At 49.0% G+C, this 57,671-nt stretch carries 52 protein-coding genes (2 of these 52 cut by a window edge); 41 read left to right on the forward strand and 11 right to left on the reverse strand.

Annotation, left to right across the window (positions count from 1 at the left end; all coding sequences use genetic code 11):
* Positions 1-113, reverse strand: the 5' portion of a protein-coding gene (locus IPP66_10260; protein MBK9925663.1) for a transglutaminase domain-containing protein. It extends 2,197 nt beyond the left edge of the window; 113 of the gene's 2,310 nt are visible here — the first part of the coding sequence; it begins with the start codon at positions 111-113; the stop codon falls past the left edge of the window.
* A 290-nt stretch (positions 114-403) separates the two neighbouring features.
* Here IPP66_10260 and IPP66_10265 point away from each other — a divergent pair, with 290 nt between their 5' ends.
* The 5 genes from IPP66_10265 (at position 404) to dnaJ (ending at position 7,576) form a co-directional block, all read left to right on the forward strand.
* Positions 404-2,581, forward strand: a complete 2,178-nt coding sequence (locus IPP66_10265; GenBank protein ID MBK9925664.1) for a serine/threonine-protein kinase — start codon at positions 404-406, stop codon at positions 2,579-2,581.
* Between the two features lie 192 nt (positions 2,582-2,773).
* A complete protein-coding gene (gene hrcA / locus IPP66_10270; GenBank protein ID MBK9925665.1) occupies positions 2,774-3,811 on the forward strand; it encodes a heat-inducible transcription repressor HrcA in 1,038 nt (345 codons plus the stop codon).
* Between the two features lie 77 nt (positions 3,812-3,888).
* A complete protein-coding gene (gene grpE / locus IPP66_10275; GenBank protein MBK9925666.1) occupies positions 3,889-4,437 on the forward strand; it encodes a nucleotide exchange factor GrpE in 549 nt (182 codons plus the stop codon).
* A gap of 53 nt (positions 4,438-4,490) precedes the next feature.
* A complete protein-coding gene (dnaK, locus tag IPP66_10280) occupies positions 4,491-6,395 on the forward strand; it encodes a molecular chaperone DnaK (protein ID MBK9925667.1) in 1,905 nt (634 codons plus the stop codon).
* 59 nt (positions 6,396-6,454) lie between these two features.
* Entirely contained in the window at positions 6,455-7,576 is a 1,122-nt protein-coding gene (gene dnaJ, locus IPP66_10285; protein MBK9925668.1) for a molecular chaperone DnaJ, read from the forward strand.
* Between the two features lie 75 nt (positions 7,577-7,651).
* On the opposite strand, the gene IPP66_10290 is transcribed toward dnaJ, so the two are convergent.
* Entirely contained in the window at positions 7,652-8,290 is a 639-nt protein-coding gene (locus IPP66_10290) for a hypothetical protein (protein ID MBK9925669.1), read from the reverse strand.
* A gap of 112 nt (positions 8,291-8,402) precedes the next feature.
* On the opposite strand from IPP66_10290, the gene IPP66_10295 reads away from it, so the two are divergent.
* The 13 genes from IPP66_10295 to IPP66_10355 all read left to right on the forward strand — a co-directional run bounded on the left by IPP66_10295 (position 8,403) and on the right by IPP66_10355 (position 18,944).
* On the forward strand, positions 8,403-8,693 hold the full coding sequence (locus IPP66_10295) for a winged helix-turn-helix transcriptional regulator (GenBank protein ID MBK9925670.1): 291 nt from the start codon (positions 8,403-8,405) through the stop codon (positions 8,691-8,693).
* A gap of 126 nt (positions 8,694-8,819) precedes the next feature.
* On the forward strand, positions 8,820-9,785 hold the full coding sequence (locus tag IPP66_10300) for a cation transporter (GenBank protein MBK9925671.1): 966 nt from the start codon (positions 8,820-8,822) through the stop codon (positions 9,783-9,785).
* A 22-nt stretch (positions 9,786-9,807) separates the two neighbouring features.
* A complete protein-coding gene (gene crcB, locus IPP66_10305) occupies positions 9,808-10,200 on the forward strand; it encodes a fluoride efflux transporter CrcB (protein ID MBK9925672.1) in 393 nt (130 codons plus the stop codon).
* A gap of 107 nt (positions 10,201-10,307) precedes the next feature.
* Positions 10,308-10,763 (forward strand): NUDIX domain-containing protein, encoded by a 456-nt coding sequence (locus IPP66_10310; protein MBK9925673.1) that lies wholly within the window; start codon positions 10,308-10,310, stop codon positions 10,761-10,763.
* A 4-nt stretch (positions 10,764-10,767) separates the two neighbouring features.
* Complete coding sequence (locus IPP66_10315) at positions 10,768-11,484, forward strand: hypothetical protein (protein ID MBK9925674.1); 717 nt, start codon at positions 10,768-10,770, stop codon at positions 11,482-11,484.
* 16 nt (positions 11,485-11,500) lie between these two features.
* Positions 11,501-12,427, forward strand: a complete 927-nt coding sequence (prmA, locus tag IPP66_10320; protein MBK9925675.1) for a 50S ribosomal protein L11 methyltransferase — start codon at positions 11,501-11,503, stop codon at positions 12,425-12,427.
* 85 nt (positions 12,428-12,512) lie between these two features.
* Positions 12,513-13,256: a hypothetical protein gene (locus tag IPP66_10325; protein MBK9925676.1), complete on the forward strand. Its 744-nt coding sequence runs from the start codon at positions 12,513-12,515 to the stop codon at positions 13,254-13,256.
* 92 nt (positions 13,257-13,348) lie between these two features.
* A complete protein-coding gene (locus IPP66_10330) occupies positions 13,349-13,846 on the forward strand; it encodes a lamin tail domain-containing protein (GenBank protein ID MBK9925677.1) in 498 nt (165 codons plus the stop codon).
* 123 nt (positions 13,847-13,969) lie between these two features.
* On the forward strand, positions 13,970-15,268 hold the full coding sequence (gene dnaX, locus IPP66_10335) for a DNA polymerase III subunit gamma/tau (GenBank protein ID MBK9925678.1): 1,299 nt from the start codon (positions 13,970-13,972) through the stop codon (positions 15,266-15,268).
* Positions 15,223-15,528: a hypothetical protein gene (locus tag IPP66_10340; protein MBK9925679.1), complete on the forward strand. Its 306-nt coding sequence runs from the start codon at positions 15,223-15,225 to the stop codon at positions 15,526-15,528. Before dnaX ends, IPP66_10340 begins: the two co-directional genes overlap by 46 nt.
* Before the next feature lie 341 nt (positions 15,529-15,869).
* Positions 15,870-16,196: a YbaB/EbfC family nucleoid-associated protein gene (locus IPP66_10345; GenBank protein ID MBK9925680.1), complete on the forward strand. Its 327-nt coding sequence runs from the start codon at positions 15,870-15,872 to the stop codon at positions 16,194-16,196.
* Between the two features lie 28 nt (positions 16,197-16,224).
* A complete protein-coding gene (gene recR / locus IPP66_10350; GenBank protein ID MBK9925681.1) occupies positions 16,225-16,827 on the forward strand; it encodes a recombination protein RecR in 603 nt (200 codons plus the stop codon).
* A gap of 215 nt (positions 16,828-17,042) precedes the next feature.
* Positions 17,043-18,944, forward strand: a complete 1,902-nt coding sequence (locus tag IPP66_10355) for a hypothetical protein (protein MBK9925682.1) — start codon at positions 17,043-17,045, stop codon at positions 18,942-18,944.
* A gap of 67 nt (positions 18,945-19,011) precedes the next feature.
* Here the strand turns inward: IPP66_10355 and IPP66_10360 are convergent, their stop codons facing one another.
* From IPP66_10360 to tnpA, 3 genes are all read right to left on the reverse strand, one after another.
* Complete coding sequence (locus IPP66_10360; protein ID MBK9925683.1) at positions 19,012-21,321, reverse strand: tetratricopeptide repeat protein; 2,310 nt, start codon at positions 21,319-21,321, stop codon at positions 19,012-19,014.
* A 95-nt stretch (positions 21,322-21,416) separates the two neighbouring features.
* A complete protein-coding gene (polA, locus tag IPP66_10365; protein ID MBK9925684.1) occupies positions 21,417-24,224 on the reverse strand; it encodes a DNA polymerase I in 2,808 nt (935 codons plus the stop codon).
* 93 nt (positions 24,225-24,317) lie between these two features.
* Positions 24,318-25,943, reverse strand: coding sequence for an IS200/IS605 family transposase (gene tnpA, locus IPP66_10370; GenBank protein ID MBK9925685.1), 1,626 nt, complete (start codon positions 25,941-25,943; stop codon positions 24,318-24,320).
* Positions 25,944-26,100: 157 nt separating this feature from the next.
* Here tnpA and IPP66_10375 point away from each other — a divergent pair, with 157 nt between their 5' ends.
* Positions 26,101-26,928, forward strand: coding sequence for an MBL fold metallo-hydrolase (locus tag IPP66_10375; protein MBK9925686.1), 828 nt, complete (start codon positions 26,101-26,103; stop codon positions 26,926-26,928).
* 75 nt (positions 26,929-27,003) lie between these two features.
* Here the strand turns inward: IPP66_10375 and IPP66_10380 are convergent, their stop codons facing one another.
* The 3 genes from IPP66_10380 to IPP66_10390 form a co-directional block, all read right to left on the reverse strand.
* Positions 27,004-27,687 (reverse strand): glycerol-3-phosphate acyltransferase, encoded by a 684-nt coding sequence (locus IPP66_10380; protein MBK9925687.1) that lies wholly within the window; start codon positions 27,685-27,687, stop codon positions 27,004-27,006.
* 62 nt (positions 27,688-27,749) lie between these two features.
* Entirely contained in the window at positions 27,750-28,109 is a 360-nt protein-coding gene (locus tag IPP66_10385) for a M67 family metallopeptidase (GenBank protein MBK9925688.1), read from the reverse strand.
* A 46-nt stretch (positions 28,110-28,155) separates the two neighbouring features.
* A complete protein-coding gene (locus tag IPP66_10390; protein MBK9925689.1) occupies positions 28,156-28,971 on the reverse strand; it encodes a hypothetical protein in 816 nt (271 codons plus the stop codon).
* A gap of 67 nt (positions 28,972-29,038) precedes the next feature.
* Between IPP66_10390 and IPP66_10395 the strand changes: the two genes are divergently transcribed.
* The 5 genes from IPP66_10395 to IPP66_10415 all read left to right on the forward strand — a co-directional run bounded on the left by IPP66_10395 (position 29,039) and on the right by IPP66_10415 (position 38,107).
* On the forward strand, positions 29,039-30,052 hold the full coding sequence (locus tag IPP66_10395; protein MBK9925690.1) for a hypothetical protein: 1,014 nt from the start codon (positions 29,039-29,041) through the stop codon (positions 30,050-30,052).
* A gap of 57 nt (positions 30,053-30,109) precedes the next feature.
* Positions 30,110-32,041 carry a DNA topoisomerase (ATP-hydrolyzing) subunit B gene (gene gyrB / locus IPP66_10400; GenBank protein ID MBK9925691.1) on the forward strand — a complete coding sequence of 644 codons (1,932 nt, stop codon included), beginning with the start codon at positions 30,110-30,112 and terminating at the stop codon, positions 32,039-32,041.
* A gap of 130 nt (positions 32,042-32,171) precedes the next feature.
* Positions 32,172-36,155 (forward strand): GAF domain-containing protein, encoded by a 3,984-nt coding sequence (locus IPP66_10405; protein MBK9925692.1) that lies wholly within the window; start codon positions 32,172-32,174, stop codon positions 36,153-36,155.
* Between the two features lie 4 nt (positions 36,156-36,159).
* Entirely contained in the window at positions 36,160-37,314 is a 1,155-nt protein-coding gene (locus IPP66_10410; protein ID MBK9925693.1) for an FIST C-terminal domain-containing protein, read from the forward strand.
* Positions 37,315-37,417: 103 nt separating this feature from the next.
* A complete protein-coding gene (locus tag IPP66_10415; GenBank protein ID MBK9925694.1) occupies positions 37,418-38,107 on the forward strand; it encodes a hypothetical protein in 690 nt (229 codons plus the stop codon).
* Between the two features lie 83 nt (positions 38,108-38,190).
* On the opposite strand, the gene IPP66_10420 is transcribed toward IPP66_10415, so the two are convergent.
* Positions 38,191-39,558 carry a TrpB-like pyridoxal phosphate-dependent enzyme gene (locus IPP66_10420; protein ID MBK9925695.1) on the reverse strand — a complete coding sequence of 456 codons (1,368 nt, stop codon included), beginning with the start codon at positions 39,556-39,558 and terminating at the stop codon, positions 38,191-38,193.
* Positions 39,559-40,059: 501 nt separating this feature from the next.
* On the opposite strand from IPP66_10420, the gene IPP66_10425 reads away from it, so the two are divergent.
* The 17 genes from IPP66_10425 (at position 40,060) to IPP66_10505 (ending at position 55,659) form a co-directional block, all read left to right on the forward strand.
* Entirely contained in the window at positions 40,060-40,539 is a 480-nt protein-coding gene (locus IPP66_10425) for a hypothetical protein (GenBank protein ID MBK9925696.1), read from the forward strand.
* A gap of 172 nt (positions 40,540-40,711) precedes the next feature.
* Positions 40,712-41,431: a hypothetical protein gene (locus IPP66_10430; protein ID MBK9925697.1), complete on the forward strand. Its 720-nt coding sequence runs from the start codon at positions 40,712-40,714 to the stop codon at positions 41,429-41,431.
* A 297-nt stretch (positions 41,432-41,728) separates the two neighbouring features.
* Entirely contained in the window at positions 41,729-42,277 is a 549-nt protein-coding gene (locus IPP66_10435) for a hypothetical protein (protein MBK9925698.1), read from the forward strand.
* A 160-nt stretch (positions 42,278-42,437) separates the two neighbouring features.
* The gene (locus tag IPP66_10440; protein MBK9925699.1) at positions 42,438-42,848 is read left to right on the forward strand and encodes a RidA family protein; all 411 of its coding nucleotides are present in this window, start codon (positions 42,438-42,440) and stop codon (positions 42,846-42,848) included.
* Between the two features lie 37 nt (positions 42,849-42,885).
* Complete coding sequence (locus IPP66_10445; GenBank protein ID MBK9925700.1) at positions 42,886-43,569, forward strand: response regulator transcription factor; 684 nt, start codon at positions 42,886-42,888, stop codon at positions 43,567-43,569.
* Positions 43,569-44,495: a hypothetical protein gene (locus IPP66_10450; GenBank protein MBK9925701.1), complete on the forward strand. Its 927-nt coding sequence runs from the start codon at positions 43,569-43,571 to the stop codon at positions 44,493-44,495. Before IPP66_10445 ends, IPP66_10450 begins: the two co-directional genes overlap by 1 nt.
* 22 nt (positions 44,496-44,517) lie before the next feature.
* Positions 44,518-45,900: a HAMP domain-containing protein gene (locus IPP66_10455; GenBank protein MBK9925702.1), complete on the forward strand. Its 1,383-nt coding sequence runs from the start codon at positions 44,518-44,520 to the stop codon at positions 45,898-45,900.
* A 52-nt stretch (positions 45,901-45,952) separates the two neighbouring features.
* Complete coding sequence (locus IPP66_10460) at positions 45,953-46,954, forward strand: glycosyltransferase family 2 protein (protein MBK9925703.1); 1,002 nt, start codon at positions 45,953-45,955, stop codon at positions 46,952-46,954.
* The gene (locus IPP66_10465; protein ID MBK9925704.1) at positions 46,947-47,723 is read left to right on the forward strand and encodes a hypothetical protein; all 777 of its coding nucleotides are present in this window, start codon (positions 46,947-46,949) and stop codon (positions 47,721-47,723) included. Before IPP66_10460 ends, IPP66_10465 begins: the two co-directional genes overlap by 8 nt.
* A gap of 5 nt (positions 47,724-47,728) precedes the next feature.
* Entirely contained in the window at positions 47,729-48,415 is a 687-nt protein-coding gene (locus tag IPP66_10470) for a sugar transferase (protein MBK9925705.1), read from the forward strand.
* On the forward strand, positions 48,412-49,359 hold the full coding sequence (locus IPP66_10475; protein ID MBK9925706.1) for an SDR family NAD(P)-dependent oxidoreductase: 948 nt from the start codon (positions 48,412-48,414) through the stop codon (positions 49,357-49,359). Before IPP66_10470 ends, IPP66_10475 begins: the two co-directional genes overlap by 4 nt.
* A 21-nt stretch (positions 49,360-49,380) precedes the next feature.
* Positions 49,381-51,267: a polysaccharide biosynthesis protein gene (locus IPP66_10480; GenBank protein MBK9925707.1), complete on the forward strand. Its 1,887-nt coding sequence runs from the start codon at positions 49,381-49,383 to the stop codon at positions 51,265-51,267.
* Positions 51,268-51,321: 54 nt separating this feature from the next.
* Complete coding sequence (locus IPP66_10485; GenBank protein ID MBK9925708.1) at positions 51,322-52,290, forward strand: peptidoglycan bridge formation glycyltransferase FemA/FemB family protein; 969 nt, start codon at positions 51,322-51,324, stop codon at positions 52,288-52,290.
* Positions 52,287-52,808 carry an NUDIX hydrolase gene (locus IPP66_10490; GenBank protein MBK9925709.1) on the forward strand — a complete coding sequence of 174 codons (522 nt, stop codon included), beginning with the start codon at positions 52,287-52,289 and terminating at the stop codon, positions 52,806-52,808. The genes IPP66_10485 and IPP66_10490 overlap by 4 nt, the downstream gene beginning before the upstream one ends.
* A 62-nt stretch (positions 52,809-52,870) precedes the next feature.
* Positions 52,871-53,332: a DUF4279 domain-containing protein gene (locus tag IPP66_10495; protein MBK9925710.1), complete on the forward strand. Its 462-nt coding sequence runs from the start codon at positions 52,871-52,873 to the stop codon at positions 53,330-53,332.
* Positions 53,333-53,338: 6 nt separating this feature from the next.
* Positions 53,339-54,505 (forward strand): peptidoglycan bridge formation glycyltransferase FemA/FemB family protein, encoded by a 1,167-nt coding sequence (locus tag IPP66_10500; GenBank protein MBK9925711.1) that lies wholly within the window; start codon positions 53,339-53,341, stop codon positions 54,503-54,505.
* Positions 54,506-54,663: 158 nt separating this feature from the next.
* The gene (locus tag IPP66_10505; protein MBK9925712.1) at positions 54,664-55,659 is read left to right on the forward strand and encodes a D-cysteine desulfhydrase family protein; all 996 of its coding nucleotides are present in this window, start codon (positions 54,664-54,666) and stop codon (positions 55,657-55,659) included.
* 33 nt (positions 55,660-55,692) lie between these two features.
* Here the strand turns inward: IPP66_10505 and IPP66_10510 are convergent, their stop codons facing one another.
* Positions 55,693-56,817 carry a VIT1/CCC1 transporter family protein gene (locus IPP66_10510; GenBank protein ID MBK9925713.1) on the reverse strand — a complete coding sequence of 375 codons (1,125 nt, stop codon included), beginning with the start codon at positions 56,815-56,817 and terminating at the stop codon, positions 55,693-55,695.
* A gap of 77 nt (positions 56,818-56,894) precedes the next feature.
* Positions 56,895-57,671, reverse strand: the 3' portion of a protein-coding gene (eno, locus tag IPP66_10515) for a phosphopyruvate hydratase (GenBank protein ID MBK9925714.1). It continues 516 nt past the right edge of the window; only the last 777 of its 1,293 coding nucleotides appear in the window; its start codon lies beyond the right edge, outside the window; its stop codon occupies positions 56,895-56,897.

Consider the following 57,671-nt stretch of genomic DNA (forward strand, 5'->3'; position numbering starts at 1 on the left):
ATTAAATACAAAAAGGGTGTCCAGTTTGTGGCGATCAATCTTGAGGAAACGATCTGCACAAGGATGAACAGCATCAGAACTGCGGGCCAATCCCACCAGCGTGGTTTTTGCATGCAGAAAGTGTACATCAAACGATAAGCCTATATCAAATACTTTGGAGGGGTTTTGTTGTCGGATGAAAATCCGCATCAGGCCGGACCTGAACCTGCTTCGCCCAAATGGGCCAAATCCAGCCTGGAGTTTGGTCGATTTTTATCGGGCAGAAGCAGATTGCCGTTTAAAAAAAGATACGAACCTTTCAGGGTTGTTATTCCGTATCAAAAAAAGAACGAAATCCAACATATAGGCACGCGCTCTGTTATAATCCCAAATCTAGCGCTATTTTTTGGAGCCTGTTTTTTTAATGACACTTGAACGCGGCACACTATTACATAAGCGATACCGTATTGTTGAGATCCTAGGTCAGGGTGGTATGGGGTCTGTTTATCGTGCGGTGGATGAAAACCTGGGCGTGGATGTGGCGGTGAAGGAGAACCTCTTCACAACCGACGAGTATGCACGCCAGTTCCGCCTCGAAGCCGTTATCCTCGCCAACCTTCGTCATCCCAATCTACCTCGTGTGACCGATCATTTTGTGATCGGCGATCAGGGACAGTATCTTGTGATGGACTATATAGAAGGTGAGGACTTGCGTCAGCGTATGGAGCGCATGGGCAACATCACAGAAGATGAAGCGGTCCTATTGGGTGCGGCCATTTGTGATGCACTCAGTTACCTCCACACGCGCAAGCCCCCGATCCTGCATCGTGATATCAAGCCGGGCAACGTCAAGATCACTTCTGAGGGACATATCTTCCTCGTGGACTTTGGTCTTGCCAAAGTGTTGCATGGAAGTCAGGCGACCACCACCGGTGCACGCGCCATGACTCCCGGATATTCACCTCCCGAACAATATGGCACAGCCCGCACAGATCCACGTACTGATATTTATTCATTAGGTGCTACCTTGTACGCATCGCTGACCGGTATCATCCCTGAGGATGGTCTGGCACGCGCGATGGACAATACACAACTAACACCATTACGCAAACGTAACGGAAAAATTTCACGTCGTCTGTCCGCGTCTATTGAAAAAGCAATGGGCATTGACCCTGCCGACCGTTTCCAAAATGCGGATGAATTCAAGCGCGCGTTGCTTGGTTCCAAATCCAAGACCCAACGGTTGCCGGGTGAATACGTCATCGAGCCGCCTCCCGCTGAAGAAGGTGCGGCAGAACGAGAAAGTTCCATTGAACGGGAAGTACGCTCTGCTTCAGAAAAAAGCGGAACATCTTCGCCTGAACTGAAGGAATTCAAACCCCCCAAGAGACGCAAGAAGAAGCGCTTGCTTCCCAGTATTTTGATTGGTCTTCTTTTGATCGCGGCCGCACTGGTTGGTGTTGTTCGCTTTATACCCGGTGTCGCCAGCATGGTCCCTGTGCCGTTGCTTTCCATGTTGGGTGTTTCCAATCCCACCAAAGCGGTTCCCACGCAAACAGAATCATTGATCGCGCCGCTGAACCCAACACAAACAACCGAAGCAATGGCGGACGTCACTGCAACGCCTACAGTGGCTCCCACAGCGACTGTAATTCCTACAAAGACATTACCTCCTGTCTTGGAAGTAACCGCCACACCCGATAATGCGCCGGTTGCCGCACCCACTTCACAAGGTGGTGGTAGTCAGATCGCATTTGCCTCTGCGCGTAACGGTGCCCCTCAAATCTATTTGAGTAATTTGGATGGCACTGGCCTGACACTTCTCACAAACATTGTAGACGGTGCCTGCCAGCCATCGTGGTCTCCCGATGGTGCACAACTTGTCTTCATCTCGCCATGTTTGACTCGTGGCGATGTCGCTGAAAATGCTTATAAAGACTCGAGCCTCTATTTGATCAACGCAGACGGTTCCGGTCAAAAACCATTGACCGTTGTCCCCGGATCCGATTTTGATCCGGATTGGTCACCTGATGGCCGCCGTATTGCGTTCACATCCCTGCGTGATGGCAAGAAAGATATTTATATTCTCACCCTTGAAAGTGGAGCGATCAATCGCATCACATCTGTCAGCGGTGATGTGCAAGAGAACAGTCAACCCTCATGGTCTCCTTTTGGGAACCAGATCGTTTATACAGTGAAGAGGGTGGGCGCTTATCAGATCTGGGCTATGAGCGACACGGGTCAGGGCAATGTGCAAATCGCCCGTAGCGGTCAACAGTTCTTGGATTACCTTCCCGTGTGGACTCCTGATGGCTCTACGGTATTGTTCAGCCAAAGGGATTCTGGCGGAGTTTCACGCCCGTGGTTGATGACCATCAAATATGAGGATCGTGCCACGAAAGATCCCATACGCGTTGACCTTCCGCGCCCGATCGAAGATGTCCAATTTTCACCGGATGGTTTATGGATCGCCTTCGAAGGCATGGACAATGACGGTAACCGCGACATCTACTTTATGACAGCCAGTGGTGGAAGCCGAACCCGCCTTACCAACGACCCCGCAGTAGACTTTGACCCGGCTTGGCGTCCCACCAATCCATAGATTTGGAATGCAGTAGCTCGTGTGCCCATCAGGGTATGCTACTGCAATAAATACGGAACATAATGCCCGTCACTTACAAGAGTGACGGGCATTTTCTTACACTCCTCTTATTGACTTCCCTTTTTGACTCGTTTATCATTATTCCAAGATGGATAGCACTCTCGAATTGAGAGTGCTAATTGTGTGAATACAATGCCAGAATTAACAGACCGTCAACGAACTCTCTTGTTACTCATCATACGAGATTACATTGACACCGCTCAGCCCATCGGTTCAAAGCGGCTTCTGGAACATTATCAACTTAATCTTTCATCGGCCACCATCCGCAATGAGATGGCGGCATTGACAGAAATGGGTTACTTGCGCCAGCCTCACACTTCGGCGGGACGTGTTCCCACAGAAGATGGTTATCGTTACTTTGTCAGTCAGATGATGTATCAAGCCGAATTGCCACAGGCGATTCAGCGCACGATCTCACATCAATTCCATCAATCGGGCTCCGATGTTGAACAGTGGATGACCCTCGCGGCATCCATTCTTGCGCATCAATCGCAGGGTGTATCTGTCATCACGGCGCCGCATGCAGAACAAGTACGTTTCAAACACATTGAGTTGATCTCCACACAAGGACGCCAGATTCTTATGATCCTTGTGTTGGTTGGAGGGGAGGTCAACCAGCAGATACTGACGTTGGCCGAACCTGTTCTACAGGAGCGACTCAGCCAGACTGCCTCGCGTCTTAACGCCCTTTTGGCTGGCTCCACCGTGGACGCCATTTCCGCCCTCCCGGCCCGTTCTGACGCACTCGATCAGGATATTTTGACGTTGATCGTTCAAGATATGCGCCGCAATGTGGATCGTATCTCTGGTGATATTTTCACCGATGGTTTGACCAATGTTCTGTCTGAGCCTGAATTTGCAGAATCGGATGAAGGCCGTCGCGCGTTGAAGATCTTTGGTGAACGTTCCACGTTGAAAGACTTGCTTGATCGAACAGCTACAAACAGCAATGTCGGTGGGCTTCAAGTATTGATCGGCGGCGAAGGTGGATGGGAAGAACTCCGTCAGTGTTCGATGGTGATTGCACGGTATGGTGTGCCCGGCATGGCAACAGGGACTCTCGGTGTTTTGGGCCCCATGCGTATGTCGTATGCAAAGACAATTCCCACGGTACGATACGTGGCTGGTTTATTAAGTGATCTAGTGAATGACTCCATTTCTGGTGAATGATCTTTAGCGCACTCTTATAAGACGATCAGCAAGTTGGCTGAATCATAAAATATCAAATACAGTGAGAGACAGGAAGTATGACTGAGAAGAAGCATAAGCACAAAGAAGAAATTGACGAGACTCAGGCTGAGGCGGTGACAATGCCCGAAGTCAGTGAGCAGGCTTCGGCTGAGGTGGAAGCGTTGAAAAAACAGCTCGAAGAGTCAGATGCAAAGTTGTCTGAATTTAAAGATAGCTGGCTGAGGTCTCAGGCTGAATTCCAAAACTATAAGAAGCGTATTGAGCGCGATAACGAGTTGAATAAGTTTTCGATGAAAGGCGACATCATCAAAAAGTTGTTACCTGTTCTCGATGACTTGGAGCGTGCTTTGCAAAACCGCCCTGCGGATGATTTGTGGGCGAGCGGTGTTGAATTGATCGCGCGCAAGTTCCAAAACGTGTTGGACGGCGAAGGCATAAAACGGATCGAGGCGGTAGGCGCAGAATTCGATCCGAACTTCCACGAGGCGATCTCGAATGAACCCAGCGAAGAGGTGGAAAGCGGACATGTGATCGCTGTGGTACAAAATGGATATATGCTCGGTGAACGAGTGATACGACCAGCCCTGGTGAGGGTGGCGCAATAACGTTCAAACGTTTCAACGTTCGAACATGTAAACGTTAAAAGGAGAAATTATTCATGGCAAAAATCATTGGCATTGACCTTGGTACGACAAACTCTGTCGCGGCAGTAATGCAGGGTGGCGAACCGATTGTGATCCCCTCTGCAGAAGGCGAACGCCTTGTTCCTTCTGTGGTGGCGATGAATAAGAATGGCGAGCGTTTGGTTGGGCGTGTGGCGCGCAATCAGGCGATCACCAATCCGCAGAATACGATCTTTTCAGTGAAGCGTTTTATGGGACGCAAGTCCGATGACGCCGAAGTGGAGCGCACAAGGAAACGCGTGCCGTATGCTGTGAAAAGCGCGGACAATGGTGATGTGCGTGTGGAATTGGGCGGCAAGGATTATTCCGCGCCCGAGGTTTCAGCGATGATCCTCGCGAAGATCAAGGCAGATGCTGAAGCCTATCTTGGTGAGACCATCACGCAGGCGGTTATCACTGTCCCTGCGTATTTCAACGATGCACAACGCAACGCCACAAAAGACGCGGGTAAGATCGCAGGTTTAGAAGTTCTGCGCATCATCAACGAACCGACCGCTTCCTCGCTTGCCTACGGCCTCGATAAGAAAAAAAACGAAACGATCATTGTCTATGATCTCGGTGGCGGTACGTTCGATGTCTCTGTTTTGGAAGTGGGCGATGGTGTGTTCCAGGTCAAATCCACGAGTGGCGATACCTTCCTCGGTGGCGATGACTTCGACCTGCGCGTCATGGATCATTTGATCGAGCAGTTCAAGAAAGATAACGGCATTGACCTTCATAACGACCGTCAGGCATTACAACGTTTGAAGGAAGCCTCCGAAAAGGCAAAGATCGAACTTTCGACCACAATGCAGACGGAGATCAACCTTCCGTATTTGACTGCAGATGCCAGCGGACCGAAACACTTGGTGATGACTCTCAGCCGCGCCAAGTTTGAACAGTTGACAGCGGATCTTGTCGACCGAACGATTGCTCCCGTTAAACAAGCTTTAGCCGACGCTGAATTAAATGCAGGCGACATTCACGAGGTAGTTTTGGTGGGCGGTATGACCCGTATGCCAGCCATCCAAGACCGCGTCCGTGCTTTCTTTGGTAAGGAGCCTCACAAAGGCGTGAACCCCGATGAAGTGGTTGCCATTGGTGCAGCAATCCAGGCAGGTGTGCTTGGCGGCGAAGTGAAGGACATTCTGCTTCTCGACGTGACGCCTCTTTCACTGTCCATTGAAACATTGGGCGGTGTAGCAACTCCACAGATCGAACGCAATACCACCATCCCGACTCGCAAGAGTCAGGTATTTTCCACCGCAAGTGACAGTCAGACTCAGGTTGAGATCCACATCCTGCAAGGGGAACGCCCGATGGCGGCAGATAACAAGTCGTTGGGACGATTTATCCTTGATGGAATTCCACCTGCGCCACGTGGTGTACCGCAGATCGAAGTCACATTCGATGTGGATGCGAACGGTATTTTGAAAGTCAGCGCGCAGGATAAGGCGACAGGACGTTCACAGCACATTACGATTACAGCTTCCTCTGGTCTCTCAGACTCAGAAGTGGAAAAGATGCGTAAGGATGCTGAAGCCCATGCCGAAGATGACAGGAAGCGCAAGGAATTGATCGAAGCACGCAACAATGCCGATAACACAGTGTATGCTGGCGAAAAGGCGTTGCGTGAGTTCGGTGACAAGGTCCCTGCGGAAGTGAAGACAGAGATCGAAGCGAAATCGAATGAAGTGAAGAAAGCCGCAGAGGGTGAGGATGTAGCCGCGATCAGAGCCGCCACAGATGTATTGGGGCAGGCCATTCAAAAGATTGGTGCCAGCGTCTATGAGCAGAATCCCCCTACGGGGACTGGGCCAACTGCGGGGGCGGGCGAAGCGAGTTCTTCATCCACTACTAATGATGGGCCTGAAGTTGTAGACGGAGAAGTGAAGGAGTAATTTAGAGAATAGAGAATGGAGAGTATTACTAGTCTCTGTTCTCTATTGATCTATTCTTTATGAGCGGCGATTACTACGAGACCCTTGGTGTTGGGCGGAATGCGAACGATGATGAGATCAAAGCCGCATTCCGTAAACTTGCGCGTCAGTATCACCCTGACGTGAGCAAGGAGGAAGGCGCCGAGGAGAAATTCAAAGAGATCAACGAAGCCTACGGCGTGCTTTCGGATAAAGACAAACGCGCTCGCTATGACCGCTTTGGTAAAGAGGGTCTTGGCAACATGGGTGGCGGTGGGTTCCACGACTACACCGCGGACTTTGGCGATATCTTCGAAGAACTATTTGGCCAGTTCGGTTTTTCAACGGGACGAGGTTCTTCTCGCCGTTCTCCACGTCGCGGACGTGACTTGCAGATGCAGGTCAATTTGACGTTTGAAGAGGCAGTCTTCGGTGTTGAGAAAGAGATCGAGTTCCAACGCGAAGAGACTTGTTCACGCTGTAATGGAAATGGTGCTGAACCTGGCACGACGCCGGTACGTTGCTCCACTTGTAATGGACAGGGTGAAGTGCGTCAGGTCCGTCAAACATTTTTGGGTCAGATGGTGCAATCGTCCCCGTGCCCGACTTGTAACGGACGTGGCGAGACAATTTCATCTCCGTGCAAGACCTGTCGCGGTGGCGGTTTGGAACGCAAGACGATCAATAAGAAAGTACAGATCCCTGCTGGCGTGGACCGTGGTACGCAGATCCGTTTGGCAGGGGAGGGCGGACCCGGTACGTTGGGCGGCCCGAACGGAAGCCTGTTCCTTGTGTTGGATGTCAAGCCGCATCAGTTCTTCAAACGCCGTGAGAATGACATTATTTTGAATCTCGATATCAACATCGCACAGGCGGCTCTTGGCGCTGAAGTGGATGTGCCGACGATCGATGGGGATGATAAATTGAAGATTCCCTCTGGCACGCAATCTGGAAAAGTCTTTCATTTGAAGGGCAAGGGTGTGCCACATGTACGAAGCAAACATCGCGGTGACCAACTGGTGATCGTCAATGTGGCCATCCCGACAAAACTCACCAAGGAACAACGCGAGTTGTTTGAGAAACTGGCTGAGTCGTTGGGGACATCAGTCAAGCCACAGGAAAAAGGATTCATCGATTGGTTGAATGACGCGTTTGGTGGATGATCTTTGCTAGATAATCTCTAGAAGTTAATGGGCAGACAAAGGTCTGCCTATTTTGATTAAAAGATGCAAGCTAAGTTACTTTTTAGGTCTTATTTCAGTTTTTTCAAAAAAATGATTTTTTGGCCAAACCAGTAATGCCAATTCTGCCGCGTGTTGCAATTCATCAGGTGTAACACCAGGTTGTTTGAGAGCCCATTCCCGCCAACGTGGAACTGCGAATGACCACCATAACCATCCCGACATGAATCCAGTAAAAAAGGTTATTATCATTAATATTGGATTGTCGAAGGTGAAACTAATAACTCCTCCAAGAATCCATACCCCTGCCATGATAAATGGAATGGGCATATTTACTCTTTTTTGCCCTTCTGCAATCGCCAATTGGATCTCATTGGAAAACCTTGCTAGTGGAATATGTTGATTTTGTTTAAGTTGAATATCTACTTGAGTTTGAAATGAATGACCACAATGTTCGCAGATAATATTTTTGTGGGAATTGATTTTTCTTCTAGGTAATAACAGATAAATAATTAACAATATTGGCCAGCCTAAAATACCCACCGTAAAGACAATAGTCAATAAACTGTTTTTTTTCATTTGCCCCCAGAAGGTATGTTCAAAAACAAATTTATCTGAGCTTTGAGTAAGTAATTTTACACTTGCAAACCCACAACCGATCCATATCCAAACTGCTAGTTCGCTAAATTTTTCCATTCGTTTTCCTAAACTAAATTTTATTATAGCATTTGGTAAATAAATTTCATTTGACGATGTAAACTTCTTATGATATAAGGTGAATATATGAGCAATTATTCATATATTAATCATGATACTCAAAGACTCAACCTCCACACACCTTGCTGACCTATTCTCTGCTCTCAGTGACCCAACGCGCTTGCGCATCATTTCTGTTTTGCTGGATGGAGAAATGAATGTGGGTGATATTGCAGCGCAACTCGAAATGACCGAGTCCGCTGTTTCGCATCAATTGCGTGGATTGCGCCAGATGAAACTTGTGCGTGGTCGCAAGAATGGACGTCAGGTTTTCTATGCATTGGACGATGACCATGTAGCAAAGCTCTACCGTATGGGTCTCGATCATGTGGAGCACGGATAATATTTTGGGACACGGATCTAACGGATTCTACGGAGTATTCCGTAAAAATACGGAAAGCAACCGTGGTTTCTGTGCAATCCGTGTCCAAAGAATGAAAGGTCTTTTGAAATAAAGCCACTGGAATTTATGACACACCCACACACCCATTCTCATCTGCGCGAAGCCGCGCACCAATCCACAAAACGATTATCTGTTTCGCTGTTTCTCACGCTTGCCTTTGTATTCATCGAAGCCGCGGCGGGGATATTCTCGAACAGCCTCGCCCTGCTCACCGACGCCGCTCACAACCTGACCGATGTCATCGCGCTTGGGTTAAGTTGGTTCGCCATTCGTATCACCACCCGTCCCGCTAACGAACGCAAGACCTACGGCTATCATCGCGTGGGTATCCTTGTGGCACTTGTGAACTCCACCACGTTGGTTCTCATCTCGCTTGGGATTTTTTACGAGGCCTATCATCGTTTTATCAACCCGCCAGAAGTGCAATCGGGCATCCTCATTGGGGTTGGCCTCATTGCTGTCATTGTCAACATTGTCACAGCCAAACTTGTCCATCAGGGTAGTGACTCCGACCTCAACCTTCGTTCTGCGTTTGTTCACCTCATGGGCGATGTTCTCTCCACTATTGGTGCGGTCATTGCGGGCATAATCATCTATTTCACGAAAGCCAATTGGCTTGATCCATTTATCAGTGTGCTGATCGGTTTTATGATCCTCTACAATGCCTGGGGTATTTTGCGCGACGCGATCGATATCTTGCTCGAGGCCAAGCCGCGCGATATTGATGCAACAAAACTCGTCGACGACCTATTGCAGGTCAAAGGTGTGCTTGGGGTTCACGATCTGCATGTCTGGAGTCTCACACAGAGTCTCCGCACCATGTCCGCGCATATTCTCACGCATGATTCATCCATCAGCGAAGGTGCGAACATTCAACGTGAGGTCAATCACATTCTTCAGCATCATTACAACATTGCGCATGCCACCCTTCAACTCGAATGTGTAGATTGTCTTCCCGACTCGTTGTATTGTGACTTATGTGGTCCATCGCATTTGGATGAAGAGCACGCTTCCATCCAAGCCGCCGCCTGATTCCACCTAAAAGACCTCATCGATGCCTTCACTTTTGTCTGTTCTATTCGTTGCACTCGGTGGAGCATTTGGCTCTGTCTCCCGGTATCTGCTCGGCACATGGATCCAATCCCTCAGCAAAAGCATAGATTTCCCTTACGGCACATTGACCGTCAACCTCACCGGATGTTTCGTCATTGGGCTTCTATCCCAACTCGCTGAATCGCGCGGGGCGTTTACACCTGAATCAAGGGCACTTGTCTTTATCGGAGTCCTTGGCGGATTCACAACCTTTTCCTCCTTTGGCAACGACACGATCAACCTCCTGCGTGACGGTAAAGCTGTCAACGCTTTGGCAAATGTCGGTGCGAATGTTATAGTGGGTTTGCTTCTCGTCTGGCTCGGGCGTTCCGTCGCTTTTTGGATTTGGAAATAGAGTTCGGAATCAGGGGGCTCGCTCCTATATCCCCAGCAATAAACCAAATTGTGCCTTACGAAGCCTGTAATCTATGGGGGCATCACTTATGAGATAATTGCCCCCTCATGCTAAAAATCATACTATTGAAAATCTGGCGGGTCTTTCCCTTGTGGATGCAGGCTTTAGCGTCTCGAATCATACGCCCCTTGTTTCAAGTATTTGCCGTTGCTGTGATCTTTGACCAAAATAAAAAGGTATTGCTGGTCAAAACCACCTATAATCGATTCCATCCTTGGGGTTTGCCGGGTGGTAGCTTGGAATATGGTGAAACAGCAGAAGAAGCTCTCATTCGTGAAATGCATGAGGAAACGAACTTGCAAGTTGCAATCGAACGCTTTCTCTTCGTCAAAACATGGAGGCCCGACCGCGTAGGCTTGTATTATCTTTGCAGGGTCACTGAAGGCGAATTCCACCCAAGCGATGAAGTCTCTGAGCTTGATTATTTTTCCCTCGATAGCCTGCCCGATGTCCGTTCGCAGGATGTTGATTTGATAAAGCAAATATACAAATTGATGGTGTGAGAATATGCTTGACGATAAATTTCTTCTTGAATTTGCAAATGGTTTTTATGGGTATGGAAATTATCAAGCGTCTTGCTGGTTTTTGGGCATGGAAGAAGGTGGCGGTAATTCGGTTGATGAAATCAATCGCCGCCTTTTCACTTGGAAAGCGCGTGGTGGCATGGAATTGGAAGACATGGCTGAGTACCATGTCGCGATAGGTATTCCTGCATATTTTGGAAAGAAGCCAAAGATACAGAACACATGGGGTAAGCAAATTCGATTTTTATTTGGTACACGTAATCAGCCCGTAAGCACAGATACCGTCCGTGAGTATCAGCGGACCTCATGGGGCAGAAAGAATGACGATAGTTGTATATTTGAGCTTTTTCCCTTGCCTTCGCCGGGTACAAGTGTTTGGATCTATGGTCAAGAGTCTGCTCTTGAGATATTGAAAGATCGTGAAACCTACCGCAATACTTTTTTTCCCAACAGGGCCAGTCATATTCGGCGTAATATTGAGAAATTTCAGCCAAAGATCATTTGTGCTTTTGGCATCACATATCTGAATTATTGGGAAGCGCTCATTGATGGCAAGTTTCATGAAAATGAGAAAGAGAAATATTTTTACAGTAACATTGGCGAAACTAAATTTGTGGTTTTACAACATCCTGCGGCTATTGGTGTAACGAGCGAATATTTTTATAATCTCGGACGAATGATTGCAGGTAATCCATTTTGAAAATATAAGGTGAATTATGAATTGGCTTGAAGTTTCAATGACTGTAGACGGCGAACTCGCCGAATCTGTAGCGGATGTGTTCGCTCGTTTTGCGCCCAACGGTGTGATGACCGAGCAGGGTGTGAAATATAACGATGCGGAAGATGCAGGCACGCCAACAGGGCCGATCACCGTCCGTGGATATTTGGAGGTGAACGATCAACTTGAAGAGACAAGGCAACAGCTCGAAGAGTCTCTTTTCTATTTGGGGATGATCCGTCCGTTGCCTGCCGCGACTTACAAACAGATCGCGGATCAAAACTGGATGGAAGCCTGGAAACAATACTACAAGCCGATCCTCATCGGACAGCGTCTCCTCATCCTGCCCGCGTGGATGGATTCTCCAGCACCGGAACGTGTTGCCATCAAGATCGACCCCGGCATGGCGTTTGGCACAGGGACTCATCCCACGACGCAGCTATGTCTCGAACTTATGGAATTGTCTTTTGATCAATCTTCGATTGGAAATCGTAAATCGGAAATCGTGATTGATGTAGGCTGCGGTTCTGGCATTCTCTCCATCGCCGCGCTTAAACTTGGAGCAACGAAAGCCTTGGGCGTGGATATCGATGCTGAATCCATTACCAACTCGCGTGAGAACGCGGATACGAACGAGGTGGGCGATGAGTTGACCTTGGGATTGGGTTCGGTGCAGGAGATTCTCGATGGGAAGTTCGAGTTCAAGAAGGCGCCACTGGTTGTGGCGAATATCCTTGCGCCGGTCATCGTGCGCCTGTTTGATGCGGGTCTCGCAGACTTGATCGAGGAAAATGGTTCGATCATTTTAAGTGGGATACTGTTCGAGCAGGAACAAAATGTCATTGAGGCAGGGCAGGCTAAAGGTCTAAAAATGAACGAGCGACGTCAAATGGGAGATTGGGTCGCGTTGACGATGAGTCGCTGAGCCTCGATTAAATCCCCCGTATGTCCGATTGTCTCATTGAAGGAGGCGGTTAAAATGTTGCCTTATTTCAAAAAAGGAGATGAGGATGAAAAGTAATTTTAAGATCGTTATGGCAATTGCAGGTCTCGCATTGGCGGCGTTGGCATGTCAGGCTGTGACAGGTGCACCGGGAGATACCAATACAAATGATGTTGTGCCTGTGGGTACAGATGCCCCGGATGTGGAGCCTGCTCAAACAGAAGAGCCTGTTAGCAATGCTGATGCTTTGCTGGAAGATGATTTTTCCATGGGCAGTGACAATTGGGGCACAGGTACAGACGCAAGCAGCGCGGTTGAATATGTGGATGATGCTTTGAACTTCCAGGTATTTGAAAAGAATTACATTGTTTGGTCTTACCCCAACGAAGAAGAATACAAAGATATTCACATGGAAGTTACCGTAATCAATAACGGCACGGACTCCACCACGGCGTTTGGGTTCTTTTGCGATAAGCAATATCCCATTGATGATTCGAGATATTACTTTGCTGTGACGCCTTTGGGACAGTATGCCATTGCCAAAGCCGCATTGGCGCAGACCGATCTTTTCTTGACCAATGATGATCAATGGGGACATTCGGATTTGATTGCTCAAGATGCGGATTCTTATCGCTTGGGTGCTGATTGCGGAAACGGTAAATTGACTCTGTATGTGGATGGACAGGAAGTTGACTCGGTGGAAGATTCAACCTATACCTCTGGCAGTATCTCACTCTTTGTGTGGAGTGGAGAAGAAGCCACCACCACGAATGTATCTTTTGATGATTTTGTGCTGACGCAATTGCCGTAACATATTGAGTTGTTGAGAAAAATCCTGTGGTCGCAAAGATCACAGGATTTTTAATTTCAATCAGAGACAATCTGTGCTATGATTCGGCGCACATGGACCGCCGCAAACTCATCCTTTACCTGCTTTTGAATGTAGCCGTTTCTGCCTGTGTGATCGGGGGCATTCTGTTTTGGTATGACCGTAATTATCGTTCGACAAGTGTTTCGGCTATTCAGCCTGTGGTGCCTGCGAACGGTCAAAGCAGTGGACCTTCAGCGCCAGCGTTCGACCCGAATGTGGATATTCCCGTGGAGATCGTGAGCATCGTAGGCGCAGGGACTCTGGACGCGGAGTGGGTGATCGTGCGTAATGCAGGGAAGGAATCGTTGAGCCTTGCAAGCTGGCAGTTGAAAGATGCCAATCGACACGTGTTCACCTTCCCGAACCTGACGCTCAATGGTAATGGCGCAGTACAGATCCATACCGTTGCAGGGACGAATACCGTGATTGACTTATACTGGGGTCAGACCGAACCCGTCTGGCAATCGGGCGAGGAAGCGCAGTTGCTCGACCCAAGTGGAAATGTCCGTGCAGTGTATACGGTGCCGTAAATATGATTGGTAGGGGCGGGGTTATCCCGCCCCTATAACCTATAAATATAAAATGATAAGCATTCTTGAAATTTGTGGATTCAATGATACAGGGCGGGGAGACCCCGCCCTACATAAAATAAAATGACTCAAGCTTTATATAGAAAATACCGACCAAAAGAATGGGACGAGGTGATGGGGCAAAGCCACATCGTGACCACGTTGATGAACGCGATCAAGGCAGATCGTGTCGGTCATGCGTACTTGTTTGCGGGTCCGCGCGGGACGGGCAAGACTACACTTGCACGCCTTTTGGCGAAAGCGGTCAACTGCACGAATCCTGATCCCACTAAGCGACCTTGTAACGAATGTGGCCATTGTAAGGCTGTCAACGAAAATCGCTTCATGGATCTCTTCGAGATTGATGCGGCATCCAATACATCCGTTGACGATGTCCGTGATTTGCGCGACAAGATCAACTTCTCGCCTTCGCAGGGCAAATACAAGATCTACATCATTGACGAAGTCCACATGCTTTCGACAGCGGCGTTCAATGCGTTGCTCAAGACGCTCGAAGAACCGCCTCCACATGCCATCTTTGTTTTAGCAACAACTGAAATTCATAAAATCCCCGCAACCGTTCTCTCGCGTTGTCAGCGTCATGAGTTTCGACGTGTGCCAGTGGGGGAGATCGTCACTAATCTCAAAATGATCGTCAAAGCCGAGAACCTTCAGGCGGATGATGATGCGCTGATTCAAATCGCGCGTCAATCTGCAGGTGGCATGCGCGATGCGATCTCGTTGCTCGATCAACTCTCGTCCACGGGCGATAAGATCACGCTCACTCTCGCGCAAACCGTGCTCGGCACTGCCACCAGTCAAACCGTGCTCGATACCCTCACGTCCATTATGGATCACGATCCCGCGCATGGGCTTGAGACCATCCACAAGGCGCTCGATGCGGGCGCCGATCCGCGTTCGCTGGCGCGTCAGATCGTTGAGTATTTGCGCGGTCTCATGCTCATTCAAATGGGCAATGCGAATCAGGTCGAAGCCACGGCGGATGTCAAGAAACAGATGCAGGCGCACGCCAAGTCCTTTTCGACGAGCGATGTCTTGCGCATGATGAAAGCCTTCAACAATGCAGCTGTGGATTTGCGTGGCGGCTGGCAGCCATCTTTGAGTCTGGAACTTGCTTTAGCGGAAGTGCTCGACGCTCCAGCCGAGTCTGCTCAAATCGCCACGCCGAGTCAACCAAGCCGAAGCCTATGTCAGCTCCCAGAACGGAGACTCAGCCTCAACCTTCCGCGCAGAGCGGAGCCGAAGGCGCAGTCGAAGCGCATGCACCTGAAAAAAATATTGTTAGTGCAGGTGACATCATCAAGGCGTGGAAGCATATGTCATCCGCTTTGCCAAAAGCGCAGGCAAATCTTTCGGCGTTGATGAACTCGGTCAAGATGATCGACGTGCAGGGCAAGACGTTGATTTTGGGTTTGGCGAGCGACGTGCTGGTTTCAAAGATCGATAAGCCCGATCAGATCGAAGCGATCCAAAAGTTGATCAAGGACGAGTTTGGCGCGGACGTGAGCGTGCGTTGTGTGGTGACGAATGCGAAAGGCAAGATTCCCGCGAACGTGGCGCAGGACGGCATGGTCGCAACCGCCATCCAACACGGTGGCGAGATCGTGGATATGCAGGATTGATTAGTACACCAGTAGATGTTCACTATAGGTTAGAAAGTGAGAAGTAAATGGCAAATGGTGAATGCCCCAAATGTAAAAGTGTTTCTGTATATGCAATTGAATCTTTGTTCCAACAACGGAGTCTCTTTTTTGGACTTTTTGGATCTCCAGCAATAATTACATATCTTGTTTGTACAAAATGTGGCTATTTTGAGTCTTATATTTTTGATAAGAAATCCCTTGCTGAGATTGAACACAAGGGCATGTATGTTAAACCTATATAGGTAAAATAATCTTGATCAGAGTTGAAGTCAAGGTGGATACTTTTTGAAGTTACTATCATATAGAAATTGAGGTGTTTTATGGCTAAAGGATTCAACAAAGGTCCGCAAATGGGGCAGGGTGGCATGATGCAGCAACTGCAACGCATGCAGAAACAAATGGAAGAAGCACAGGCAAAACTTGCTGTGGAAACTGTCACTGCTACGGCGGGTGGCGGCGCGATCAAAGTCGTGATGACAGGCGACCAGAAATGTCAGTCCGTTGAAATCTCTCCTGATTTCATCAAAGACGCGGACGCCGAAATGTTGCAAGACTTGGTCTTGTCCGCAGTGAATATGGCACTCGACCAGTCGCGTGAACTTCAAGAGAAGTTGATGGGTCCGCTGGCGGGCGGGCTTCCTTTCTAACGTTCACACGTTTCAACGTTATAACGATATGTTATTACCCGAATCCATTCAATCCCTTATCAATGCCCTTGAACGACTTCCAGGCATCGGTCCCAAGTCCGCTTCGCGGCTGGCGTTCTATCTTTTGCGCGCTACAGACGACGTCTCGGAAGATCTGGCCCTTGCTTTGGCGCATCTCAAGAAGAACACGGCCTTTTGTCAGGAATGTTTCAACATCACCGAAGCGGGGCGCGAGCGCTGTGAAGTATGCGAGTCCACGCGGCGGGATGGAAGTGTTATTTGCGTTGTCGAAGAAGCATTGGATGTCCTTGCCTTGGAGCGCACTGGCGGTTATCAGGGAAAGTATCATGTCTTGCAGGGAGTCTTATCTCCTATTGAAGGCATTGGCCCCGATGATTTGAAGATCAAGCAGTTGATCGTGCGTGTTGCGAATGGGGGAGTGAAAGAAGTCATCCTTGCAACCAATCCCAGCATGGAAGGGGATGCGACCGCGTTATATCTCCAAAACCAATTAAAGCAATTCGGCGTACATGTTACACGTCTTGCAAGAGGTTTGCCAATGGGTGGCGATCTGGAATATGCCGATCAAAACACATTGCTGAGAGCGTTATCTGGTAGACAGGATATGTAGGCAACGGTGGATATTTGGTTCACTTGTTTGTCGAAAGTGAACCAAATTCATTTTTGACGAAACTTCCTACTATAGAATGCCAATCGGTCAGCTCATTTGATATAGAGAAATTGTCTTGTTGTTAATCTTAATGGGGTTAACTTGTCACAAGTAAATTTCATTACATTTCCCTGAATTTATAGAAACAGCAAACTTTATTGAAACAAGGTTCAAGTATGCAGAATCTCAAGCCCATTGTAAAAAATGTTAGTCATCAAGTCACAATATTTGTTTCTAGGTTCAGTCTTTATTTCGATGTTCCGATCATACGGCTAGGAGTCTTTCTTCTTCTCTTGGGATATATAGTTAATAAGTCTTTTCTCAATATTCATAGCCATATACGTACATTTGAAGGATTTTTGATCGTAATGATTGGTTTGGCCCTGATCCTTCGAGCGCGAGATCTATGGGGAAATCTGGCTGGTTTCGTAATTATCCTGGTCTTGGTTTTAGCCCCCATGTATTGGCGCATGCAGGGTTTTGATAGAGATGGTTTCTCTCTTCTCGGTGTTTTCCCAAGTTCCGATGCCAATGGATATTTTACGGGTGCCATAAAAGTGTTGTATGGAGAAGACATTCCGCCCTTTGCCGCCCGTCGTCCACTTTTTATTACCTACTTATCCACTATCTTGTTTTTGACCAGACAAGACTTGGTTCTGTCCTTGGTTGTACTTGCGGTCATTGTTGCAATTTCTCTTTTCTTGCTGGTTTCGGAAGTAAAAAATAATTTTGGTGTTTTGCCTGCGGCTTTGGTAGCAGCGATCATGATTTATTGTTATTCTGGAAGGTACACAGGGAAGTTTCTCACAGAGCAGTTGGGCATCCCACTTGGCATGCTTTCCCTGTCCATTTTTCTTCGGGCACTTCGACAAAACAGCTTTAGGCATGCGATTTGGGGCGTATTTGTTCTGGCCATTGCATTAAATGCTCGTGCTGGAGCAATGTTTGTATTGCCCATGTTGATTCTCTGGGGGAGTACTTGGGCATGGAAAGGCAAACTCTCCTTTAGTAAATTCTTCATGCTTAGCGGTGCTGTTGTACTGGGCTTTCTGATCAATTATTGGATATTCAAGTCAATAGCAGGCCCGGGTAGCATCCCGTTTGCGAATTTTGGTGAAACACTATATGGCATCGCTACTGGTTACCGAGGCTGGAGAGTATGGTATCAGGATTACCCCGGGGTCCCATTGGCGAAGGCGTTTGGGATTTCGCTTGAGATAATAAAGAATTCCCCCGGGCTTTTTCTGATGGGTATGTTCCGAGCGTATCAAGAGTTTCTCAAGCCACAATACTTTTTCTCGTTTCTATATTTGCCATCAGATCAATCAGTACTACCATCCTATTTTCTGTTAATTGTCACCATAATTGGAATCTGGCGTCTGATAAAAAACATCCACTTAAGATACTCTCGATTGGCGCTGTTTGTACTTGCAGGGATTCTGTTGTCCGTTCCGTTTGCGCCTCCATCCGATGATGCGGTTCGTGCCATGACCGCGACGACTTCATTCCTCGCATTGATTGCGGGCAGTGCATTTATAAGGTTTAAAAACGAGCAAGAAATAGAACATCAGGAACAAGCCTTGCAATCTGGCTTGGGCGCGACAGTTTATTTTTCAGGGCTACTTGTATTTCTAACAATTGCAACATGGATTGTTTTCAAGGGCATATTGCCAGTCCCTGAATCGACGAAATTAACCTGTAACCCGAATGAACAACTGGCAACAATGGTCGTTAAACCGCGATCTTATATTAATGTCGTCGCAAATGAGCGCCAAAGCAAATCTTTCCTGCCAAATATTCGTAAAGCTGACTTGAAAAAGAACCTTTCAAATTTTGATGACAGCGGTATTTGGGCTTTGCTAAGAAAAATAGAACCGGGACAGACCTTGTTACTTGACCTTAACCATGCCGATGAAGATTCCGATTCCGGTCTTGTCTGGCTAGTTGTTCCGACGGATTCTGTTCAAACCTTTAATGGGCCTAACTCTTTTTGTGCTAGACAGGTAAATAAGGAACCTATGGCGAATGGGGATTTTCTTGTCGCTACGGGCGTAGAAAATGTTTTCAACCTTCCTTGACCATGCATCTATAAACTGAGATTTGTAATCAAAAAATCCCGTCACACACTGTGACGGGATTTTGTTTTTATTGTCCCTGCAATTGCATCAGCAGTTGACGATATTGTTCTGCGTTGGGTGGTCCCATTAGAAGGATCTGATTGACAATGACCATCGCTTCTTCTTTTTTCCCAACATCCAACAGGGCTTCGGCTAGTGCATCGAGTTCCTTGACAGCATCTTCCATTCGACCGACTTGATAGTAGGCCTGGGCAAGATTGCGTCGGAGAGTAGTATCTTCTGGGTGGTCTTCGATCAGACCTTCAATGAAAGGTACCAGGCGTGCGCCGTGATTGCTCGTCTGCATATAGGAGATGAAACTTTCGAGTTCGGCATATGCCTGAGCGGGTTGACCAAGGCGTAGGCTGAGGTCGATCAGGCTCTTACGCGCGCTTTCATCATCGGGACGCAACGTGCGGATCTGTTCATAAACACGGACGGCTTGTTTCCAGTCCAGTCGTTGCATGTCAATATCGGCCATGCGTTGCAGAATGTGAACGTTCCACTGACGGTCCACGTTGGCTTGCTGGATCACACGTAGGGCGGTAGTGTAGGTCTTGCGTGCCATATCGAGCTCAGCAAGGCGGTAATAAATATCCGCCAGCTCGGTGTATTCGCGCATCGCATCTTCCATCTGTCCGCGCGCAATGAGTTGGTCGATCAGTTTTGTGCGGGCCTTCATGTCCATCGGCGCGAGTTGGATCATGCGCTTAAGGATTTTAGTTGCCTGTGTGGCTTCACCACGTACACTGTAAGCCTGCGCCACAGCGCTGAATTTTGCAATAGCTTCGGGAATGTGATTCTCTCGCACCAACAAATCGCCCATGATCGTGTGCAAAGGCAGATAGGTGGGGGCGTAGGTGATCGCTTGGAAGGCTTCATCCATGGCCGAGCGGAGAAGTCCATTGCGGGCCATTTGGTGAATATGATTGATCGCATCAAGCACCTGGCTGGATTGCGCCTGTAGGATGACATCTGCGATCGGCATGAGCATATCGCTTTTGGGCATTTGCTCACGGGACCTGTGCAAATTGTCGCGCCAATTCTTGCGCATGAGCAAGCCATTGACGTTATCACACAGACGTTTGAACGCTTCGTCATCATTTGAGGCTGATTGCGCTTCGATGAGCGGTTCATACATCTGAAGGATCTCATCCGCATTTTCGGCAGGGACAATTGCGGCATCAGCTAGTTTCAACGCTTCTAGATAATCAATTGCCGCGGCTTGCAGGCGTCCCAGTTTTTGGTTGATCTGTCCCATCAGCAAACGTGCCGCGAGGTTGAAGTCGTTGTGTTTGACGGCATGCGCAAGATGACGCAGGGATGATTCGAGTCTGTCTTCGGCGGAACGAAGCATGCCAAGGTTGAAATATAAAGCGGGATGATTAAATCCCGATTCGAGAGCATGCTCAAGTTCGTCTGCGGCTTGTGAGTCTTTGCCTTTGCTTTGCAAGTCAATGGCCTGGCCCAGATGTAAAACAACTTTGGCTTGTTCGTTTTGTTGCAGGTTAAGTTGGCCTGTTCCGCGCATGAGGGCTTGCATGCCTCTGCGGGCTTGGGCTGAGGAACCATCGTCGGTGGAGTAATCGAAGAGAATCTCTGCCAGACGCGTTAAGGCTTTTTGGCGCGCCTCAGCTACCGGGTCCAGCCCTGAATCGGTCTGCTTTTGGGGTTGGTCCAACTGCTTGACTTGAGCCATCGCAATGGGGCCCGTCCCGCCTTTGGGACGTAATGGCTTGGGAAGAAGTTGTCCGGAACGAAGGAGGGTCTGAGCTTGTTTGGCTTCTCCGCTTTCGGGCATGATCGTCAATGCCTTGTTGACGAGTTCAGCGGTCTTTTCCATGTTGCCCGTGCGTTGGATGAGACTGGCAACAGCCAAATACTCTGCGACAGCTTGTGCCTTGTGCCCGAGACGTTCATGGGCGAGGGCAAGGCGTGAGTGGGCGAGTACATGCTCGGGGTCGAGCGATGCGACGCGCACCCAGTTTTCGATGGCTTTATCCACATCGCGCTGATTGAGGAAGAGGTCTGCGGCTTTGAGGGCGGCATCGACAGCTTCTTTGAGGTGACCGGTGCGCTCGAGCAATTGCGCAAGTTTTTCCATGGGAACCGGGTCTTGCGGCGAAACCTGCGAAACACGTTTGTAGATCTGCAGGGCTTCGTCGAATTCGGCCTGTTGGAAAAGCGCCAACCCCAAGCTGTTGAGAGCTTTGGGGTGATCGGGCATTTCTTGCAAGGCCCTACGATAGGCGGCGATGGCTTTGCTCCATTCCTGATCCCACGCAAAGGAATGGCCTTCGTTCATTGCTTTTTGGAAAATGTCTTCTCGTCCGGGCATGAGGGCTATTATACCGTAGTGGTTTGAATTGCCACCCTTACAATTGTCTTGTTTTTATATAGTAGGTCACGCTTAAAGTGTGACCTACTATAGTTTCATATCACTTTCATCTCACCCCAATTTTTTCCATAACGAGCCTCAGTGGAAAGCGGGATGCTCAATGGGTAGGCGTTTGCCATTGTGTCTTGCACAACCTGTGCTGTCTTTTCCAACTCTTCTTTTGGACATTCCAACACGAGTTCATCGTGTACTTGTAAAAGCATTTTACCGGTCAGCCCAGCCTTTTCGAGCGCAGATGGGATTTTCAGCATGGCGATCTTCATGATGTCTGCCGCAGTGCCTTGAATGGGAGCATTGATCGCTTCCCGTTCTTCGCGATTCTTTGATTGGCTGTTAATTGTACTTTGTAGTGCAGGGAAATATCTTCTGCGTCCCAATAGAGTTTCAACATATCCTTGTTCAGCGGCTTGCTTGCGAATGCCATCAAGATACTTTTTGACACCGGGGAATTTTTGGAAATATGTTTTGACGAACGTCTCTGCTTCTGCAAGCGTAAGTTCTGTGGAGCGTGTGAGACCAAATGCAGACATGCCATAGATGAGACCAAAGTTGATGGCTTTGGCGTGTCGACGCATTTCCTTTGTCACTTCTTTGGGGTTGATGCCGTAGATCGCTCCCGCTGTTGTAGCATGGATATCTTCATCCGCGCGGAAGGCCTCCAGCATGGCTTCGTCTTGTGCCATGTGCGCTACGATGCGTAACTCGATCTGTGAGTAATCGACAGAGAGCAATACATTACCTTTGCTTGCAATGAAACCATTGCGGACCTTGCGCCCAGTCTCGGTGCGGATGGGGATGTTCTGTAGATTGGGGTTGTTCGAAGAGAGACGTCCTGTCACAGCACCGATCTGGCTGTAGGAAGTGTGAACACGTCCCGTGTTTGCATCCACTGCGAGAGGGAGTGCATCAAGATAGGTCGATTTTAACTTCGAGAGTTCGCGATGTTCCAAGACCCAATCCACGACAGGATGTTTGCCGCTCAACAGATCAAGCACACCCGCCGCTGTCGAGTAATGTCCGCTAGCGGTTTTGTTGCTTTTATCAGGCGGTTCCAAGCCGAGTGTCTTGAAGAGTACATCCGAAAGTTGTTGCGTGGAATTGACATTGAATGTTTTGCCGACCGAGTCAAAAATGTTCTTTTCGATCTCTGCCAAACGCTTTGTCAATTCAGCGGACATCTCTTTGAGGAAAGGTAAGTCGAGCAGAACACCTTCCATCTCCATCCCTGCAAGGACGGGTGTGAGAGGTAAGTCAATTTCATCTAAAAGCTTTTCGCCTCCCACGCGTTTGAGATCCTTTAGTTGAAGTTCCATCAACCGCAATGGGATCTCTGCATCGGCCACTGCATACGGCGCAACGGACTCAACCGCTACATCTGCCATGCTGAGTTGCTTCTTGCCTTTGCCGATCAAGTCTTCGATGTGGGTCATCTCTTCGCCGAGTTTGACGAAGGCCAGATTTTTTAACCCGAGGTTTCTGGATGATGGGTCAAGGATGAACTCGGCCAACATCGTATCAAAGGTGAGCGGAGTGACGGTTAATCCGAACTTTGCGAGGACGATGTAATCGTACTTGGCGTTGTGTGCGATCTTACCGATCTTTGGATTCGTCATCGGCGCTTCCAACGCGGACAATACTTTCTTGAGCGGGAGGTTGGTCCCGCCGTTGTGACCGACGGGAATGTAATACCCTTCACCTTCTTTGAAAGCCAGCGAAATGCCGACGATGTCCGCTTTCATTTCTTCGGTGGAGGTTGTCTCGGTGTCGAAGGAAATGACCTTAGCCTTATTCAACGCTTTGACGAGGTCCGCCAGTTTCTCTTCGGTATCCACGATGTTGACTGTGATGTTCAAGTCTGCTTTGGGGGTGTAAACAACCTGCGGTTCGTTCACAAACATGGACATTTGCTGTCCGGGCTTTGATGGGGCAGTGGTTGTTGTCAGCGTAGCAGACGCGTACGCGGATTGACCAGTAACCTTCTCAAGGGTTTTGAGAAGCGTGCGGAATTCCATCTCTTTGAAAAAGGCTTCGATAGCAGGGACATCCAGATCCTGTGCTTTCGCATGTTCCAGATCCAATTTGATATTGAGGTCGGTCTTAATTTGCGCAAGATCGCGGCTGAGATAGGCATTCTCTTTGTTATCTTCGAGTTTTGTCTTCCAACGCTTTTCGATTTCATCTATGTTTTTGTAGATGTTATCTAGCGTCTTGTATTTTTCAAGCAAGGCAATGGCGGTTTTTTCTCCAACGCCCGCCACGCCGGGGATGTTATCGGACTTGTCACCGACGATGGCCTTGTAGTCCACGACTTGCTTGGGGAGCACGCCAAGTTTTTTGACAACATCTTCATCTTTGATGTAGTTCTGGTCATCACCTGCGAGGTAGACGGTGGTGCGTTTGTTTACGAGTTGCAGAAGGTCACGGTCGCCGGTGATGATCTTGACACCAAGTCCTTGTTCATTGGCAATACGCGCCACGGAACCAAGCACATCATCCGCTTCGAAGCCTTCCATTTCAAGACGCGGAATATTGAACGCATCCACCATTTTGCGGATACGCTCGATCTGTGGGCGCAGATCATCTGGCATTTTTTCGCGCGTACCTTTGTATGCGGGGAACATTTCATCGCGAAAGGTTTTGCCGACATCGAACGCAACCGCAATGTATTCAGGTTGTTCCTGTTCAAGGATGCGGAGCAGTTCACGCGCGAAACCGTAGACTCCCGCAGTGGGTTCGCCTTTCGATGTTTGCCAGCGTTGACTTCCGCCTCCGCCTGCGGTGAGGGCGAAGTACATACGATAGGCGAGTGCGTGTCCGTCAATGAGATAGAGGGTAGGGGGCATGGTTTATTTCCAGTAATTAGTTTTCAGGTTAAAACAAAAGGAGCGCAGAGTTATTATAATCTGCGCTCCTTCATGATCTGTCAATGGGATTTATTAGTGTTTTCCCTGTTCGATTCCCTGTCGCACGCGGGTTTGTTTGATGTAATCCTTCACCAGTTGTGGCGGGTGCGGTTGTGTGCCGCCCATGATGAGGTATCCCGGTGCCCAGAAATCACCTGATGGGTTCTCTTTCTTTAAGCGGGAAAATTCTGAAAAGATCTTTTCTGACGTTTGCTGGCGCATGATGCGCATGAGGTAACCGGGCGAAGCCGCAGGTGGAACGTTCACGACCCACTGCACATATTCAGGGCGAACGGCGAGATATTCCAAGCGCCAACCGAAGGCAATGCAAATCTGCGGAAGCCATTCAGAAAGACGGTCTGAAATATCGCCAGTCAGGTAATGATTGGTGAGACGAGGAACGAGCAAGCAGGCATAGGTCAGGTTGTAGAGCCCTGGGGTGATCGGCTCCAGCATGACGCGCCCTGCAACTTCCGTAATCGAGTGGGGACGCGTCTCATCTAATTCGCCGGTGGCAGGGCGGCGCATTGGGGTTTCAGGACGCTTGCGCGACTTCGATGGCATGGTGGCATCAATATCTTCCACCACATGTTCAACGGTCTGATCGTTATCCACCGGAGACTCTTCCATTTGATGGACAACAGGTGAACTCTCTCGATTGTCTTTCTTCGGGCGCGCTATGGATGTCCGTGTGCCTGCGGATTCCATCGGCGTATGTGTTCTTGGAGATGGAATGGGAGGGGGTACGTCGTTTAGGATGTTTGCGATGTTAGGAATATCGACATCATCCGACGTGTCTTCGTCTTCTTCAACAGATGGAGCCTGCGCTTCATACGCCACCGGAGCCTGATTCTGTTGTTCAATATGCGGTTCCATCGCTTCGGTCAACCCCGGTGATGAAAGTCGATTCACCAATTGACCGGCTTGCATGCGAATGGTGCTGAAGGGAGTCTCTGCATCGAAGACCAAAGCCAATACCACATCGTCTGCAAGGCGTGTGGCGTATAGCATGTGTTCAGCCTTTGTTGCTTCGAGGCGGACAAAACGCAGAAGATCGCTTCCTTTTTGTCCATCCCAATGACGGGTGACCGTGACGGCCAATTCCCGCGCCGCATCCTGTGAAAGCTGACCGGCGTATGCCCAAAGATTATTCTTGCGTGTGATCAACGCCGCCTGTGCAGATGATTCAAGCGTAAGCCGCGTAAGATGTTGCGCGGCTTTGGTCACATCGCCGAGCCAGGAAAGCTCATCTTTGTTGTTCAATTGAACAGCATGCGATGCTTCGCTGGCTTGGGGTTTCTTGGGCTGTTGGAATGCTTTATCGTTTAACATGTTCAACATTTCCGGTAAGTGCTTTGGTTTCCGTAACAAAATCCACGGGCGAATCTCATCCAATGCGGGTGGCGTATCTTCGTCAGAAAACAGGATCAAATTGATGGTCGGGTTGATCGTGCGGATCGCGCTTCCGATCTCAGCGACGAAACGTTCTCCGATGTCTAAATCAAGAAAAGCCAGAGAACATTTTTCTTCATCAGTCAAAATAATGGCTTCACTTTTGCGCTTTGCTATATAGAGTGAGTAGCCTGCCTGTTCGATACCATGGCGCATCCCGTTGATGAACCTAGCATCATTTGTTACAAATAGCAGGTTTTTAGCCATTTTCAATGAAGTGTAACACGGCAAAAGGACAGATGCAAGCTGGGTAGATGGGTGACATTTACGAAAATGCGAGCTTTTACCCTGAAAATTTGTATATTCAACTTGCTTTTCGCCGGTGTTTGTGCTATCAATATAAAAAAAGTTAACGAGGGTTTCGATGCACCGTGAACGAGTTTCTGAAAATGTCTTTTGGTTTCAAAGTGAAGTGTATGCGCAGGTTACGGCTGGCGTAGTGGCAGGCCCACAATGGGCCGTTGTGATCGATACATTAGCCTTGCCGGATGAAACGCTGACGATCCGTGAATTTATTGAGCACGAATTGAATGTGCCTGTGCGGTACGTGATCAATACACATTACCATGCAGATCATGCCTGGGGTAATTGTTTCTTCCCTGGGGCAACTGTGATCTCTCATTCACGTTGTCGTGAACTTCTGGAAGAGCGTGGTGCTCCGTCTTTGGAAGCGGCCAAGAAGCAAAACCTGGCACTACGCCAGGTGAAGATCGTCCCTCCCCAAATGACGTTCGTAAATGGGGATATGACACTGCGCGTGGGGAAGAAGAACCTGATCATTTCTCCCTCCTTTGGGCATAGCAATGACGGGATCTCTGTTCTTGTAGAAGAAGATCGCATCCTGTTTGCGGGTGACTCATTCATGCCAGTGCCGCATATTGTTGATGGCGATGTGGATGACAATATTGCGTCCATTAAACAGATCGCAAAGATGGGCCTCGAGAACATTGTGCAAGGGCACGGCGATATTATTCTGCGTGGCGAGATCGATGCGGCGGTCAAAGAGAATCTGAATTATTTGAATGCGATCAAGAAATCTGTGAAGTCCATTGCGAAGCGAAAGAACGCCGATGAATTTTTGGAAGATATGAAGATCGAAACCTGCGGTAAAAGCAGGGTGCTCCTTGGCGGTTTGGCAGAGGACTTGCACCAGAGTAATTTGCGAGCCTTGTTGTATCAAATGGCTGAATAGGAAAATTGCAAAATAAAAACGTCCCCATCACTGGGGACGTTTGCTTTAAACAACTTGATATTCGCGCAACATGACTCACTGATTGGTGTTTTGCTTCGCTTCTTTTCTTGCGCGCAACCAACCATTCAAACTCAAACTGATGACTCTTTCTTTGCCCTCGATCAACTTCTTGATGTTCGTCCGTAATGCCCAAACGAGAAGCAATAAAGCCAATACTCCATACAAAGTATCGATGGGGTTTTGATATCCCAGATAGCCTCGTATTGCAAAGATGATCGTTACGAACACAGCGATCCCAATGGTGGTGACAGATGCCATACCAATTGTGAACCAAATGAATGCGCCGATCCCGAACACGATAGGGAACATGGGGAGCCATAGTCCTACTGCGCCTCCGAGAGCTGGGGCACCACCTGCGCCACCATGGAAGCGCAGTTTGCCATCCGCATCACGGTTGAGTAGAAAGATGGAATAGTTATGTCCAAGGATCGCACATACGGGAGCCAGCACATGGAGAACATGGTTGTCCGGGCTAACGGCTTGTGCAAGCCATACCGAAGTTGCCCCTTTAAGAATATCTAGAATGGTTGTTAGCAATCCTGCCCAAAAACCAGCCGCGCGCACGGTATTTGTCCCGCCTGTGCGTCCGCTTTCGATCTCGCGCAGGTCTTTGCCGGTTTTGAACTTTACGATCATCATTCCAAAGGGTATGGAGCCCAGAATATACCCGAACACCACGATCCCAACTTCAGCCAACATATGCATCACAATCCTCCGAATAAGTATAAAACTTGAAACACGAGAAAACCCGTAAGGTTTCTCTACTCCTCAACTTGTAAGGTCACTTCTGTGACCTCTTTGTTCTCGATCCAGAAGCCTCGCAATTTCCACTGACTGTCTGTTCGTGAACAAATTACATGGACAACTTCATAAGCGGCCTCGGCGATATCAGTAGGCGAAACAGCTTCAGGTCCAGTAGGATGCGAATGGAAGATACCAAGTAATTCGAGGTCGTTGGATTCTATCCAATCAAATGCCTGAAGTTGTTCGTAGGGATCCATCACGAATCGTTTTCGACTTTGAGCCTGATTCTGCACAAAAATAATTTTTTCCACCCTGCCATTTTTTCCTGCCAATATCCCGCACGCCTCCAGAGGTGCATGGATGTTTACATAATCCATGATCTCCTGTACGTGCTTTTTATCAAGCGTTAATTGCGAGATCATTTTATCGAATGAAGATTGCTAATCCCCAGCATAGCGCAGTGATAATGGATGGCTCCAGTGTGGCACGCCGTGTGGGGACATTCTCCGCGAGATTGATCGCGAGGTTGACCAATCCATACAGTGGGCCGATGAGCAATAACCCAAATTGGACAGGAGTTAGAGGCCAATAATGCAACCCTGCCGCAAACTGGACGCATACCAACCCAATGCCAATAGACCACGCAAACTCCCATTTACTGCTTCCTCGCAAGTGCAGAATGCGCAAACTCGCCAGCGAAGATGCGATGAAGAGTGCTGGCAAAAGAATGAACAAGCGAATCTCACTGGAACGCAATGCAACGGACAGAACAAAAAATAATGTATAGGATATGGAGGTCAGTCCAGCCACAGCCAGCGAGTAATAAGGGGCATCTGCATCCACCACGATATATTCAGCGAGAAAAACAAAGAAAACAAAAATGCCACTCAACAGAAAAGCACCCCACCAGGCTTGTCCGCTAGGTAGAATGGACAGGGGAACGGTAATGACGAAAGTAGTCAGTGTGGGGAGGAGCCACCATTGAAAGGTTGGCCGTTCGCGAAGGGATGGGTGGCCGCGCAAAAGCCAATCCATGCCCGAGGCGGTCAACCCGGCCGTCAGGAAACCCATGACTGTATTAATGTTGAGGGGCAGATCAAGCAAAAAGCCTGGAAATTGGACAACTACGTTGAATTCGGGCGATGGGATGAGCCTTGTCAACGCAAGCACTAATAAGACCGTGGATGTGAGTAACCCGATGCGGTTCGAATCTGGCATAAAACGGTTTTGTTCGTTCATTATAAGGATTGTACCTGCCCCGCAGACGAATGCCAAGACATATTCGGTATGGTAGAATCAAAGGGTTATGGAAGTTCAGAAACTTGAAACATTGCCTCCTCCGCCCGGTGTATTTGGTTCACTGAAAACGGGCTTTGACTTGGTTTCCAACCGTGTAGTGCTGATCCTTTTGCCTTTGGGTCTTGACTTGCTTTTGTGGTTAGGGCCGCGTTTCAGCGTGGATGCCTTGTTGTCTCCTTTCTTTCGACTTGTGTTCACGCAAGCTCGTTTGGGCGTACCAGAATCTGACTTGGATCTGTTTGTGCAGAACCAGACCTTCTTCATGGATCGGTTGCAGAATTTCAACTTGCTCAGTTTGCTCTCCAAGTTGCAGTTCTTTCCGATCGGTATTTCAAGTCTCTCGGCCCAGATCCTACCTGTAGCAAATCCGTTTGGCGCTCAAAACGTATCTGTTGTTTCTTCGTTTTGGACCATGTTGGGCTTCTTATTTATCTTGATCCCGCTTGGATGGATAGGCGGAGGCGTATACTTCCGTCAAGTGGCCAAATCAACTTTGGACGTGGGCGATGTGAGCATTAGTTTATTTCGCGCGATCGCTCAAACCATCCTTTTGTCAGTACTTTGGATGATCGGCTTGATGGCTATCTTTATACCGTTAGGTTTTCTTTTTACCTTGCTTGCAATCATCAGCCCGGTGCTTTCCAATGTGGCAGGCTTTATCATTCTCTTCCTATCGTTTTGGTTGGTGGTGCCATTGTTCTTCGCTCCTCACGGAATCTTTGTACGGAAGCAGAATGCGTTCTCTTCCATTTCGTCAAGCATGAGGATGATCCGTTTCTCCTTGCCGACAAGTGGCATGTTTGTATTGAGTACTTTCCTCTTGTCGCGCGGCTTGGATCTTTTATGGAGCGTGCCGGAGAATAAATCATGGCTGGCTCTTGTGGGTTTTGCCGGGCACGCATTCATCACGACCGCATTGTTAGCGGGTAGTTTTGTATATTATCGTGATATGACCAATTGGTTGCAGAACGTTTACGAACGTTTTCGACAGCTTGGTAAACGACCGGGTTCCACGGTCTAGCGAACGTATCTTTTTCACCCGCTTCCACGTGAAGATGGGTATTCTTTGGAGGTTTTTGTGGCAGATAAAACGCAAACAGTAAACTATGATGTCAATGCCATTCAGGCGCTTGAAGGTATCGAGCATGTGCGTAAACGCCCCGGTATGTATGTGGGCGGCACGGATATCAAGGCTTTGCATCATCTTGTCTATGAGGTTGTAGATAATGCTATTGACGAGGCGCTGGCAGGCGTCTGCACAGCGATCAATATCACCATTCATGAAGATAGCAGTGTGACCATCGAAGATAATGGACGTGGTATCCCTGTTGGACCACACCCGACCAAGAAAGACGCGAATGGAAAACCGATGGAAACCCTCGATGTAGTCATGACCGTGATCGGCGCGGGTGGTAAATTCGGTGGTGGTGGGTATAAAGTCTCCGGTGGTTTGCACGGCGTGGGCGTCAGTGCTGTGAACGCTCTTTCTGAGTGGATGACAACCGAAGTCAAACGTGACGGTAAGCTGTGGCAACAAAAATATAAGCGTGGTGTGCCTCAGGGCGCCATTAAGCAAATAGGAAAAGTGGCGAAAGAAGAAACCGGCACGAAACAAACCTTCCGGTTCGATAAGCAAATTTTTACTGAAGATATTGATTATCGCTTCGACACGCTTGTTCAGCGTTTCCGTGAGATGTCGTTCGTAACACGTGGTGTAACGATTCGATTTGTTGATGAACGTGCTGAACGCCAGATGACCTTCTATTTTGAAGGCGGTCTGACTTCTTTTGTTCGCTATTTGAATCGTAACCGTGAGAATCTGCACCCGGTGGTTCATGTTGAAAAAGATATGGAAGCGATCGGAATCGAGGCCGCGATCCAATACACGGACGCATATACCGAGTCTGTCTATTCATTTGCGAATACGATCAATACGATTGACGGTGGGACACATCTCACAGGTTTGCGTTCTTCCCTGACTCGTGTGATCAATGACTATGCCCGAAAGAATGGCTTGCTCAAAGATGCTGACCCGAATTTCTCGGGTGATGATACGCGTGAAGGTCTGACTGCCATTGTCTCGGTCAAACATCCTGAACCGCAATTTGAGTCGCAGACAAAAGTTAAGTTGATGAATCCGGAAGTGCAGACGTACGTCACACAGGTAGTGGGCGAAGCGTTTAGCACATTCCTTGAAGAGAATCCGCAGGCGGCAAAGGCGATCATCGCCAAGTGTTTGACATCTGCTCGTGCGCGCGATGCGGCACGTAAGGCGCGTGATCTAGTGATCCGCAAGTCAGCGTTGGAATCGTTGACTTTGCCCGGTAAACTTGCTGACTGCTCTGAACGTGATTCATCCAAGACCGAGCTCTACATCGTAGAAGGTGACTCGGCAGGTGGCTCGGCTAAACAAGGACGAGATCGTCATTTTCAGGCGATCCTTCCGTTGCGCGGTAAGATCATGAATACCGAACGTGCACGTCTCGACAAAATCCTCTCCAGCAATGAAATCAAGGCTTTGATCTCTGCTTTAGGGACGGGCATTGGTGACAACTTTGACCTCGAAGGCTTGCGTTATGGACGCGTTATCATCATGACCGATGCCGATGTGGACGGTAGTCACATCCGCACATTGTTGTTGACATTCTTCTTCCGTTATATGCCTCACTTGATCGAAGATGGGCATCTTTATATCGCTCAGCCTCCTTTGTATCGCATTGCATATAAAAATCAGGTCAAGTACGCCTACACGGAAAAAGAGAAAGACAAGGTCGTGAAGGAAGTAGGGGAGAAGGCCGCGCTCCAAAGGTATAAGGGTCTCGGTGAAATGAACCCCACCCAGCTTTGGGAGACGACCATGAACCCAGAAAACCGGACCCTGCTCCTGGTCACGGTAGATGACGCGGCCGAAGCGGACCGGACGTTTGATATGTTGATGGGCGACGCAGTGGATCCCCGCCGAAAATTCATCCAAACGCATGCGAAGGCTGTCCGAAACTTGGATATTTAGTTTAGAAAAGGCGGAACTCCAAGGGGAATGTTCCGCCTTTCTTCTTTGTTATGAAAGTACCATAGTTACAGATTGGGGATGTAGTGTAAAATTTCAGAACCGCTGACTTTGCGCGGGATCAAGTGGTGACATGTTATATTTTTCCCAGCGAACCCAAACTGTTTTAACCAGGATACTCCAAAGCGTAGTCCTGGTCTATCAGGCCGTCGCAGTTTTGGCCATTGTCTCTTCTTTATTTATCGCCAGTGACTGGTTGAATAACCCGTTCATTGGCGGTTTTTTTGAACACACCATGGTCTTGAACGGTTCCAATACCAGTGAAGAAAATAAAAGCTGGGCCATGTATGAACAGGGATTCGATGTAGGCGATCAACTGATCACCGCAGATGGGGCCGTGATTTCGACGTCGGACGAATTAAAAAAGGTTCTTAGTGCCCATCGTGTCAACGAGAGTATTCCTGTGGTACTTCGAACGCCTGATGACGGATATAAATCTGCCGCAATCACACTTCAAGAATTTTCAACGGCAGACCGTTATGCATATTTCTACATACCGGAAGTATTGAGTTTAGTGTTCCTCGCTGTAGGTCTGTGGATTTTTGGCCTTCGCCGTTCAGAACCTTCTGGGCGTGCATTTTCGATATTAACCACATCTCTCGCCATTTCCGTTGGCACACTTTTTGATCTTTACACATCTCACCTGTTTACATATCTATGGACATTGTCATTGGCGCTTGTTGGTGGCTCCTTATTTGATCTTGTGTTGGGTTTCCCTCAAGAAGCACGTGTTGTTGTTGGGCGTCCATACGTTCGATGGTTTGGTTACTTCATCGGTGCGGTGCTGGTATTCAGTGCTTATAGCACGCTGTACAACTTTGATTTTCCGACTGCTTACATCCCTGCCTGGCAGGCCATTTATGGATTTGTCGGGATCTCAGGAATATTCTATTTTAGCGTTCTGTTCTATCATGCTGTAACATCACGGTCTCCGGTTGTAAAGAATCAGGCAAGGACGATTCTGATCGGTTCTTTGATCGCGTTTGGTCCATTTGTGACATGGTTCCTGATTTCAGGAAAATCGTTCAATCCATATTTGTTGCTCCCTTTGATCGCCTTCCCTCTCGTCAATGGATACGTGGTCCTTCGCTTCCGCCTCCTTCGTACCGATTACTGGGTGCGCCAGAGTGTGGTTTATATTTTGCTGACAGTGATGGTCGTTGCGATTTACGGTTTGTTTGTCAGCGGCATAGCGATATGGACGACAGTTGATATACCCTCGAATAATCCCTATCTGATTGGTGGACTTGTATTCCTTATTGCGATCCTGATCGAACCGGCACGTGTACGTTTGCAGGCCATGGTCGACGGAACATTCTTCCGTGGACAACGTGCATATGAAGACCGTATCAGGATCTTCAGTCACGAGTTGACCAGTGCTCCGGACTTGGGGACGATTGGACATGTCCTTCGTCAACAGATCATGTCTACGCTTTCGCCAGATCGGCTTCATATTTACATTTATGATCTACTCAATGATCAATACACGGCATTGCAGGGTGAAGATGGGCGTCCTACCAGCGATATTCGTTTCGCTTCTGCCAGCCCACTTGTCAAATACTTTCAGAAGGAAAAAATTCCTTTATATCTCGATAGCGTGAATCCTCCCTCCATGCTAAAAGCGGACGAGGCTCGTTTATCCCTTTTGGGTGCGCGTCTGTTTGTCTCCCTGCGAAGTAATGATAAGCCGGTTGGCTGGCTTGCCTTGGGTTCGCCTCTTTCCGGTGATGCCTACACCCCCAAAGACCTTGATTATCTCGAAAGTATTTCAGATCAAGCCTCGGTTGCCATTTCGCGCGTACAGACTGTAGCCAACCTTGAGCGACGTGTACAAGAAATGAATGCACTGTCACGCGTATCACAAGGTGTGAACGTCACGCTGACATTCGATGATGTATTGGAGTTGATCTTCGCGCAAACATCCCAGATCATTCCCTCTACATATTTCCATATCTCGCTTTATAACCGGGATGCGAAATATTACTACTACGGTTTCCGTGTAGATGATGGCGAGCGTATCGAATCGCTTGAGAATCAACCGCTTCCTCCCAGCCTCGGTTTGGGACAGGAGATCATTCGCAAAGGCCGCCCGATCATCACACAGGATTACACACGTGAATGCCAGTCCAGAAACTTGACTCCAGCGTCTCAGGGAGTGTATGCATGGATGGGTGTGCCACTTAACTCCGGCGCTATTACCATCGGCGCGCTCAGTGTTGGTAGCCGAGATGCAACCGTAACCTACACGCGTGCCCAACTGGACCTCCTGCAATCTGTTGCAGACCAGACCGTTGGTGCCATCGTCAAAGCTCGACTTCTGCAAGAGACCGAACAGCGTGCTCGTCAACTTGCTACATTGAATGAGATCACGCGTCAGGTGACTTCCACGCTTGAACAGGAACCCCTCCTTCATAACATTCTGGAAAACGCTGTCAGCATCTTGAACTGCGAAGCTGGGACGTTGTTCCTTGTGGATGAACAGACCGGCGACCTCATCTTCCGCGTCACGATCGGACCTGTAGCTGGGAACCTCCTCGGACAACGTCTCCCATCTGGAACCGGGGTTGTTGGTCGTGCGGTGCAAACACGCATGCCGGTCATCGAGAACGAAGTGCAAAACTCAACAGCTCGTTTCGGTGAAACAGATAAACAGACCGGATTTATTTCGCGTTCTTTACTCGCTGTTCCCATGTTAATCAAAGACCGTGTCCTCGGCGTCATCGAAGTTATTAACCGTCGTGATGGCCTTCCCTTTGTTGTTGATGACCAGAACATTCTGACCGCATTTGCTGGCCAAGCCGCGGTCGCCATGGAAAATGCTCGCTTGCTTGCATCGTCAGATCAGGAACTTACTGCCCGCGTGGAAGAGCTTCAGGTCATGGGTCGCATCGTCCGCGAGTTGAATGCCAGCCTTGATGTAGACCGTGCCATGCGCATTACGCTTGAATGGGCCATGCGTCAATCGAATGCCGAGGCAGGTTTGGTAGGCATGTTGGAACAGGAACAGATCCGCCTCATGGCACAGGAAGGGTACGATGAAGTTTTGGCAGATGTGTCCGATGGACATATCTCCCTTGACCTGCCAACTATCAAAGCCGCCATCGAAGCTGGGCAACCCAGCCAAGTTTCCTTGATCGCCCAAGGCGAAAAAGGGATTCTGCCTTCAGCGCACACACAGATCGTCATTCCCATCCGCCGTGAAGCGGATGTCATCGGCTTGTTACTGCTTGAAAGCAACACCGACTCCCAAGCCAATTTGGCCTTTCTCAATCGTTTGAGTGACAATGCCGCCATCGCTATTTACAATGCGCAACTCTATGCCGAAGTTCAGCGCGCGAACGTTGCCAAGAGCGATTTCGTATCCTTTGTGGCCCATGAGTTGAAAAACCCCATGACTTCCATCAAGGGCTATACCGAATTGCTCGCGGCTGGTTCTGTAGGTCAGATCAACGATATGCAGACCAACTTCCTGCATACCATCAAATCCAACGTTGAGCGTATGTCGGTGCTTGTATCTGACCTCAATGACAATGCCAAGATCGAAGCTGGTCGTCTCCGCCTTGATTACAAAGCAGTGCGTGTGCCAGATGTTGTGGATGATGTCTTACGCTCCACCAAACGCCAGATCGACGATAAAAAACAAACCGTACAACTCCAACTTCCCGAGCAAATTCCTACCGTCTGGGCTGACCCGGTCCGTGTGGGGCAGGTGCTTACCAACCTCGTGAGCAACGCTCACAAATATACGCCTGAGGGTGGGGCCGTCATTGTGGGTGCTGAAGCCGCCTCCAATCAATGGGACCCGGAAGGTGCCAAACAAGTTGTGCATATTTGGGTTAAAGATAATGGTATTGGTATCAGCACTGAAGACCAGGCAAAGATCTTCCAGAAATTTTTCCGCTCCGATGACTCGAAGGCCCGCGAAGCTCCGGGCACCGGCCTCGGTTTGAACATCACCAAAAGCCTTGTGGAAATGCAGGGCGGCCGCATCTGGTTCGAAAGCGAATACAGGCAAGGCACCACTTTCCACATCACCGTGCCGGTGGCAGAAGGATAATCATATGACCTTGAGTGTCGCTGTCGGATATGCTCAGGCGCTAAACGGACGCGAAGCCGGTTTACAGGCGGCGCATCATGCCTTGAATATTCTGGGGTCTGCGAATCCTTCTCTTGGATTTGTCATTGCGTCGCATCAGTATCAGGCTCGTGATGTTATCAGTGGTGTCTCCAGCTTGTTGGGTGATACACCGCTGATCGGTTTGAGTAGCCCGATTGGCATGACCGGCGCGGGTCTTCATCCAAACTCTGTGGTTGTTGCATTTTTGAACGGTGATTTTCAAGCTGAAACACAGTGGCTTCCCGGTTATGCCCAAAGCGGGCGTGAGGCCGGGAGTCGTTTATCGAAACTGGTTGCAGAAAATAAAGATGCTATTCGTGCGCTCTTGCTTTTTGCCGATGGATTCAATGGCGATGCCGACCAGCTTTGCTCTGCGCTCCCAACTGAGATTCCGCTGGCGGGTGGGCTTTCCTCTGGGGATTTGCACACGGGTCATTCCTACCAGTTGGCTGGTCCACAGACTGGAACCGGGGCCCTCACTGCGGCCATTCTGCGCGGTGAAGTGACCGTAGGTATCGGTCATGCGCACGGTTGGAACCCGGTTGGCAGTCAATTTCGTGTGACACGCTCGCGCGGTTTCTGGCTTCGCACATTGGACGGACGCCCGGCCTCTGAAACCTATGCACAATTATTTGGGTATCCTGCCCGTGAATGGGCTTTCCCTCCGCTGAGCCATCTTGCCCGTTTGTATCCATTAGGTGTGGAGCAGGGCGATCAAATGCTCATTCGTTCCCCGATTCGTGTGGAGGCGGATGGTAGTTTCCGCATGAATGCCCCGGTCCGTGATGGTGCAGATGCTTATCTGCTCGTTGGTAGCCGTACCTCTTGTGAGCAAGCCGCACAACAGGCAGCACAACACGCTGTCCAACAACTCAATGGCAAGAAACCTGTGTTCACATTAGTTCTTGTGGATATTGCGTGGGAGATGTTGTTGAAGTCACATCCTGGTGTGGAGATTGAAGCTGTTCAAGAAATCATTGGCAAGGATGTTCCTCTTGCGGGTGGTTACACACTCGGGCAGATTGTTCAGGGCAAGGATGGTAATGTGCCGCAACTATTGAACCAGCATATAGTTGTGATCACATTTGCTGAAAAATAATACATGTAAAGCTCGTTGTTTGAAATGGCAGTCCAAAATAGGATTGCCATTTTTTTGTTTTACGGGCGATATAATCATTGGATGTAATCCAAAGGAGATAACAGTGACGAACAAGGCCAGTTTTTTGATATTGATCGTGATATTGACCCTCGCAGGGTGCAATTTTTCCAGCCCTGTGAGCCCAACCCCCACACAAACTCTTGTATTGGAACCTATCCGTGCAGAAACTCAATCTCCAGTTCCTCTTCAAACGTTTACGCCTATTCCAACATTTACAGCTACTGTGGTTCCAACTGTTGCACAAAGTGTTTGCACAGACCCAGCCGTCGTAACATTGATCGACTCGTTGAAGCGTTCCATATTGACAGCTGATGGCACGTTACTCAGCTCTCTAGTCAGCCCAAACGGCATGGAGGTTCGTTACTTCCGCATGGGGAATGCCGTTAAATATCTTCCTGAACAGGCACAATTCCTTTTTGAAACAACCTATGAGGCCGATTGGGGCAGTGATCCTGCCAGCGGCATGGAAAAGAAAGGTTCGTTTCATGATGTGGTTGTGCCTGAGTTGGTAAAAGCGTTCAACCAGTCATATACCTTACATTGTAATGAGCTGAAGCATGGTGGAGCAACGTATTCCCTCGAATGGCCTTATGAAAAGGATTTCTACTCGATCTATTTTGCTGGTACTGAAGTCAATGGCTTCCTTGATTGGCATACGTGGGCCGTGGGTGTGGAGTATGTCAACGGCAAGCCTGTTATCTATGCACTCACACAATTCTATTGGGAACCGTAACTACTAATTTTGGAATCCAGAAGCTTGCTTCTAGATAAAAGCCCGACTCATTGAGCCGGGCTTCTTTTTCAACTACTATTTGTTTAGATGTTCACCTGTGGCAATTTGGCCAATGACGTCTTGATGGCTTCGGCGGGATATTCGTAATCCTCGAGCTTGCCACCCAAATAGGATTCATAGGCAGTCATATCGAAGTTGCCGTGTCCGGAGAGGTTGAACAAGATCACGCGATTCTCGCCCTTCTCCTTGGCGTCCAGTGCTTCATCGATCGCGGCGCGGATGGCATGTGCAGATTCCGGCGCAGGGATGATGCCCTCTGTTTTTGCAAACTGGACAGCCGCCTCGAATGTGGCAACCTGTTTAACAGCTACAGCGTCGATGTAACCGGCATCATACAGTGCGCAGATGCTGGGAGCCATACCGTGATAGCGCAATCCGCCTGCATGGATCGAGGGTGGGATGAAGTCATGTCCGAGGGTGTGCATTTTGACGATGGGAGCCATCTTGGCCGTATCGCCATAATCGAAGGTGTAGACACCTTTTGTCAAAGACGGAGTGGCGGTTGGTTCAACAGCTACGATGCGGGCGCGTTTACCATTCTTGAGATTCTCACGCAGGAACGGGTAGGCAATACCAGCGAAGTTTGATCCGCCGCCCGCACATCCGATGACTACATCGGGATATTCGTTTGCCATATCCATTTGTTTGAGCGCTTCTTCACCGATCACACTCTGGTGCAGGAGCACGTGATTCAAAACGGAACCGAGACTGTACTTCTTCGTGCCATTGGATGTAGCTGCCACTTCAACAGCCTCTGAGATCGCCATACCGAGCGAGCCTGGGCTATTGGGGTCCTCGGCCAGCACGGAGCGGCCATAGTTGGTACGGTCTGTTGGGCTGGCGAAGACTTGTGCGCCGAAGGTCTCTATGAAAATGCGGCGATAGGGTTTGCTGTTGTAGGAAACCTTCACCATATATACTTCAAGGTCGAGACCGAAGAAATTACATGCCAGTGAAAGCGCGGACCCCCATTGTCCTGCGCCGGTTTCGGTTGTGAGAGCCTTTGTGCCAGCGATCTTGTTGTAGAAGGCTTGCGGAATGGCTGTGTTGGGTTTGTGGCTTCCAGCCGGAGAGACACCTTCGTTCTTGTAATAGATATGTGCAGGCGTGCCTAATGCTTTTTCCAGTCGTCGTGCGCGGAGCAGGGGGGTGGGGCGATAGAGTTTGTAGATCTCGCGTACTTCTTCCGGGATCTCGATGTAGCGTTCTGTGCTGATCTCTTGCATGATCAGGTCCATCGGGAAGAGCACTGACAAAAAGTCAGGGGTGACAGGCTCCATCGTTCCAGGATGCAGGACCGGGGTGGGGGGAACCGGGCTGTCCGCATGGATGTTGTACCAGAATTTGGGTAGGTCACTTTCGTTCAGGATAAAGCGGGTTTGGTCAGACATGTTGAGCTCCTTAATGAATTGAATTTTGTTCGTTCACGAATGCCCATTGGGCAAAGGTCATCAAAGTCTCTGGGATGTGTTTAAAATAAAACAACATTCATCCCAATTGGGACGAATGCTGTCGTAACAGCGCCCGTGGTGCCACCCATGTTAGGCTGGAGACCAGCCTCGCTCATTAGCTCTGTAACGGGAGCATCCCGGCTTCGCGGCTCGGAGGTCCATTCGATGTTGTCGGTTCGGGCAGGCTCTCACTGGTGCGGACTGCTCGCTGTGCCGCCGTGCAACATGTACTCTTCCTCGTCTACGCCTTTCGGCTGATTATATGGCAGGGGATATAATTGTCAATGATGAATATTTTTGAATGTGGGCGATGCCTCCTGCCAATAACCTGACAATGTTGGCGTTGAGGCGGGTGTATTTTTTAATGAAAAAGTGTGGGAACTTTGCAGTCTGTTTTGCAGTTTTGGGAAATATAAACAACCAACATTAGGATAGGTTTTCATGTCGCAACAACATCGTAAAGTATTGGTGGCCTTGTTGGTCATTGGGCTGATATTGATTATCCCGTTGTTCTTTGCTTTTAGAACAAAGGCAAAGACGCCTGCCATGCCTAATACAGCGGTACCTGTGTTGCCGACAATTGCAAACGTGCCAGAAGATGCTAATACACTAAAGCCGAAACAGCCGCCTGCTTGTGCTTTCCCTTTGGCGAAGATCAAGACGGAAGAGTCAACACCGGAGGAGTATGTTTTTTCAGAGCCAAGGGTGGTGTTGACTGCACCACAGGGCAATACCTATAACCTTGCCGAATGGTTGCCTGATAATCAGCAAGTTTTGATTACAGAAGATCTGGGCAACGTAGATGTTGGGAATGACAAACCTAATCAACAATCCATAAGTCTTTATAACCCTGAGACGGGCGAGACAAAAATAATTGCCTTCCGCGGTATCAGAGGCGCCCCCCCCGTCATGGCTGCCTGATTTGAACGCAGTGGTGTATCCGTCTCTAACTTTTACAGATATCAATAGAAAGGCAGGCACGTATAAAGTTACTCGTCAAATATGGATTAGTTATGGCGACCCCAATTCCGCCCAGATACTGGCAGAGGACCTGCCGCAACTTCTCTTTGCGGTTAAGCCAGGCGGAGGCGAAATGCTGTACCTTTCGGATAAGAAAATATCCAAATTAGATAAATCATTGAAGAAATTTGTAACACCTTCTTTTGATCCCGCACAATGGGATTATGGTAAGGGTCGAAGGGATGAAACCCCCGTATCTTATGATATGGTTTGGCAGCCGGGCACGTCACTCGTTTTTTTGTATAGCCACGCTGGCGGCTCGGCAAATGGCGGTTATACGTTTATATTAGATACCAATACCGGGCAGATTTGCGAGTTGGATCTGGGGGGATGGGCAAGTAGAGCGCGCTGGAGTCTAGATGGGCGCTATCTCGCGTTTGAGAGGTCGGTCGTCTATGTTGGTCTTACTAATTCAACGGATTTGCTGGTGTTAGATACGACATCCGGGCAACTATACACGCCGATACTTACGTCTCTAGATATGTCAAGAGAACATGTTATAGATGATTTTATATGGGCGCCGGATAGTCGTCATCTGCTTGTCGTCGAACATACCCGATCACAGGATATTCATTCTGTTCCTACCGAACTGTATCTCGTTGATTTTATGGCTGATCAAGGTATTCAAATCCTCCCTGAATATAATTTCTTCGGAGCAGGTGGGGCGCCACAGAATAATCTTGCGTGGTCGCCAGATGGCACCAAATTATTGATACGTTGCCCGGTTGGTGAAATACCCAATAATGTAGTAGAGCAGATATGTTTTATCAATGTTCAAAGAACTGGCAAATAAAGGGGGATGCCATGAAATACAAAAAAATATTCCTGATTGTCCTCTTGTTGACTTTGTTTGTTTTTCAATAGGCATAAGCGGGCGGAACAAAGCTAGTCGTGAACTGCACGATAAATGATGGGTACAGGTTATGCTTGATTTCCATCCAAAAAAGCGGACAATAATGAGGAGCGTCAAAAAATCTCCTTGTTGTGTTCTTTCTAAAATTATTTTACAAAGATTTTACATCCTTGCCATACTCCCATAACCCTCGCAACCTAAAATAAACATCGTAATCTAATCAAAAGGAGATGTACGATGAAACTATTGTTCAAGAAAACCATATTGATCGCCCTTGTCGCGGCGTTGGGAATAGCAAGCCTGCCGTTCGTCAACGTGTTTGCCGCAGGGGAAAATGACCAGTCCACGCCTCCGCAGGGACAAGTGTCCAATGAGCGTTTGGAGAAGGCGTGGGCCCGTCAACTTGGCGCTTATCAGAAATTGGGCGCTGGCTTTGAACGGTCTGATGCATTCTTTGAAAAGGCGCAGAAATTGATCGACCGTGCCAAGGAAAACGGCAAGGATGTCTCTGCTGTGCAGTCTGCGTTTGATGCGTTCGAGGCCGCGACTAAGAATGCCCATCCAATTTACGAGAGTGCCAAGGGCATTGTCAACTCGCATCAGGGCTTTGATGCCAATGGCAAAGTGACTGACCCCGAAAAAGCCAAAGAAACCGTCAAGGCGATGGGTGAGAAGTTGAAAGCCATCAAGGATGCAATGAATGGCACGGGCAAAGCCTTTCACGAAGCGATCAAAGCTTTCCGTGAAGCCAATCCGCGCCCTGTGAAGACACCAACAGCGCCCTAGTTAAGTTCGCAGTTTCTTAGCGTGCTTCACGGTTAATTCTTCATGCTGCTGAAGCACGCTAAGATTTTGTAAAGCCACGTGGTGCTATGTCTAATCCGTTTACACAAACTCGCAAACGGAAGTACAATCGCCTCATTAAAACCAGAAGCGTGAGGCATACATGTACACAACTGAAGGAAAAAAGATCGTCTCTACAGACAAGGCTCCCAAGGCCATTGGCCCATACTCTCAAGCCATTCGCACAGAAAATCTTGTGTTTACCGCCGGGCAAATCGGCCTCGACCCAGTCCGTATGGAACTTGTTGAAGGTGGTGTAGAAGCCCAAACTCGACAGGTTCTGACCAACCTCAAACACGTGCTGGAATCAGCAGACTCAGGTCTGAACTTCGTGGTCAAGACTACGGTCTTTATCCTCGATATGCGTGACTTTGCCAATATGAACATGGTCTATTCTGAATTCTTCCCTGAAAATCCTCCCGCACGTTCCACGGTTGCGGTTGCTGAATTGCCCAAGGGCGCATTGGTCGAGATCGAGTGTGTTGCATTGCTTTCCTCCGTTCATGGTGACTAAACGTTAATCGCTCAAAGCTGATTGCTGGTTTCTAATCGTGCCCAACGAACTCATCCTCCTCGTAGACGACGAACCGTCCATTATTCAACTTGCCCGCATGTATTTGGAGCGCGAAGGCTTTCGCACCGAAGCGGTTGGTGATGGCGAATCAGCCCTCAGTGCGGTTGACCGTCTGCATCCCGCGTTGGTTGTGCTTGATGTGATGCTTCCCAAACTCGATGGCTTCGAAGTTTGTCGTCGTTTGCGTGCATCCCAAACCGATACGGCCATTCTCATGCTCACCGCCCGCGATGAAGATATCGATAAGATCCTCGGCCTCGAACTTGGTGCCGACGATTACCTGACCAAACCATTCAATCCGCGTGAATTGGTGGCGCGAGTCAAGGCCATTTTGCGACGTGGCGAACGAAAAGATGTGGACGTGCCCAAAGCGACACAACTTGGTGACCTTTCGATCGATCCTGCTCGAAGGGAAGTGCGCCTCAATGATCGGACCCTTGACCTGCGTACTCAGGAATTTGACCTTCTCCTCACCTTCGCCGAACACCGCGGACTCGTCCTCAGTCGCGAACAAATTTTGCAAAAGGCCTGGGGCTTTGATTTCTACGGCCAGACACGAACAGTGGACGTGCACGTAGCACATCTGCGCAAGAAGATCGAAGGTAGTTCAGTTCGGATCGAAACTGTAACGGGCGTTGGGTATAAGTTGGTGGTATCCTGATGGACATGGAAGCACTTGCCAGATTCTGGCCCTTGATCTATTCGACCATTCGAGAACTTTGGGAAATTACTGAACCAAGCATCGAAGATGCCGCCGTAAAAAACGACATTCCGATAGAGCTGTACTACTACAGCGAATTAGGTCTGGAAGTTTTTTCGGTTGAAAACTTTTTCTACCGTGATCCTTTCACGAACCCTGAGCAGTTTGAAAAGGCCTTTGCACGTTTCGATGTAAAAGGTTGGATCACCCCATTGCCTGATGAAGAATATCAAGTTTCACGCAGGGCACAGGATGCCGTGCGCCAGATCATCAACGTGGGAAACGAGCAACTCACAGGCTTTGATTTGATATCGGACGATGAATTGAAGCATGTCATGGCTTTGCTCAAGCAAATCGTCAATGCCAATCTTGAGGCGCCTGAACCGCCTGAAAAATGGGCCATCGTTAAACGCTTCCGTGTGGCGAATGTGCAGAGTCCATTGATCGTACAGATCAAAGAAGCTCTTCTGGATTTGTTTGCCTACCGTGATGATTCTCATCTCTCTGCGGCGTATCCGCATTATGGGCAGGCGGGTATTGTGTGGAGTGTGCTTGGTTATATCGCAAGGGGAAACGCTGTCACTGCAAAACAGATGGCTGGGTCAATGACTTTCCGTGGCTACGGAACGGAAGATTATGAAGTGGCAATTGCGGCAACTGTTGAACTTGGTTGGGCTGAGCCTGCGGATGTACAAGACGCCTATCGTATTACTCCCAAGGGCAGGGAAATCCGCGAAGAGGTCGACAAGTTGACCGATGAATATTTCTATCGTCCCTGGTCTGTGTTGGCTGACAATGAAGTTGATGAGTTGTATGGCTTGTTGACGAAGTTACACAGTCAGCTTGTGATTTATAAAAGAACTATTGCAGGTGATGGTCGCATCTAAAGGGATCGTCACCTTTTGAGTCATGTTTACATCCCTTCGTTCTCGTCTTTGGTTAAGTTATGCATTTATCGTCACCACGGCTCTTGGCATTGTGGCTGTGGTTTTGTTGGTGTATCTTCTTCGTAATCCTGTCCTTTCACGTCAGACCCAGCAACAATTGAATACGGTTAAGAATCTTGTGCTTGAAAACCCGAAACAGTTAGTCAATGATCCCGTTGCACTTTCGACTCTCTCAAAGACATATAATGTCCGTTTGCTTGTTTTCGACAAGACCCGCGAAGTTGTGACGGATACAAACCCCGAAAAGCCTCAGATTCCGTTTCCTCGTAAAAACCTACTCAACAGAAATTCACAAGCCGCCCTGGATACAAAGGGCGATGTGTGGCTCTATACTTTCAGCCGCCTGCAAAATGGACAAATACTGGTTGTGACGGCGCCACGTCCGCGTGCGGCGGTACTGAATATTTTTGCCGACGAGTTTTTTCTCCCGATCCTTGAAGCGGGTGTTGTCGCGCTCTCGCTTTCGTTGATCCTTGCCTTTGCGCTTTCTCGCTGGGTGGCAGACCCACTCCAACAGGTTGTACTTGCCGCACGCAAATACCCGCAAGGGAATGATGAAATCAAACGTATCAAGCCGAGCGGTCCGCATGAGGTACAGGACTTGACGAGGGCATTCAATTCCATGATCGCGAGGGTGCAAAGTAGTCAGCGTTCGCAGAGAGAGTTTGTTGCAAACGTCTCGCACGAGTTGAAGACCCCGCTTACATCCATTCAGGGATTTGCACAGGCGATCCTTGATAATACGGCGGATACACCCGAAGCACGCAAGCAGGCCGCGCAGATCATCTATGATGAGTCAGGTCGTATGCATCGTATGGCGCTCAATCTTCTTGATCTTGCCCGCCTTGAAGCTGGTACTGCTGACTTGACGATGACAGATGTAGATATGAAAGCTTTATTGGAAAATATGGTTGTGAAATTCACGCCACAAGCCGAGAAAGCAAATGTGACATTGCAATTACAAGTCCCGCCAAATCTACCGTCTGTGATTGGTGATGGCGATCGTCTCTCACAAGTCTTTACGAATCTCGTTGACAACGCTTTGAAATTCACGCCCGCTGGGGGGCAGGTGACTCTGTCTGCGAAAAAAGTTGGGGCTGAGATGGAACTGTCGGTTGCTGATACAGGCCTCGGCGTCCCGAATGAAGCGTTGTCTCGTCTTTTTGATCGTTTCTATCAAGTTGACCCGTCCAGAGCGGGCGGTATGGCGCATGGGGCTGGCCTTGGGCTTGCGATAGTCAAAGAGATCGTTGAAGCGCATGGTGGTAAAATTGGCGTCCGCAGTCAGGTAGGGCTCGGAACTACTTTCACGATCCACCTGCCGCTTGTTGCTACGCAAAAATAATTTTCACGGATTACGAATTACGCATTATCATTAGTAGTCCGTAGTTCGTATTATGCCAAAAGTTTCCGTCATCATTCCCTGTTATAACGAGCAATCGACCATTCGTTTGTTGCTGACAGCTCTGCGCGAGCAGACTTTTCCGCGCGCCGAAATGGAAGTCGTGATTGCTGATGGCATGTCTTCGGATGGAACGCGCGATGCGATTACTGCGTTTCAAAAAGTGTTCCCTGATTTGAATGTTCGCGTGGTGGACAATACGCTTCGTTCCATCCCTTCGGCTGTGAACCGCGCTATTGAATCTTCGCGTGGCGATATTATTGTCCGCCTCGATGCTCATTCCAAGCCTTATCCTGATTATGTCGCGAATTGTGTAAGCGCAATCGAAGCTGGGCGAGGAGATAATGTTGGTGGTGTATGGGAGATCCATCCCGGTACAGATACGTGGATCGCTAAATCCATTGCAGTTGCGGCCTCACATCCGCTTGGGGTGGGGGATGCGTTATATCGCCATGCTACGCAAGCCGCAGAAGTGGACACGGTCCCGTTTGGCTCGTTCAAGCGTTCTTTGATCGAACGTGTGGGTTTGTTCGACGAGTCCCTGCTTACAAATGAAGATTATGAATTCAACGCTCGCATACGAAAAGCGGGTGGTAAAATCTGGCTCGATCCGTCCATACGCTCGGTTTATTATGCACGTTCCACACTTCTGGAACTTGCACGCCAGTACTGGCGTTATGGATTTTGGAAGTGGCGAATGCTTCGGCGATATCCCGATACTTTAAGATGGAGGCAGGCTCTGCCTCCGTTGTTCGTCTTGAGCTTGTTGGTTTTGGCCTTGGCTTCCACTTTTATTCCAGTTGTTGGGATTGTACTGATCGCAGAGCTGGCTATTTATTTTTCAATTTTTTTACTTGCCGGATTCGATAAAGCCGTTCGTTTGGCGAATCCCTATTTGATTATCGGACTTCCGCTGACGATCCCCGTCATGCATATCACATGGGGTGCTGGGTTCTTGTGGAGTATTTTTAATTTGGATGATAAGTTAAATGGCTGATAATCTACGTACTACACCGTTGCGATTACGTCCGAGCGAGCATCGTACGATCCTTTTATTTGGCGATCTGGCTATGGCCATTGTCTCTATGTTTGCTGCATTGGAAACATGGAGACGTTATAACCTATACATAGGCATCTCTGATCTTGTTGCGGAGGGCTTTTCTCTTCATCGCGCTCAGTTGCTGGCAGAATTGCGTACGAATATCGAAGTCCCTTTTTGGTTCTACCTACTCCCGATTCTTTGGATGATCCTGCTTGTGGAGTTGTATGAACCTCATGTAGCGGGGAGCGGGCGTAAAACAACACGTGGGATTGCCATCGCTGCGTTGTTAGGTTTGGTCGGTTATTCGTTAGTCTTTATCATACGTCAGGAACCAACCAACCTTCCTCGTATCGGGGTAGGTGCTTTTCTTCTTTTCGCTTCCCTTTTGACCCTTGGCTGGCGCATGATTTTCATCCGCATCTACAAGCGGACGGGACAACTACGCCGTATTCTCTTGATTGGTGCTGGGAAGGCAGGCCAGGTTCTGGCCGAACTATATCAGTCTGTAGGGACAAGGTCGTTTAATATCATTGGCTTTATAGATGATGATGCCCAAAAAGTGGGAAAAAAGTTTTATGGGCTTCCTGTTCTTGGGGGAAGTGATAATTTGCTTGAGTTGATCGATGCATACCGCATTTCTGACCTTGTCGTTGCGATTAATGGGGAAATTCGAGGCGCAACTTTTCAGACCATTTTGGATGCTCAGGAAAAGGTGTGGATGTGACCCGTATGCCCATCCTTTATGAAGAGATGACGAGTCGCGTTCCGATCCATCATTTGGAATCGGATTGGATCATCCGTTCCTTTGTGGATGGGTTGCCTGTAAGTGGTTTCTATGAACTGTTCAAACGGTTGATCGATATTGTTGGCGGAATTGTTGGACTTTTAATTTTATTGATTGCCACTCCATTTTTGGGGTTGGCTATTTATTTCGACTCTGGTTTGCCCATTTTCTACTCGCAACCCCGGTTAGGCCGTGGACGTTCAACATTCACTATCTACAAATTTCGTAGTATGCGTAAAAACACCGATTCATATGGTGATATTCGTAGAACGTTGGAGAATGACCCTCGTATCACTCGTGTGGGTAACTTTATACGAAAGGCGCGTCTCGATGAACTTCCCCAATTTTGGAATGTACTTCGTGGAGATATGAGCCTTGTTGGTCCGCGTGCCGAGGTGCCTGAATTGGTTGAAGAGTATCAGAAACAGGTTCCTTTTTACAGAGCACGTTTACTTGTCAAACCTGGTCTTACGGGATGGGCGCAGATCAATTATGGCTATGTTGCCAGTGTTACCGAAACATCTATCAAGCTTGAATATGACTTGTATTACATCAAACACCGCACCATCTCGATGGATTTCCAAATCATTTTACGAACGATAAGCACTGTTTTACGGAGAACAGGTAGATGATGAAATATCTTGTTACTGGTGGTGCGGGCTTTATTGGGTCGCATATTGTCAGCGCCTTGCTTGAGCAGGGCACATCTGTTCGTATATTGGATAACTTCAGCACCGGCAAACGCGAAAATATCGAAGCGTTGACCCAGCAATTCGGACGGGATCAACTCGAAATTCAAGAAGGAGACGTGCGGAACGCTTCAGACGTGAAAGCGGCTGTTTCGGGCGTCGACATCTTGTTCCATGAAGCGGCTTTTGTCTCTGTCGCGCAATCCATGGAAGAACCGCAGGAATGTTTTGATGTGAATATCACGGGCACGTCATTGTTGTTCAATGCGGCTCGTAAAGCAGGTGTCAGGCGTGCAGTAGTTGCGTCTAGTGCAGCAGTCTATGGAGATTCAGACGCACTCCCCTCAATTGAAGATGCAGAACTTCAGCAAAAATCCCCTTATGCTGTATCGAAGCGGGTCAATGAAATGTATGCTGACTTGTTCACGAAAGAGTTTGACTTCGAAGTGGTCGCATTGCGATACTTCAACGTATATGGTCCACGCCAGCGACCTGACTCAATGTACGCCGCCGCTGTGCCGATATTTGCACGCCGATTACTGGACGGCAAACCGATCACGATCTATGGCGATGGCGGACAAACCCGTGACCTCATCAATGTGCGTGACGTGGTGCGTGCCAACTTGTTTGCTTCTGAACATCCTGATGCAGCGGGAAAAGTTTTCAACGTTTGCACGGGCATTGAAACCCGCCTGCTTGACCTGCTCGATGTTTTGTATACCATGTTCCCAAATGCGCCGAAACATGAATTTGCTCCGCCTCGTGCAGGAGACCTTTATCGTTCTATCGGAAGCCCGCAAAAAGCAAAAGTTGTGATGGGCTTTGAAGCGCAGGTTTCATTGGCCGACGGTTTAAGAGAAGTCGTTGAATGGATGCGTAATAACTAATTTTCAGCCTTTTATTATTTCATGTCCCGTCCTCGCTCCCATGTTCGTAATCGCTTTGTCCTCTTCGGAGATATAGCTCTCATCATCATTTCGGTGTTGGGAAGTTTTGCGTTGCGGCTCGACGTGGGCGAGTTACCATTTTATTTCCCCGCCGCCATGTTGATGTGCGTAGTGGCGCTCGCGATCAAAATCCCCACGTATTTTTCATTTGGTTTATATCGCCGCTTATGGATCTATGCCAGCACGGGTGAACTACGTTTGATTACTGTTGCGGTAACGACTGCGTCTGTATTGACTTCAGGCGTCATGGCAGTTTTGTATGTAACAGGTAATGTGTACCCTGGTATGCCTCGCTCTGCTCTAGGCATCGACTGGCTCCTCTCGCTTGTTCTCATTGGCGGTTCTCGTTTTGCGCTTCGTATTCTTGCTGAACAATCCACGACCTCACGCACAAACGGAAAGACCAAGCGCGCCATCATCATTGGTGCAGGGGACGCGGGTGCGTTGGTTGTACGTGAACTGCAAAAATCATCTCAACTGAATCTGATCCCTGTTGGCTTCCTCGATGATGACTCCGCTAAGCAAAAACATTCGATCCATGGTGTGACCGTAATTGGCAGGGTGAAAGACCTTGCCAATGCCATCGACCAACATAACATCGAAGAAGTGATCATCGCCATTCCCTCCGCTCCAGGACAACTTGTCCGCATGGTCAATGACGTTTGCCGCCTCAAGGGAATTCCCTCTCGCACGATGCCTGGCATCTACGAACTTATCGGTGGCAGGGTCAATGTCTCCCGCCTCCGCGAAGTCGACATCACTGACCTCTTGCGCCGTGAACCTATTCGTGTCAATGATGATGCGGTAGGCGCCGCTCTCGAAGGCAAACGCGTTCTTGTCACAGGTGCGGGTGGCTCTATTGGAAGCGAACTCTGTCGTCAGATCGTGCGTCGCAATCCAGCCGAACTTGTGCTCCTCGGTCATGGAGAGAACAGCATCTTTGAGATTCTCCTCGAATTGCAAAACGATTATCCCGATCTCGCCATTTATCCCGTTATCGCCGATATTCGCAATCAAGAACGCCTTGTGCCAATCTTTGCACAGTATCAACCGCAAATTGTTTTTCACACCGCCGCACACAAGCATGTTCCGCTTATGGAAGCAAACATTGTTGAAGCGGTCACGAACAACATCCTCGGTACACATAACCTCACACAGGTGTCCATTACGCATAACGTCGAACGTTTCGTTCTCATCTCCACAGATAAAGCTGTTCGCCCTTCGAGCATCTATGGCGCAACCAAACGTCTCGCCGAAATGATCGTTATACACACTGCGAGCGTTACGCAACATGCGTTTACTGTTGTTCGCTTTGGTAATGTTCTTGGAAGTCGTGGCAGTATCATTCCCAAATTTAAAAATCAGATTGCCAACGGCGGCCCCGTCACCATCACGCATCCCGATATGTATCGTTTTTTCATGACCATCCCTGAAGCGGTCTATCTCGTTCTCCAAGCCGCATCCATGGAGCAGGGCGGCGAAACATTTGTCCTCAATATGGGCGAGCCTGTCCGCATTCTTGATCTTGCCGAAGACCTCATTCGACTCTCTGGTCTCGAGCCTCATCGCGACATCGCCATTGCCTACACGGGCATTCGTCCCGGAGAAAAATTGACGGAAGAACTGTGGGACGAAGATACGCCTCTCAAACCGACTCTTCACCCCGATATCTCCCGCCTCGATAACGACGCTTCATCCCTAAGCCCAAACCTGATTCAGACCATTGAACATTTCTCTCGCCTCAGCCATTCCAACGATACTGAAGCTATCATCAAGTTGTTGGATGAACTCGTCCCTGGCTCTTCCATCCGTGAAACGCCGCAACCTGATATAACATCAATGATCTAAGTTGCCACGTTTACAGGTTTGAACGTTTCTACCTGCTAAACTTTAAACACAATCATGCCTATCATCTCCCTCACCGACTGGAACCACTTCATCTCTCAACACCCCAACGCCCACCTCCTCCAAACAGGGGAGTGGGGCGAGTTGAAGTCTGCGTTTGGGTGGAAACCAGTTCGGGTTGCAACTAGCAACTTTGGCGTACAAATTCTCTTTCGCAAATTACCTTTGGGGTTTACTGTGGGCTATATCCCTAAAGCAAACTTTGACCAATCTCTTTTGCCTGAAATTGACCAAGTCTGCAAACAAAACCGCGCTATCTTTCTCAAACTCGAACCCGATTTTTGGACAGGCGAAAAACCTGAAACTTGGAACTTGAAACTTGCAACTTCGCCTCATAATATTCAACCGCCTCGCACCATCATCATAGATATTCGAGGAAATGAAGATGAGATACTGGCGAAAATGAAACAAAAGACTCGCTACAACATCCGCCTCGCCGAGAAAAAAGAAGTGATTGTCCGCGCCTCGAACGACATCGAGTCCTTTCACAAGATGATGACAGTCACAGGCGGGCGTGACGGGTTTGGAATCCATTCGCTGGAATATTACAAGCGAGCGTATGAACTTCTCCAACCCAAAGGTTTGGGCGAAATCCTGGTGGCTGAATACGAAGGCAAGCCACTCGCCGCCTTATTTGTCGCTCGCAATGGACGTCGCGCCTACTACCTCTACGGCGCATCCACAGACGAAGAACGCAACCGCATGCCGACTTACCTCTTGCAATGGGAAGCGATGAAATGGGCAAAGGCTCATGGTTGTGAAGAGTATGATCTCTGGGGCGTCCCTGATGAAGACGAAGCTACACTCGAAGCCAACTTCGAGTCCTGCCACGATGGCTTATGGGGTGTCTATCGTTTCAAACGTGGATTTGGCGGTGAACTCAAACGTGCCGCGCAAGCCATGGACCGAGTCTATAATCCGTTATTGTATTGGGCGTATTTGAAGTTTATGGGAAACCGTGAATGACAACTCATTACTGTTATCAATGTGGAAGTGAACTTGAACTGCGCCATGTTGACCATCGTGAGCGCGAAGTTTGTCCCAAATGTGGATGGGTGCATTACCTTCAACTAAAAGTGGGCGCGGCTGTCATTATCGAACAAGATAACAAATTGTTGTTATTGCAGCGTGCTCATGAACCCTGGCTTGGTAGTTGGATGATCCCTGCTGGTTATGTCGAAGCAGATGAAGACCCGAGAGATGCGGCAAAGCGGGAAGTTCTTGAAGAAACAGGGTTGGATGTGGAACTTGGCGATCTGGTTAAAACCTACTACTTTGACGATGACCCTCGTGGTAACGGTGTTGCCTTTGTTTATAAGGCAACCAAAATTTCAGGGATAATGAATATAAACAACGAAGCAACTTCTGCTGGATATTTTGCCCCTGATGAAATCCCTGCATACCTGACAAAGGGTGGGCACGATAAAATTATTGCTGAGTGGAAATTAGGAATGCATGGCACAAGCCATGGACCGAGTCTATAATCCGCTTTTGTATTGGCTTTATACCAAGTATGTAGCCTGTGATTAAGGAGATTTTTGTTCAAATGAGTGATACTCAGTATGACCAAGCAACAAACGGACAAGCCAAAAACTCTAATGGGCGTTTATATGTCAGTTTTACTATCACTGGGAAAGATTTAAATTCCGATGATCTTACGGCAAGGCTAGGTGTAAAGCCAACACTCTCTTTTAAACGTGGTGATGTAAAGGCAAACACTGATGAGCAACAACAGTTATGGCAACATGGCTGTTGGAGTATAGATTCGGACAATAAAGGATTTTCATCCAACAATCCACAACCGCATTTTGAATGGTTGCTTGGCGTGCTTACACCGGTTGAAGAAGAGCTCAAAGAAATTCTTGCAAATAAGAATGTTGATGCTCGTGTAAGTTGTTTTTGGATTATGCCTGATGGGCGAATTAGCATGGAAATAGAGCCTGAGCTTCTTTTACGTCTTGCTAAGTTGAATGTAAAAATTTGGTTTGATATTCACTGTGATCATTGAGATTTTATGACTGTTTCAAATTGGAATTCTCTAATCTCCAATCTACCCAATCCACACTTTCTCCAAACCTACGAATGGGGGCAGGTGAAGGCGAAGTATGGGTGGGAGCCGCTTTATGCGGTGTGGACGGAAGATAAGTTTTCAGTAACTGATGACTGTTCACTGCTTACTGATAACTACCTCGCCGCCATACTCATCCTCAAACGCCAAATCCTCCGCAACGGATTCGCCGCACGTCTCTCGGTTCTATATTCTCCTAAAGGGCCTCTCCTCGATTGGACGAATGAATCCGTGCGGACTCGTGTGCTCGATGACCTGCAGTCCTTTGCGAAGAAACAGGGAGCGATCTTTCTGAAAGTGGACCCCGATGTTGTGCTGGGAACGGGAGTCCCTGCCAGCGAGGAAGATGCTCCAGAAAACAATGGGCAGGCTGTGATGTCCGAGTTGAAGCGGAGAGGGTGGGAATATTCATCGGATCAGATCCAGTTCAGGAATACAGTCCTCATTGACTTGAATCCAACTGAAGAAGAAATGCTTGCGCGGATGAAGCAGAAGACTCGTTACAACATCCGTCTCGCTGAAAAGAAAAGTGTTGCTTTGCGCGTAGGCACGCTGGTAGATTTGCCCATGCTTTACAAGATGTATGCGGAGACATCTGTGCGCGATGGCTTTGTGATCCGTGATGAGGGGTACTACAAAACCGTGTGGGAACTATTCATGACGGGCGGTCAATCGTCAATCGTCAATCGTCAATCGTCAATACCGTTGGCCGAACCATTGATCGCCGAAGTGGACGGTGAACCTGTCGCGGCGATCTTCGTCTTTTACTTTGCTAGGCGTGCGTATTATGTGTACGGCATGTCGCGCAATGTGCACCGTGAGAAGATGCCAACCTACCTTTTACAATGGGAAGCGATGAAGCGTGCGAAGGCAAAGGGATGCACTGCTTATGATCTGTGGGGTGCGCCTGAAGTGTTCGATGAAAGTGACTCGATGTGGGGAGTCTATCGCTTCAAAGAGGGACTTGGTGGAAAGGTCGTTCGTACACTCGGCGCGTATGATTTTGCACCCAGCCCGCTTTGGTATAAGATGTATTCGGAAGTCATTCCACGTGTGTTGGATGTAATGCGTTCGCATGGAAAAGCGAAGACAAAACAGAATTTAGGGGCGTAGTTTCTTGAATACCCCGATGGTTGAGTAGCGAGCGGTTGTTGCGAGCGTATCGAAACCATCAAGTAACTGAAATTGTTTTGCTTAGTGGTGGTTTCGGTACGCCCTTCGCTATCGCTTCGGGCTACTCAACCACCTGAGCATATTTGAAAAGAGATAACATGAATAAAATCTCCCGCCTCCATTTTGCCCATCTCCCAACTCCAATTGAAGAATTGCCACGTTTGACCAAAGCCCTGGGCGGACCTCGAATCCTCGTCAAACGCGACGACCAAACGGGACTCGCCTTTGGTGGCAACAAGACTCGCAAACTGGAGTTTCTGATTGCAGAAGCACAAGAACAAGGCGCGACGATGTTGATCTCTGGCGGAGCGATGCAATCGAATCATTGTCGTCAGACTGCGGCGGCGGCGGCGCGGTATGGATTTGAATGCACGCTCGTGTTGACAGGGGATTTGCCAGCTCAACCGTCCGCGAATCTGTTGCTTGATACTTTATTTGGCGCGAAGGTTATCGCCGTGCCTGATCGCAAGGATAGAGATCGAATCTTGCAAGAGACTTTTGATAACGCTGTTGCGGAGGGGAAGAAGCCGTACCTCGTCCCGTATGGCGGATCGAGTTCGACTGGGGCGTTGGGATATGCGTTTGCGATGGAAGAGTTGATGGAGCAAACGAGAACTCCGAGTTTTTCAAAAACTCGGAGTTCTGAACCCGACTGGATTGTCTTCGGCACATCCTCCGGTGGGACACATGCGGGATTGGTATTAGGTCAGCGCCTGTTTGGATTCAAGGGCAATGTGTTGGGAATCAGCATTGATGAATCGGAAGAGTGGTTGAAAAAGAATGTGTCAGCGTTGGCCTCGTCAGCGAGTGAAAGGCTGGGGGAGCGGATTGAGTTTACTCAGGCCGATGTGTTGGCAAATGCCGATTATTGTGGAGCAGGTTACGGCGTGTTGACCGACGCGGAGCGCGAAGCGGTCAATCTGTTTGCAAAGTATGAAGGTCTTCTACTTGACCCAGTCTACACGGGGCGCGCTGCGGCGGGGATGATCGATCTGATCCGCAAGGGATTTTTCAAGAAGGATGAGACGGTGCTATTCTGGCACACAGGCGGACAGCCTGCATTGTTTGCGGATAAATACGCAAACAAGATTTAAATCAAAAGGACGGGTCAAACCCGTCCTTTGTTTTTAACCGAGGGAAACGCCGATTAATTTACCGATACCATACGTGAGCGCGGCGGCGGCGATGCCGACCAGCACTTGACGCGTGCCAGAGAATAAAACGCTTTTACCTGTCATCAAGGTGATTGCGGCACCGATGATGAAGAGACCGATGGCGCTGACGATGAGACTGAGGGCGATGGCGAGTGTGCCGCTCCAGAAGAAGTAGGGGAGCATCGGGAAGAGCGCACCGAACGCAAAAAGGAAGAACGATGTGAATGCGGCTTCATATGCAGAGCCACCGAGTTCTTCGGGGTCGATGCCGAGCTCTTCGCGCGCGAGCGTGTCAAGGATGTTGGCTTTGTCTGCCATCATGTGTGCCGCCATCTCGCGTGCGCGGTCTTCAGGCAGGCCTTTCGATTGATAGATCAGAGCAAGTTCTTCCTGCTCCTCCTCAGGGTTTTCTGCGATCTCTTCCGCTTCGATCTTGATCTGATGTTCGTAGAGTTCACGCGAACTTTGCACCGAGAGCCATTCGCCAAGCGCCATCGAACCTGCACCTGCGAGTACACCAGCGAGACCTGCGATCAGAATATCAGGACGTGAGTTGGTTGCACCTGCTACACCCATTGTGAGGCTGAGAATGGATACGAGACCGTCGTTCGCGCCGAGGACTGCCGCGCGCAGGGCATTGCCTCCGCTGGCTTTGTGACGTCCCTCGAGTTGGGCAACGACTCCACCAGACATGCCGCCTGTGGAAGTGGACGCAACGGAAAGTAAGCGCGCATGAGATTTTTCTTCGAGCGAAAACTCCTTCGCCTCTTCATCGGACTGTCCATCGTATGCTTGACTATCGGCTTTTTCGTTGCTGGTAATTGTTGGAAGTACGAACTGTGTGCCGAATCGTTGTGCCAGCCAGATCATGGTCGCGGCGCGCCAGGTCGGTTTGCGCGGGGGAATGGTCACTTTAAGGTCAGAGAGTTTCTTTTCCCAGGTTGCGGCGTGTTTCTCTTCGCTTGCCGCCAACTTGCGATAGACCTCTGCCATTTGTGGTTGTGATTCTTTTTCTGCCAGTACGTTATATAATGCCGCCCCGTCGATCTCTTTTTGCCTGTTGGCAAAATATCTCTTAATATCCTCTTGCTCAGACATGGTTCCCTCCCAAAAATAAAACCGTCATTGCGAAGAGAGCGTAGCCCTCCTCGCAATGACGGTTAGTTTTAGTTAACTTACTTCAGCGCAGCCCAGCCAGCGTATTTGGCGGTATCGCCGAGTTCTGCTTCGATGCGGAGCAGTTGATTGTATTTCGCCACACGGTCAGAGCGGGCGGGAGCACCGGTCTTGATCTGACCTGTGTTGAGCGCCACAGCGATGTCTGCGATGGTCGCATCTTCGGTTTCGCCAGAGCGGTGACTGGTGACCGCACGCCATCCAGCACGCTGACATTCGTCCACGGCTTCGATGGTCTCGGTCAAGGAACCGATCTGGTTCACCTTCACGAGCAAAGCGTTTGCGGCGTTCTCTTTGATCGCCTTGCGGACGCGTTCGGGGTTGGTCACGAGCAAATCGTCACCGACGATCTGGCATTTGTCACCGTAGGTTTTGACAGCCAACTTCCAGCTTTCCCAGTCGTCTTGTGCAAGACCATCTTCGATGGAGACGATGGGATAATCCTTGACCCACTTGGCCCAGAATTCAACCATCTGTTCACCGGTCAACTTCTTGCCTTCCTTGCGGAGGTTGTACATCTTGCTGTCTTCTTCATAGAGTTCAGAAGCGGCAGGATCAAGCGCGATGGCGACATCGAGTCCGCGACCGGCTTTGAAACCTACCTTTGAAATGGCAGAAAGAATGACTTCGAGAGCTTCCTCGTTGGCCTTCAAAGCAGGAGCGTAACCGCCTTCATCACCGACGAGTGTGGCATAGCCCTTTTCCTTCAACACGGATTTCAACGCGTGGTAGATCTCCGCGCCCCAGCGCAAGCCTTCAGAGAAAGAAGGAGCACC

The sequence above is a fragment of the Candidatus Defluviilinea proxima genome (assembly GCA_016721115.1).
GTDB lineage: Bacteria > Chloroflexota > Anaerolineae > Anaerolineales > Villigracilaceae > Defluviilinea > Defluviilinea proxima.

What these genes read in the sequence shown, in the direction of transcription:
- IPP66_10265 (MBK9925664.1), top strand. Translation starts at nt 404, where the DNA reads ATGACACTTGAACGCGGCACACTATTACATAAGCGATACCGTATTGTT.
- hrcA (MBK9925665.1), top strand. Translation starts at nt 2,774, where the DNA reads ATGCCAGAATTAACAGACCGTCAACGAACTCTCTTGTTACTCATCATA.
- grpE (MBK9925666.1), top strand. Translation starts at nt 3,889, where the DNA reads ATGACTGAGAAGAAGCATAAGCACAAAGAAGAAATTGACGAGACTCAG.
- dnaK (MBK9925667.1), top strand. Translation starts at nt 4,491, where the DNA reads ATGGCAAAAATCATTGGCATTGACCTTGGTACGACAAACTCTGTCGCG.
- dnaJ (MBK9925668.1), top strand. Translation starts at nt 6,455, where the DNA reads ATGAGCGGCGATTACTACGAGACCCTTGGTGTTGGGCGGAATGCGAAC.
- IPP66_10290 (MBK9925669.1), bottom strand. Translation starts at nt 8,290, where the DNA reads ATGGAAAAATTTAGCGAACTAGCAGTTTGGATATGGATCGGTTGTGGG.
- IPP66_10295 (MBK9925670.1), top strand. Translation starts at nt 8,403, where the DNA reads ATGATACTCAAAGACTCAACCTCCACACACCTTGCTGACCTATTCTCT.
- IPP66_10300 (MBK9925671.1), top strand. Translation starts at nt 8,820, where the DNA reads ATGACACACCCACACACCCATTCTCATCTGCGCGAAGCCGCGCACCAA.
- crcB (MBK9925672.1), top strand. Translation starts at nt 9,808, where the DNA reads ATGCCTTCACTTTTGTCTGTTCTATTCGTTGCACTCGGTGGAGCATTT.
- IPP66_10310 (MBK9925673.1), top strand. Translation starts at nt 10,308, where the DNA reads ATGCTAAAAATCATACTATTGAAAATCTGGCGGGTCTTTCCCTTGTGG.
- IPP66_10315 (MBK9925674.1), top strand. Translation starts at nt 10,768, where the DNA reads ATGCTTGACGATAAATTTCTTCTTGAATTTGCAAATGGTTTTTATGGG.
- prmA (MBK9925675.1), top strand. Translation starts at nt 11,501, where the DNA reads ATGAATTGGCTTGAAGTTTCAATGACTGTAGACGGCGAACTCGCCGAA.
- IPP66_10325 (MBK9925676.1), top strand. Translation starts at nt 12,513, where the DNA reads ATGAAAAGTAATTTTAAGATCGTTATGGCAATTGCAGGTCTCGCATTG.
- IPP66_10330 (MBK9925677.1), top strand. Translation starts at nt 13,349, where the DNA reads ATGGACCGCCGCAAACTCATCCTTTACCTGCTTTTGAATGTAGCCGTT.
- dnaX (MBK9925678.1), top strand. Translation starts at nt 13,970, where the DNA reads ATGACTCAAGCTTTATATAGAAAATACCGACCAAAAGAATGGGACGAG.
- IPP66_10340 (MBK9925679.1), top strand. Translation starts at nt 15,223, where the DNA reads ATGTCATCCGCTTTGCCAAAAGCGCAGGCAAATCTTTCGGCGTTGATG.
- IPP66_10345 (MBK9925680.1), top strand. Translation starts at nt 15,870, where the DNA reads ATGGCTAAAGGATTCAACAAAGGTCCGCAAATGGGGCAGGGTGGCATG.
- recR (MBK9925681.1), top strand. Translation starts at nt 16,225, where the DNA reads ATGTTATTACCCGAATCCATTCAATCCCTTATCAATGCCCTTGAACGA.
- IPP66_10355 (MBK9925682.1), top strand. Translation starts at nt 17,043, where the DNA reads ATGCAGAATCTCAAGCCCATTGTAAAAAATGTTAGTCATCAAGTCACA.
- IPP66_10360 (MBK9925683.1), bottom strand. Translation starts at nt 21,321, where the DNA reads ATGCCCGGACGAGAAGACATTTTCCAAAAAGCAATGAACGAAGGCCAT.
- polA (MBK9925684.1), bottom strand. Translation starts at nt 24,224, where the DNA reads ATGCCCCCTACCCTCTATCTCATTGACGGACACGCACTCGCCTATCGT.
- tnpA (MBK9925685.1), bottom strand. Translation starts at nt 25,943, where the DNA reads ATGGCTAAAAACCTGCTATTTGTAACAAATGATGCTAGGTTCATCAAC.
- IPP66_10375 (MBK9925686.1), top strand. Translation starts at nt 26,101, where the DNA reads ATGCACCGTGAACGAGTTTCTGAAAATGTCTTTTGGTTTCAAAGTGAA.
- IPP66_10380 (MBK9925687.1), bottom strand. Translation starts at nt 27,687, where the DNA reads ATGTTGGCTGAAGTTGGGATCGTGGTGTTCGGGTATATTCTGGGCTCC.
- IPP66_10385 (MBK9925688.1), bottom strand. Translation starts at nt 28,109, where the DNA reads ATGGATTATGTAAACATCCATGCACCTCTGGAGGCGTGCGGGATATTG.
- IPP66_10390 (MBK9925689.1), bottom strand. Translation starts at nt 28,971, where the DNA reads ATGAACGAACAAAACCGTTTTATGCCAGATTCGAACCGCATCGGGTTA.
- IPP66_10395 (MBK9925690.1), top strand. Translation starts at nt 29,039, where the DNA reads ATGGAAGTTCAGAAACTTGAAACATTGCCTCCTCCGCCCGGTGTATTT.
- IPP66_10405 (MBK9925692.1), top strand. Translation starts at nt 32,172, where the DNA reads ATGTTATATTTTTCCCAGCGAACCCAAACTGTTTTAACCAGGATACTC.
- IPP66_10410 (MBK9925693.1), top strand. Translation starts at nt 36,160, where the DNA reads ATGACCTTGAGTGTCGCTGTCGGATATGCTCAGGCGCTAAACGGACGC.
- IPP66_10420 (MBK9925695.1), bottom strand. Translation starts at nt 39,558, where the DNA reads ATGTCTGACCAAACCCGCTTTATCCTGAACGAAAGTGACCTACCCAAA.
- IPP66_10425 (MBK9925696.1), top strand. Translation starts at nt 40,060, where the DNA reads ATGTCGCAACAACATCGTAAAGTATTGGTGGCCTTGTTGGTCATTGGG.
- IPP66_10430 (MBK9925697.1), top strand. Translation starts at nt 40,712, where the DNA reads ATGCTGTACCTTTCGGATAAGAAAATATCCAAATTAGATAAATCATTG.
- IPP66_10435 (MBK9925698.1), top strand. Translation starts at nt 41,729, where the DNA reads ATGAAACTATTGTTCAAGAAAACCATATTGATCGCCCTTGTCGCGGCG.
- IPP66_10440 (MBK9925699.1), top strand. Translation starts at nt 42,438, where the DNA reads ATGTACACAACTGAAGGAAAAAAGATCGTCTCTACAGACAAGGCTCCC.
- IPP66_10450 (MBK9925701.1), top strand. Translation starts at nt 43,569, where the DNA reads ATGGACATGGAAGCACTTGCCAGATTCTGGCCCTTGATCTATTCGACC.
- IPP66_10455 (MBK9925702.1), top strand. Translation starts at nt 44,518, where the DNA reads ATGTTTACATCCCTTCGTTCTCGTCTTTGGTTAAGTTATGCATTTATC.
- IPP66_10460 (MBK9925703.1), top strand. Translation starts at nt 45,953, where the DNA reads ATGCCAAAAGTTTCCGTCATCATTCCCTGTTATAACGAGCAATCGACC.
- IPP66_10465 (MBK9925704.1), top strand. Translation starts at nt 46,947, where the DNA reads ATGGCTGATAATCTACGTACTACACCGTTGCGATTACGTCCGAGCGAG.
- IPP66_10470 (MBK9925705.1), top strand. Translation starts at nt 47,729, where the DNA reads ATGCCCATCCTTTATGAAGAGATGACGAGTCGCGTTCCGATCCATCAT.
- IPP66_10475 (MBK9925706.1), top strand. Translation starts at nt 48,412, where the DNA reads ATGATGAAATATCTTGTTACTGGTGGTGCGGGCTTTATTGGGTCGCAT.
- IPP66_10480 (MBK9925707.1), top strand. Translation starts at nt 49,381, where the DNA reads ATGTCCCGTCCTCGCTCCCATGTTCGTAATCGCTTTGTCCTCTTCGGA.
- IPP66_10485 (MBK9925708.1), top strand. Translation starts at nt 51,322, where the DNA reads ATGCCTATCATCTCCCTCACCGACTGGAACCACTTCATCTCTCAACAC.
- IPP66_10490 (MBK9925709.1), top strand. Translation starts at nt 52,287, where the DNA reads ATGACAACTCATTACTGTTATCAATGTGGAAGTGAACTTGAACTGCGC.
- IPP66_10495 (MBK9925710.1), top strand. Translation starts at nt 52,871, where the DNA reads ATGAGTGATACTCAGTATGACCAAGCAACAAACGGACAAGCCAAAAAC.
- IPP66_10500 (MBK9925711.1), top strand. Translation starts at nt 53,339, where the DNA reads ATGACTGTTTCAAATTGGAATTCTCTAATCTCCAATCTACCCAATCCA.
- IPP66_10505 (MBK9925712.1), top strand. Translation starts at nt 54,664, where the DNA reads ATGAATAAAATCTCCCGCCTCCATTTTGCCCATCTCCCAACTCCAATT.
- IPP66_10510 (MBK9925713.1), bottom strand. Translation starts at nt 56,817, where the DNA reads ATGTCTGAGCAAGAGGATATTAAGAGATATTTTGCCAACAGGCAAAAA.